Source organism: Rhizobium sp. BT-226, assembly GCF_025847085.2.
Classification (GTDB): domain Bacteria; phylum Pseudomonadota; class Alphaproteobacteria; order Rhizobiales; family Rhizobiaceae; genus Rhizobium; species Rhizobium sophorae.
This window is the reverse complement of record NZ_JAOYTI010000006.1, coordinates 56832-114178: the sequence shown is the minus strand read 5'-3', so window position 1 is coordinate 114178 and position 57347 is coordinate 56832. Positions and strand designations below refer to the sequence as shown.

The window sequence follows — 57347 nt, the reverse complement described above, 5'->3', positions numbered from 1 at the left end:
TTAATGCAGCCTACCGGCGAGATTACTGAAATAATTTATCCACGCCTGGGTTGTTGAAATATTCGACAGCCATGTGGTCCGACCTGCGCAGCTAAGACTATACTCCAACGCGAGGCATTTATCCTTCCAATTTCAAAGGCTGTGGTCTACATCGATTGCAAGTGGGAAAACTGCCGGAAAACCGGCGGGACAAGAACAAGGGGAGGCGAATGTCGGTACTTCTGGCCGCAAGCCGGCTGATCGATTCGGTCAGTCAGTTCATGGGTAAACTTTCCGAATATATGGTGCTGTTCTGCTGTCTGATCAGCGCCGGTAACGCCATCGTCCGTTATGCCTTCAACTACAGTTCGAACGGCTGGCTGGAGATCCAGTGGTATCTCTTCGCCTTCGTCGTCATGCTCGGCGCCTCGCATGCGCTGCGCAACAATGAACATGTGCGCGTCGATCTGATCTATGGTTCGGTTTCCGACAGGGCGAAGATCTGGATCGACATTGTCGGCCTCATCGTCTTTCTCCTACCCGCATGCGTCTATCTCACCTGGCTGTGCTGGCCCTTCTTCGCGCTCTCCTACCATCAGGGGGAAATATCGGGCAATGCCGGTGGGCTGATCCGCTGGCCCGTCAAGCTGATCCTGGTCGCCGGCTTCGCGTTGCTCTCCCTTCAGGGCCTCTCGGAACTGGTCAAGCGGATCGCAGCGCTCACCGGCTATATCAGCATCGATACGAAATACGAAAAGCCGCTGCAGTAAAGCGGGCTGGGAGACACGGATTTGTTTGATTTCGGCATCATCCCGCCGGCCATGTTCCTGGGCATGGTCATCTTCATGCTCTACGGCTTTCCGGTCGCCTTTTCGCTCGCCGCCGTCGGCTTGTTCTTCGCCATTATCGGCATCGCCACCGGCCATTTCGGCGAGGTCTTCCTGCAGGCTCTACCGCTGCGCTTCTTCGGCATCCTTTCCAACGACCTCCTGCTCGCCATCCCCTTCTTCACCTTCATGGGCGCGGTGCTGGAGCGCTGCGGGCTGGCCGAGGACCTGCTCGAAGGCACCGGCAAACTCTTCGGTGGCATACCAGGCGGCCTCGCCTATGCCGTCATCCTCGTCGGCGCCGTGCTCGGCGCGATCACCGGCACGGTGGCCGCCTCCGTGATCACCATGGGGGTGATCTCGCTGCCGATCATGCTGCGCTACGGCTACAATCCGCGCCTTGCCACCGGCGTCATCGCCGCCTCGGGCACGATCACCCAGGTGATCCCGCCCTCGCTCGTGCTCGTCGTCCTCGCCGATCAGCTCGGCAGGTCGGTCGGCGACATGTATCTCGGCGCGATCGGCCCCTCGATCCTGCAGGTGACGATCTTCGTGCTCTTCATCCTGGTGATGTCGATTATCCGGCCGAAATCGATGCCGCCGCTGCCGAAAGAGGTGCGCGGCGATTTCAACTGGGCTCTGCTCTTGAAAGTGCTGATGGGCATGGTCCCCTCGATCGTGCTGATCTTCCTGGTACTCGGCACGATCTTCATGGGTCTTGCAACGCCGACGGAAGCAGGCGCGCTCGGCGTCGTCGGCGCCATTGTGCTTGCCGCCATGAATCGCCGCCTCACCTGGCCGCTGATCCGCGAAGCCATGTCATCGACCACGCACATCACATCCATGGTGGTGATGATCCTGATCGGCTCCACCTGTTTCAGCCTGGTCTTCCAGGGTATGGACGGCTCGCGCTGGATCGAGCACATGCTGTCGGGCATTCCCGGCGGGCCGGTCGGTTTCCTGATCTTCGTCAACATCTTCATCTTCGTGCTCGCCTTCTTCCTCGATTTCTTCGAGATCGCCTTCATCGTCATCCCGATGCTGGCCCCCGTCGCCTCCAGTCTCGGCATCGACCTGATCTGGTTCGGCGTCCTGATCTGCGTCAACATGCAGACCAGCTTCATGCATCCGCCTTTCGGCTTCGCACTCTTCTACCTGCGCTCGATCGCCAGCAAGGACGTCAAGACCTCGGATATCTACATGGGCGCTCTCCCCTGGGTCGGTATGCAGCTGATCTTGGTGGCGATCGTGATCTTCTGGCCGCAATCGGTCACCTATTGGCTGGATCACGGCCCGAAGGTCGACCCCAACTCGATCAAGATCGAAATCCCGGGCTTCGGCGGCCAGCTCGGCCTGCCGCCAATGGGCGGCGGCGACAACGGCTCACCGCAGATCCCCGGCCTGACCCTGCCGCCGCTGAATGGCCTCCCGGGAGCACCGCCGCCGCCGGCCAAATAGTCCAACAAAAAGCAAAACCCCGGACAGAGATCCGGGGTTTTTCTATTGCGTTCGTCTAAGGCGCGCCGAGCTGCCGGCGGAGAACTTAAAGCTTCCCGGCCCGCTGCTGGATCATCATGAACGTATCGAAGGTGTATTCCGACAGCTGCATCCAGAGATAGGCGTCCCGCTTGAAGGCGGTTTGATCGTCGTAGATCTTCTTGAAATACTGGTTCGTGCCCGAGATTTCGCTGTAGATGCCCGTGGCTGCCTGGAAGCAGGCTTCCATGATCTCCTGGCTGAACGGCCGCAACGTCGCGCCCTCCGCGACGAGCTGCTTCAGCGCGGTCGGGTTCTTCGTATCGTATTTCGCCAGCATGTTGGTGTTGGCGAAGGCACAGGCGTCGGTGAGCGCTGCCTGGTAGTGCTTCGGCAGAGTGCTCCACTTTTCGAGATTGAAGAAGGCATGCACCGTCGGGCCGCCTTCCCACCAACCGGGATAATAATAGTATTTCGCCACCTTGTGGAAGCCGAGCTTCAGGTCGTCATAAGGGCCGACGAATTCGGCCGCATCGATCGTGCCTTTTTCCAACGCCGGATAGATGTCGCCGCCGGCGATCTGCTGCGGGATGACGCCGACCTTTTCCATGACGCGGCCGGCAAGGCCGGCAATGCGCATCTTGACGCCCTTGAGGTCATCCAGCGTATTGATTTCCTTGCGGAACCATCCACCCATCTGGGCGCCTGTATTGCCGGCCGGCAGGGCATACATGCCCTGCGTGGCGTAGAACTCGTTCATCAGTTTGTTGCCATTGCCCTCGTAGAACCAGGCATTGGTCAGGCGGCTGTTCAGTCCGAACGGAGTAGCCGTTCCGAAGGCATAGGCTGGATCCTTGCCCACAAAATAGTAGGAGGTGGTGTGCGCTGCCTCGACCGTGCCGGCGGCCACCGCATCGACGGCCTGCAGGCCGGGTACGATTTCACCGGCTGCAAAAGGCTGGATCGTGAAATCGCCGTCGGTGGCGGCGGCAACATGCTTGGCGATATCCTCGGCGCCGCCATAGATCGTGTCCAGGCTCTTCGGAAACGACGACGTCATGCGCCATGCGATCTTCGGATTCTCCTGCGCGATCGCAGGCGCCGCCAATGCCGTTGCGGCAACCGCTCCGGCGCCGGCGGTCCCCGCCTTCTTGAAAAACGAACGACGATCCATCAAAAACCTCCCGTATAGATGGTGCTGCGCGGCGATCTTCACCCCTACCCGCAGCAAGGGCAAACCTAAGCATGGCCGGGGCCGCGATTCAAGCTTTAGTCTATTAGCCTTTGGCATCAAGACGGCAATAAGGCAGCCCGTAGGCGCCCATCAAAATCAGCGGCTTAGCCGGAAACCGGAGAACCTCGGCACCGCTTCCGCCGCAATTTGGCCACCTCACGCAGCCAAGCGTTGACTTGACGGCCGTTCTGGCGGCAGAAACGGCAAGCACAAAGATTTCACCGGGGCTGATATGACGAAACCGATCGTTGCCATTCCTGCCGATATCCGCAGCTTCGACGGCGCGACCTGGCATGCCGTACAGCATCAATATCTGCGTGCCGCATTGAATGCGGCCGGGGTCATGGCCTTCATCATCCCCGCCTTCGAGGAAGGCTACGATACCGATGCGATCCTCGACCGCGTCGACGGCCTGCTGGTGTCCGGCTCGGCCAGCAATGTGCACCCTTCGCTCTACGGCACCGAGGTGAATGACAAGGACGGGCCCTTCGACCCCGCCCGCGACGCCACCAGCCTGCCGCTCATCCGCCGCGCCATCGACCGCGCCATCCCGCTGCTTGCTATTTGCCGCGGCATCCAGGAGCTGAACGTCGCCCTCGGCGGCTCGCTGGCAAGCGAGATCCAGGAGCAACCCGGCATCTGGGACCACCGCCGGCCGGAAGGCGTCGATCGGGACGGCATGTACGCCATTCGCCAGACCGTCCACGTCAAGGAAGGCTCCTGCATCGCCGGCATTCTCGGTCCGGGCGAGATCCGCGTGAATTCCCTGCATCGCCAGGCAATCGCCAGGACCGCCCCACGCCTGCAGGTTGAAGCGATCGCCGAGGACGGCACGGTGGAGGCCGTTTCCGTCGTTGACGCCAAGGCCTTTGCCGTCGGCGTGCAATGGCATCCGGAATATTGGGCTGAAACCGACAAGTCTTCGAACCAGCTGTTCGCCGCTTTCGGCGACGCCGTCCGCAGCTATGCCGCGGCCAAGCTGCCGGTCATCCCCGCGCAGGCGATCGCCTGACTCCAGGCGCCGGCGAAGCGCTATGTCTGTGCTTGGCAGCAAGCATTGTCCGCCGAGCCGACCCGCGCCTAAGCCTTCTGCGGCGTCTCCGGCACCGGCGTCAAAGCCGCACCCTTCTCGAACCAGGCGATGAGATTGTCGGCAACGAGATCGGCCATCGCATTGCGTGTCGGCACGGACGCGGAGGCGACGTGCGGCAGCAGCACGGCATTGGACGGTTCCAGCAGGTCGGCCGGCACGGTCGGCTCTTCATAGAAGACGTCGAGACCGGCAGCCCCGAGCGCGCCGGAAGCTAGTGCGGCACTCAACGCCTCCTCGTCCACCGTCCAGCCGCGGCCGACATTGACGAGAATGCCGTCAGGGCCGAGTGCTGCCAGAATCTCGGCATCGATCGTCTTGTGGGTCTGCGGCGTCTTCGGAACGATGGCGATCAGCGTATCCACAGCATTCGCCAGCCCCTTCAGCGTCGGGTGATAATCGTAGGACACATCAGCATGGCGCGAACGCGTGTGATAACTGATCTTCACCTTGAACGGCTCTAGCCGCTTGGCGATTTCGAGCCCGATGCGGCCAAGGCCGTAAAGCCCGACATGGCGGCCCTTGAGCGAGAAGCGCGACAGCGGATAGGCCGTGCCCGGCTTCCAGTTGCCGGCTCGCAGCCAGGCTTCGGCCCGCGGCAACTCGCGAACCGTGTTCAGCAGCAGGCCGATCGTCGTATCGGCGACCTCGTCGTTCAACACCTCAGGCGTATTGGTGACGAGGATGCCTTTTTCGGCAGCATGTTTCACATCGATACCGTCATAACCGACACCGAAATTGGCGATCACTTCGGCATGCGGAAGCTGGTCCATCCAGGCGCCCGGGAAGGAACCGGACACGGCGACGCCGCGGATGCGGCCGGCAATCTCGCCGTCGAGCGCAAGCTTCTCCTCGCGCGGAACGGCGATAATCTCAAAACGATCCTTCAACCTTTCGAGAACACGCTCGTGTATCTTCCCAGGAACGAGAATGGCGATGCGGGACATGGCTTTTCCTCTTGGATGGCGGTCGTGGTTCAGGCGCGCGGCCGATGGGGACTGGTGGACTGGCGAATGCGCATTTCCGGCTTGATCAGATGCATGCCGTCAGGCTCATGGCTGCCGGCCAGGCGATCGAGCAGCGCTCGGGCGGCCAGGCGCCCGACCTCGGCCTGACCGTTCCAGACGGTCGTTAGCGCAGGCGTAGCGATCGACGCCTCCTCGAGATCGTCGTAGCCGGTGACGGAAATATCGCGTCCCGGCACCAGGCCGGCGCGCGCAATGCCGTTCATCAGGCCGATCGCCACGAGATCGTTCCAGCAAACGGCTGCGGTCGGCTTCTGCGGCAGCGAAAGGAAATGCACTGCAGCCTCGAAACCGCCCTGTTTCGAGCGCGGACCGGGAATCCGCAGGTTCGGATCGACCTCGATGCCGGCCTTGCGCAGCGAATTGACATATCCCTGGTAGCGATCGCGGCCGGTGGATGTCTGGTCGGTGCCGCCGATCATGGCGATCGAGCGATGACCGAGACCGATCAGGTGGTTGGTGGCAAGCGAGATGCCGTAGCTGTCGTCGCCGCGATAGGTCGGCAGGTCCTGCCCATCCATCGAGCGCGCGACCAGGATCGCCGGCATGCCGTTGTCTTCCGCCAGTTGCACATCTTCCGGCGGCGTACCGATCGCCGGCGACATGATGACGCCGTCGCCGCCGAGCTGCAGCAGCGTTTCGATGAAGGTGCGCTGCTTTTCGACATTATCGTAATGGTTGGAAAGAATGAAGGTGTGGCGGCTGCGGTCGAGCTCGCTTTCGATCGCCTTCAGGATCTCCCCATAGAAGGGGTTCATGATGTCGTGCACGACAACGCCGATGATACCGGAGCGCGAGGTCCGAAGGCTGGCGGCGCGGCGATTGTAGATATAGCCGAGTGCGCGCGCCTGTTCCTTGATCTTCTCCCGGGTGTTGCCGGCGACGAGCGGACTGTCGCGTAAGGCAAGCGATACGGTCGCCGTTGAAATGCCGAGCGTTTCGGCGATTGTCGAAAGCTTGATCTTCTGGACCACGTGTCCTCCTCCAGGCAGCACGCAAGACAGTCAAGACCCCGCCAGCAAACCGGCGCGGCCCTTAAAATGTTTAATTAAAAGATTTAATCGGTGGAAGCAATTCGTCTTTCAGGGAAATTTCAGTCTTCGTCCGGTTCTTCGATATGAATGGCTTCGGCCTGCAGATTGGCATCGATCGCCTTCAGCAGGCGGACGAGATTGCGAATTTCCTTCTCGGAGAACTCCTGCGTCGCCAGCCTGTCGCAGGCCGAGGCCGCCATCTCGATCCCCTGCACGCTGCCGCGGCCGAGTTCGGTGAGATAGACCTTGGTGAGGCGCGCATCCTCGGCATCGGGCTTGCGCTCGAGAAAGCCCTGCGCCTCCATGCGGCCGATCGTGCGCGTCATTGTCGGCGCCTTGACCCCGAGCTTCTGGGCAAGACCACCAGCCGTCATGCCGTCGCTCTCGGCAAGCGAGAGAATGACGCCGTCCTGGCCGGCATAGAGGCCGCTTTCGAGCAGGTTGCGCGAAAGCACCGTCCGCATGGAACGCGCCGCCTGGGTGAGCGCCGGAGAGAGATCGACGAGCGTATACTCGGTCTGGTCCTTCTTCTTGGACTTGTTCTTTTTGCCGTCCTTGTGCTTCTTTCCCATAGCCATCCCTTTGATCTTTAAGCCCCGACGCCGCTGCGATATGACATTGCTCAGGATCTCGTCATAAACAAGAGGCAACGACCGGATGATGACGCCTTCGCCGCGCTTCGAGGACAGCAACCCGGCCTTTGCACCTGACGGGCGCCATCTGATCGCCGTGCTGCCGCTCGGCGCCCACGAACAGCACGGCCCTCACCTGCCCTTCGAAACCGACACCCTGATTGCCGAAGGTATCGCCGGACGATTGAAGATGGCCTTGCCCGCCGGCCTGCCGGTCACCTTCCTGCCCGCCGAATCTGTTGGCTATTCCATAGAGCATATGGATGTTGAAGGAACGAAGACGCTTGCCTTCGACGAAGCGGTAAACCGCTGGCTCGGCATCGCCGAGGGGCTGGCAAAGCAGGGCATCCGCAAATTCGTGATGCTGAACGCCCATGGCGGCAATTCGCCCGTCATGACCATTGTCGCGACCGAGGCGCGGGTCCGCTTTGCCATGCTGGCGGTGGCGACGAGCTGGACCCGTTTCGGCGCGCCGGATGGCGTGGTCACGCCGGAGGAAAAGGCGATCGGCATCCATGGCGGCGATATCGAGACCTCGGTGATGCTGGCGCTTCATCCCGATAAGGTGGATATGGCGAAGGCGGCGGAGTTTTCTTCGCGACAGACGGAATTCGCCGAGCGCTTCAAGCATCTGCGCGCCTACGGGCCGCACGCCTTCGGCTGGAAGATGGCCGATCTCAACACGCAAGGCGCTGCGGGCAACGCCGCGGCCGCGACGGCAGAGAAGGGTGAGACACTGATTACCCATGCGGTGAAGGGGCTGACGGAACTGCTCGAAGATGTCGATGCCTTCGATGTCGAACAGCTCCGGTGAAGGCGGGCTTGCGCCGCGCAAACGATGTGATCTTATAACATTATAAAACCCTTTGAACTGCCACGCTCAAGCCATTATATGAGACCAACCGTTCAAGCAGCCGATCCCAAGCCGCTCGGCCGCACGCCTAATCCTAGAGGTTCTCATGACCGACGCGATCTCCACCCAGAAGCCTATTCCCGTTACCGTGCTCACCGGTTACCTCGGTGCCGGCAAGACGACATTGCTCAACCGCATCCTCTCCGAAAATCACGGCAAGAAATATGCGGTCATCGTCAATGAATTCGGCGAAATCGGCATCGATAACGACCTGATCGTCGAGTCGGACGAAGAAATCTACGAGATGAACAATGGCTGCGTCTGTTGCACGGTGCGCGGCGACCTGATCCGCGTCGTCGAGGGCCTGATGCGCCGCCCCGGCCGCTTTGACGGCATCATCGTCGAAACGACCGGCCTTGCCGACCCGGTGCCGGTCGCCCAGACCTTCTTCATGGATGACGATGTGCGCGCCAAGACCGAGCTCGACGCCGTCGTCGCCCTCGTCGATGCCAAGCACCTGCCGCTGCGCCTGAAGGACAGCCGCGAGGCGGAAGACCAGATCGCCTTCGCCGACGTCGTCATCATCAACAAGAGCGACCTGGTGACCCCGGAAGAACTTGATGTGATCGAGGATATCGTCCGCGCCATCAACCCCGCCGCCCGCGTCTACAAGACCAGCCGCTCCGGCGTCGACCTCGCCCGCGTGCTCGATCAGGGCGCCTTCAACCTGGAGCGCGCGCTCGAAAACGATCCGCATTTCCTGGAGCACGGCCATGACGATCATGTCTGCGGCCCCGATTGCGATCACGACCACCACCATCATGACCATGATCACGATCATCACGGCCACGACCATCATCACCATGGCGCCCATAACCATGGCGCGATGTCGGCGATCCATGATGTGACGGTGCAGTCGGTGTCGCTGCGCGGCGGCGAGATGAACCCGGAGCGCTTCTTCCCCTGGATCCAGAAGATCACCCAGACGCAGGGACCGAATATTCTGCGTCTCAAGGGCATCATCGCCTTCAAGGACGATCCCGAGCGTTACGTCGTTCAGGGCGTGCATATGATCATCGAGGGCGACCATCAGCGGCCGTGGAAGGAAGGCGAAAAGCACGAGAGCCGTCTCGTCTTCATCGGCCGCGAACTCGACCGCGAGAAGCTCGAAACCTCCTTCAAGGCCTGCGAGGCAGCCGCCTGATGCCGACAGTTGCACCGCTTGATCTCGACGGCCACGTTCTGGCCGTCGAATTTTTAGGTGATGTTCCCTTCTTCGCAAGCGCAAACGGTACATTCCACCGGCTGGACGGCGGCGACAGGGTTTCTGAAGCCCACCGGGGCATGCTCACCGCCATCCGCGACCCCTACAGCGAGAGCCTGATTTCGGGCGGCGAAGACGGCAAGGTGCTGCGCATTGCCGCCGACGGCAGCGTCAGCGAGATCGCGACCGCGCCGCGCAAGTGGATTTCGCAGGTGGCAGCCGGCCCGCAGGGCGCCGTTGCCTATTCCTACGGCAAGAGTTCGCTTGTGCGCCTTGCCGACGGCACGACCAAGGATTTCCCCGAAGAGCGCACGGTCGAAGGCCTTGCCTTCGCACCGAAGGGCCTGCGCATCGCGGCCGCGCGTTATAACGGCGTGTCGCTGCACTGGATCGGCATGAATGCCAAGCCGATCGATCTGGAATGGAAGGGTGCGCATACCGGCGTCACCTTCTCGCCTGATGGTAATTTCCTCGTCACCTCGATGCAGGAAAACGCATTGCACGGCTGGAAGCTCGACATCAAGCCCGGCACCGAAGCCCGCCACATGCGCATGACCGGCTACCCTTCCAAGGTGAAATCGCTCTCCTGGTCGGTCAAGGGCAAGTGGCTCGCGTCTTCAGGCGCGCCTGCGGCAATCGTCTGGCCCTTCCAAGGCAAGGACGGGCCGATGGGCAAGGCACCGCTGGAGCTCGGCACCCGCGCAAATATCATGGCAACCGCGGTGAAATTCCATCCGCTCGAGGACATCCTCGCCATCGGCTTCATCGACGGCATGATCCTGGCCGTGCGTATCGCCGACAGCAAGGAAGCGCTGCTGCGCCGGCCCGGCAAGGGCGCGATCACGGCGATGAGCTGGAGCAAAAACGGCAAGCTGCTCGCCTTCGGCTCGGAAGCCGGCGATTGTGGTGTCATCGATATTTCGGCTTGAGGCCCGTTGCCGGCACGGACGACGCCCTGATGGAACGCGAAATCATGGCGCTCACCGCCGATCATATGCAAGCCGCGGCCGGAATCAGACGTGTCGCCCTGTGGCAACGGCTGCCCTGGCTGCCGGATGTGCATACGCCTGAGGAAGAGGAGCAGTATTGGCGCATGCATCTGCTGCCGAACTGCACCATCCTTGGCGCTGCCATGGGCAACCGGCTGGTCGGCGTCATCGCCTATGGCGACAACTGGATAGAGCAGCTTTACGTTCTCCCCGGTTTCCAGGGCATGGGCATCGGCTCTTCACTCCTCGGCTGCGCCAAGGAGGAGATGAACGAGATCAGGCTCTGGACGTTTCAGCGTAATACGGGCGCTCGCAGCTTCTACGAACAGCACGGTTTTACCGCCGAGGAGGAGACCGATGGCGCCGACAACGAAGAACGGGAGCCTGATGTGCTCTATCATTGGCGCCGGCTTTCGGAGCTGACACTTCGCCCGCAACCGTCTGGCGGCTAGAATATGCTAAGGGCTTGCCAAATGCCGTGCCCGGGCGAAACATGAGCCACGAGCAGGAAGCGCTTTGCGCTGCGTTGGCTGACAGAGGAAACGGAAATGTCGAAATCGACCGGCCTCGGTTTGGCCGAACAACAGCCGCAGCCTTTGGGCGAAGCATCCGTTTGGACCGTGATTCGCACCGAGGCGGCCGAGCTTGCCGCACGCGAGCCGATATTGCGGCAGCTGCTTGACGCTCAGGTAACGGACACCGCCAACAACGATGAGATCATCGCCCACGTGCTGGCCGCGCGGCTCTCCGTAGCGCAGGTGGAAACGGGTGATCTGTTCGATCTCATCCTGTCCACACTTGATGACGATATCATGCGGAAGGTCGAGGCCGATCTCATCGCCGTGCGCGAGCGCGATCCGGCCTGCACGACATTTCTGCACGCGCTTCTCAATCTGAAGGGCTTTCATGCGCTTGAGACGCATCGGATCGCCCATGCGCTCTGGATCGCCGGCCGTCCGGAGATCGCCAGCTGGCTCGCCAATCTCGTTTCGCTGGTCTTCGGCCCGGATATCCATCCGGCGGCCCGGATCGGCGCGTCCATCATGCTCGACCACGGTTCGGGCATCGTCATCGGCGAAACGGCTGTCATCGAGGATGAAGTGTCGATCCTGCAGAATGTCACGCTCGGCGGCACCGGCAAGGAGACCGGCGACCGCCACCCGAAGATCCGCCACGGCGTGATGATCGGCGCGGGCGCCAAAATCCTCGGCAATATCGAAATCGGCGCCTTCAGCAAAGTCGCGGCCGGCAGCGTCGTGCTGAAGCCGGTCCCCGAGCATTGCACGGTCGCCGGCGTGCCGGCAACGCTCGTGCGCGTCCATCGCGCCGACGAAATCCCGGCCGAGACGATGGACCAGAATATCTAGGATCATTCTGAGATAGACGAATTTGCCCCGTTCCTACGCAGCTTGTTGATTCTCTCCAAAGACTTCGACCCGGTTGCGGCCTTCGCGCTTCGAACGATAGAGCGCCTCATCGGCCTTCTGCATCAGCCGTTCAAAGTCTCCGCCGCTTTCCGCACGCGCGGCAACGCCGACGCTCAGCGTCGGAAAGACGGCCAGATCCGGCCGCTGCATGACGGTAGCGGCGAAGGCGAGGCGGATGCGCTCGGCAATGGCCACGGCATCTTCCCGGGAAACGTTTTTCAGCACCGCCAAGAACTCATCCCCACCTTGACGGGCAAGCAGATCGTCGGAGCGCATGATGCCCCTCGCAACACTGGCGAAAAGCCGCAGAATGTCGTCGCCGGCGGCATGGCCATGCCTGTCGTTCAGTTGCTTGAAATGGTCGATATCGATGATCAGCAGCGATACCGGCTGGGAACCGAGAGCCGGCAGATGCTGGGCAAGGCCGCCGCGATTGAGCGCGCCGGTCAGCGGATCGTGGTGAGCGAGTTCGGTCAGCTGATTTCGGCTGCGCTCGGCGGCCATCAGCACCATGGCCATGCTGCGCAGCATGATGAACGCGACCGCCGATACCGCCATCCAGCTGTGAATTGCACTGCCGCCGAAAGGATCCGGCCCACCGATCTCACCGGTCGCCGCGAGAATGCTGCGAACCGCAAAGATCGCGGCAGTGCAGGCGTAGAGGCCGACAAGCAAGGCTGCCGAATAAAGCCTCTCGCGCCGGACAATGCTGATCGCCTCCCTTGCGACAGCAAGATCGCAGAGGCAGCAGATGACGGAGACGTAGAGGAGCCTCGCCGAGACTGCCGATGGATCGCTGACGATGAGGACGACAGGAACGCTGACGAGCAAGATGGCAAGCCAGAAAGTGCGCTGGTCGAGCGCTCGTCCCGAAAACACGCGCACGGCAAAGAACATCAGCATGTAGCCGGCGATGGTGACGATATTGCCGCCATCGACGGAGACCGAGTAGGGAACGAGATTGCGCAGCGCGACGAGAAACGAGCCGACGCCGACAAGAAGGTTGCTCAAGCCCCACCACAGCGGCCACCTCTCGAAGCGACCCGTCGCATAGGCCGCAAGCTGGAGAATGCCCAGCACGAAACAGCTCACGGCAACAATGAAATAGATCGTCCTGAGATCCAGCAGCATGGCGCTTTCCCGAAATTCTCGCGGAACTTACAGGAAGCGTTTTGCGGTTTGATTGGAGCCTTCGCTAAGAATTTAACGATCGCGGGGTTTTCCTACTGCGTAATGCAGCAATTCAAGCGTTACAGTGTCCTTTGCGCGTCTGAAAGACGCGCGGCTGTCGTCAAGCGGCCCGCACCGAGCCGATGATGTCCGCCAACAGACCGTGCAGCAAGTCCCTGTAACCATTTCGGGCGGACGGACCGCCCTCTTCCGAGGTCATGACGACGGTGAGATCGAGCGACGGCACGATGTACAGCATCTGCCCGCCATATCCCCAGGCGAAATGCACCTGCTCGCCGCCGATCTGCCGCGTGAACCAGCCATAGCCATATTCATCGCCGGAGAAGCGCGAGTTGGTGCGCTGCTGCCACGACTGGGAAATCCAGTCGGCAGGGACGATCTGGCGGCCGTCGGCAGTCTTTCCGCCGTTGCGGTAGAGCTCGCCGAAGGCAAGCAGCGACCGGGCGCTCATCGCCATCTGATTGCCGCCGAGATAGATGCCCTGCGGATCGCGCTCCCATGCACCAATGCGGAAACCTTCGACAGGACCCAGCCATTCGCGCGCCAGCGCCAGCGTCGACCGCCGGCCGACCCTGGTGAGAATGGCCGACAGCAGATGCGTGGATGCGGTGGAATAGAGCATTTCCCCACCGGGCTGATCGACGAAGGGCTGCGAGAGCGCAAAACGCACCCAATTGCGCGAGGAGACCCAGCGGCCGTAGTTCGCCCCCGACATGCGATCAAGCCCGGCCTGCATGGAGAGAAGATTGCCGATCGTGATGTCGTTGATACGCGGATCGGGCGTTACAGGGAGATCGGCCTTCAGGATCGGCGCGATCTTCTGATCCGGCCCCTCGAGCAGGCCTTTGTCGATAGCGATACCGACCAGCGCCGAAATGATCGACTTCGAAGCGGATTTGATATTGGTCGATTCCGAGGGCGAATGACCATGGAACCCACGTTCGCTGAGCACGCGTCCGTCGCGAGCAACAATCACCGTCTTGAGAGGCCTCATCGCGGGGTCGCTCGCCGCGCGATCGAGACGCGGACCAAGCCCGCCGACGCCGGAAGCCGTGCTCTGGGCAGTCGCCGGCCCCGTTGCGGCAAGCGGCAGGCAGAAGAAAAGCAGAAGGGAAAGAAGGCGGATCATGCGGCGCAAAATAGGATATCGCCGTGATATATTCGCGTGCCGGCGACCCTTTTCACGCGATTGTGTTTCCCCGTGCGTCGGGGAGCTAGCAACCACGCCGCTTCACCCGCCAGAAAGACAATCCGCGCCGCAATCACGCCAGGCCCGCCAGCCTGGGTAGTCAAACGGCGCGGATATTACCGGCCGGGGGAAGAATTCCCAACCTGGCCGGCCGGTCGGCGCAGCCTTACGGCTCCGCGCGTCGTTTCAGGCCGCCGGCCCAATCCCGTTCTAGGCTGCGCGGCGAACGGGCGCGCTAGCCAGCATGCGTCCCGAGGGGACGATCATGCCGGCCGCGCCGTCAAGCCAGCCTTCCGTGAGCTCGAGCGCAAGAAAGCGCGAACGTTCGAACGGACCCGGCATGACAAGATGGCGAGCCTTTTCGGCAAAGAAGCCGAAACGCTCGTAATAGGCAGCATCACCGACGAGCAGGATGGCGCCATGCCCGCGCTTCTTCGCTTCGAGGATCGCTGCGCGCATCAGCGCCGAGCCGATGCCCTTGCCGCCGCAATGCGGCGCAACGGCGAGCGGTCCAAGCAGCAGCGCATTGATCGGCGTGCCTTCGTCATTGACGCCGGCCTCGATGTTCCAGAGCCGCACCGAGCCGATGACATGGCCGTCGCGATCGCGCGCGACGAGTGCAAGGCCCTCGGCCGGGACGCGGTTGCGGCGGATCTTCTCCGACGATTTCTTGCGGCGATCCGGGCCCATGACGCGGTCGAGCAGGTTTTCACGCGCAACGACATCCGAGGGATTCTCAGTGTCGATGGCGAAAGTGGTAGGCGCAAAGAATGCGCGGACAGAATCAAGAACAGCGGCCATCTTGGCCTCCCGTACCCAATACCGTTATCAGCGGCGATGAAGGAAAATTGTGAAGTTGCCGCCCCGGCTGGTTACGGGGCCGGCGGAAACGACCTTAGATGACGTAGGCCTTCAACGGGTCGAAACCGTTGAAAGCGACCGCCGAATAGGTCGTCGTATAGGCACCGGTGCCTTCGATCAGGACCTCGTCTCCGATCGAAAGGGAGATCGGCAGCGGATAGAGGTTCTTCTCGTAGAGCACGTCGGCCGAATCGCAGGTCGGACCGGCAATGACGCAGGGCTCCATCTCGTCGCCATCGTGTTCCGTGCGGATCGGATAGCGGATGGCTTCATCCATCGTCTCGGCGAGACCGCCGAATTTGCCGATGTCGAGGAAGACCCAGCGGGCATCGTCATTGTCCGACTTCTTCGAAATCAGAACGACTTCCGCCTTGATGACACCGGCATTGCCGACCATGCCGCGGCCCGGCTCGATGATCGTCTGCGGGATCTGGTTGCCGAAATGCGTGCGCAGCGCCTGGTAGATCGACTTGCCGTAAGCTTCCGCGGACGGAACGTCACGCAGGTACTTGGTCGGGAAGCCGCCGCCCATGTTGACCATCTGCAGGTGGATGCCCTGCTTGGCAAGCGAGACGAAGACGCGCTTGGCATCGGCGAGCGCCGAATCCCAGGCATCGACCTTGGTCATCTGCGAACCGACATGGAACGAGACGCCATAGGACTGCAGGCCAAGCTGATGGGCGTAGACGAGAACGTCGACGGCCATCTGCGGAACGCAGCCGAACTTGCGCGACAGCGGCCATTCAGCGCCTTCGCCATCGGTCAGCACGCGGCAGAAGACACGGGCGCCGGGAGCGGCGCGCGAAATCTTCTCGACTTCCTCGTGGCTGTCGACGGCAAAGAGGCTGACGCCGAGCGCATGGGCGCGGGCAACGTCGCGTTCCTTCTTGATCGTGTTGCCATAGGAGATGCGGGCGGCGGTTGCACCGGCTTCGAGCGCCATTTCGATTTCGGCAACGGAGGCGCAATCGAAATTGGAGCCGAGGCCTGCAAGCAGCTTCAGCACTTCCGGGGCCGGGTTGGCCTTGACGGCGTAGTAGATGGCGCTGTCCGGCATGGCGTGACGGAACGCGTGGAAATTGTCGCGAACGACATCGAGGTCAACCACGAGGCAGGGACCGTCGGGACGTCGGGTTGCGAGAAAGTCGCGGATGCGCTGGGTGGTCATATCGATTCCCTCTTCCAATTCCAGAGCTCCGGCATGAACCGGAGGACAAAGGGCATACGATAGCTCGCATTGGAACCAGCCGGTGGAGACCCCGGAACCATAGCAAGCGCTCGATGCGCAGATAGTGAACCAACGCCGCGGTGCGGTGTAAGTTCGGCTTTGTCTGCCATGGATTGGAGGGAGAATCCCAACCGCACTTCCGGCAATGATGGTGTGCCTCTTCAGTAACCCCCGCTGATGGAAAGCAGGGAGAGAACAAAAAGGCCCGCACCGTCGTTGCTTCAGGCGTCCTCGCATTTTCCGGTTGGCCGGAATAGCGACTGGAGGGGTTAATTCCAGGTACCTTACCGATTTCCTCACCAATTCGAGGGTTCGGCGGACACCCATGGGCACGTGCGACTTTGGGCTGAGTGGGAAATAAGAATATTCGCCTTCATAATCAAGCGATTTTTTGATCCAGCGCCTAAAAAAATAATTGAACAGAATCGCCCGATTTGTTCAACATTCCGAAACAGCTTCGGGGAAGAGCCATGGACACCTTGACACGCATACGGGCCTTCATCGATGTCGTCGAGGCCGAAGGCTTCTCGGCCGCGGCACGGCGCACTGGCCGCTCCAAGGCGCTGCTCTCCAAATATGTCCGCGAGTTGGAGGACGAGCTCGGCGCCCTGCTGCTCAACCGCACCACCCGGCAGTTCTCCATGACCGAAGCCGGCCATACCTATTACCGCACCGCCTCCGATATCTTAAAGGAGATCGACAACCTTGCCGATCTCGTGCGTGAGAACAATGCACAGCTCAAAGGACGGCTGCGCATCTCGGTGCCGCGCACCTTCGTCGATGCCGATGTCGGCCAATCGCTGATCGATTTCGCCAAGGAGAACCCTGACCTTTCGCTGGAGATCGCCGCCGACGACCGGTTCGTCGATCTGATCGAGGAAGGCTTCGACGTGGCGATCCGCATCACCAAGCTCGAGGATTCCGGCATGATCGCCCGCAAGATCTCGGATTTCCGCATCCATATTTGCGCCACCCCCGATTTTCTCGAGCGTTATCCCGATCTCGATCACCCGACGGCGCTTTCCAACGTCCCCTTCATCGTCGATACCAATGCGCGCACCCAGGCGAGCATCCGCTTCCACAATCCCGACAACACCTCGTTCGCCGTTGCCGTTGCCGGACCGATAGAGGTCAACAGTCCGCATGCGACATTGCGCGCGGCACTTGCCGGCATCGGTGTAGCCTTCATCCCGGATTTCATCGCCCGCAAGCCGATCGAGAGCGGCGAACTGGTAACCCTGTTCAACGACTACATCCCGACCGACCGCGGCATCTATGCCGTCTATCCGCACCGGCGCTACCTGCCGGCCAAGGTAAGAATCTTCGTCGATTACCTGCACAACTGGTTCAAGAAGCATCCGTAGGCCAGCGCCCTTGCGAAACGATCCGACATTCCGCCCCGCTCTACAGCGCCGCGCGTCTTTTCAGACGCGCAAAGGACGCTGTAGCACTTTGAATGCTGCATAATTTTATCCTTAAATCGATTCCGATTTAAGGAATTATGCAGTGGCATCCTGCCCCGCGAAGCCGATGCCGAGCCCGGTCCCAATTCCGTCCCAATTTCTGGCAAAGAGTCAGGGTCACCGAACAGGGCAGCGGAATAGATGAAACATTCGACGATACTGATGGCCGCGCTTCTTTGGCTGGTGCCGGCCGCCGCCTTTGCCCATCCGCACATCTTCGTGGAGGCGCGCCTCGAAGTCGTCGCCGGCAAGGACGGCAGTGTCGAGGAGCTGCGCAATGTCTGGCGCTTCGACGAGGTCTTTTCGTCCTCCGTGGTCATGGATTTCGACAAGAACACCGATCTGAAGCTGGAGCCGAACGAGCTCGCCGAGGTCGGAAAAACGGTGAAGCAATCGCTCGCCGACTACGATTACTACATGAACCTGACGATCAACGGGAAGAACATCACCGTCCAGAAGCCCGACATCATCCATGTCGACTACAAGGATGGCCAGCTGCTGATGTTCTTTGCGGTAAAGCCGGTGGAGAAGATGCCGCTTAAGGGCAGGCTCAGCTTCGGCGTCTATGACCCGACGCTCTATACCTCGATCGACTTTCCCACAGACGGTGAGCTTGCGATCGTCGGAGACGGCTTCAAGGCCTGCAAACATCAGGTGGTAAGGCCTGATGCCGACCAGGTGATCTCGGAAAACAAGCAGTCGCTGACGGACGCCTTCTTCAACGATCCCACCGGCACCAACATGTCCAAACTCTTCGCCACCCGGCTGGAGGTCACATGCTGACGAAACGCCTGCCCCTCATCCTTTCCGCTGCGACCCTTGCGCTGGTAACGGCCGCAAGCCTCGCCCATGCGCAATCGCCGCTCGGCATCGGCACGGCGGAGCCGAGCTTCCAGCCGACAGGCGGGCCGTTGGCACCGCTTTTGCTCTATGTGAATTATGAGCAGCAGGCCTTCTATCGGGCGCTGACCGGCGCCTTGAAGGCGATGCGCCAGGACCCGTGGCAGCTGGCATCGCTGATCGGCCTCTCCTTCGCCTACGGCGTCTTCCATGCCGCCGGCCCCGGCCACGGCAAGGCAGTCATCTCCTCTTACATGATCGCAAACGAGGTCGAGCTGAAGCGCGGTGTGGTGATTTCCTTCATTTCGGCCTTCGTGCAGGGCGTGGTGGCGGTGGCGCTGGTCGGCGGCGCCTGGCTGGTGCTGCGCGGCACCGGCATCACGCTGACGGCGGCGACCCACGCGATGGAGATCGCCAGCTTCGTCATGGTCATCCTCTTCGGCGGCTGGCTGCTGTTTCGCAAACTGCGCTCGATGGCGGGCAATATGCCGCGCCGCCGGCTGATGGCGACGCCTGCCGGCCCGGTCAGCATGATGCTCGACTGGAAGGACAATGCGGCGGAACGCCAGGCCTATGCCTTCAACGGCAAGGCGCAGGCTGTCGAAGCCGGCCACACCTTCGTTCCCGGCATGGTCTGCGAGACCTGCGGCAATGCCCATGTGCCCAATCCGGCCCTGCTCGGCGGCGACAAGTTCAGCGCCCGCGAGGCCTGGTCGGCGATCGTTGCCGTCGGCCTTCGCCCCTGCTCCGGCGCCCTGCTGGTCATGACCTTCTCACTGCTGAACGGGCTCTATCTCGGCGGCGTGCTGTCGGTCGTCGCCATGTCGCTCGGCACGGCGATCACCGTTTCCCTGCTTGCCACACTTGCCGTCACGGCCAAGAGCGCGGCCGTCCGCCTCTCCGGACGCGGCTCGACCGCCTCGATCTGGGTCGGCAATGCCATCGAAATCCTCGGCGCCGTGCTCGTCATGCTGATGGGCGCCCTGCTGCTCGGGGCCTCGCTGCAGGGGTAGAGCTTGTAGCCCTATTTCCCTCTGCCGCGTTGATAGCGCGCCCGCAGCCAGAACACCGCGAAGAACGCCATGATCAGGCAGACGCCGACGGCAATCGCCAGCGTCGGCGAGAAATTGCCGATCCACAGCACGATGGTCGGCAGGAAATAGATGACCAAGGCGGCACCAAGCAGGATGATGCCGGCGGCGGTCGCCTGCGAGCGGCTTTCCGGGCTCATACGAGCCTTTCCTTGTCGAGATCGGCGCGGATATCCTGCAGGCGGCGGATCTGGTTGCCGGCGGCGTCGAAATTCTCAGGCGAAAGCCAGGCCTCGAAGGCATCGTTGATCAACGGCCATTCGGCATCGATCATCGAGAACCAGGCGGTGTCGCGGTTGCGATGCTTGGAGATCATGTGCTGGCGGAAGACGCCTTCGAAGCTGAAGCCGTAACGCGCGGCCGTCGTCTTGCTCGCCTCGTTCTTATTGTCGCATTTCCATTCGTAGCGGCGGTAGCCGAGATCCTCGAAGACGTGCTTGGCCATCAGATAATGCGCCTCGGTCGACAGCGGCGAACGCTTCATCTCGGTGCCGTGCGCCACCCCGCCGATCTCGACGACGCCGTTTGCCGGGTCGGCGCGCATGTAATTCGCCATGCCGACAATCTTGCCGGTGGCATTGTCACGGAAGATATGAGTGAGCCAGCCGGACTTGGTATTAACGGTTTCCAGCCAGTTGGCGAAATCGTCGATACCGGAGAAATCATCCTGCGCGAAATAGAGAAGCAGCGGGTTGATGCCCATCCCGCCGAGCCCGTCCCACAGCGCTTCGAGATGTTCCGCGCGCCGATAGGGCTCGACGGTAACGAAACGGCCCTTCAGCGTGACCGGCTTCGGCGCCGGGCAGCCCTTGAAATTTGCAAGATCGCGCATGTTCACTCCCCTTTTCGGAAGAGTGGATAGGCCAGCCGCCCGACAAAGGCAACCGGCCTAGATGTCACTGTGACAAGGTCACCTTGGCGGAGGACACCGTCGCCTCGATATGGTCGACCAACTGGTCGGCAAGGCCGAGGCGGCCGGCAAGCAGGTCGAGATAACCACGCTCGGCGCGCGAATCCGGCTCGATGGTGAGCCGCGAGGCGGTGTAGAGCTCGACGCGCTGTTCTTCCGTCACCGCCGCTTTGACGAGCGCATCGATATCCGTCGGTGAGGCGAGTTCACGCTCGATGAAGGCCGCAGCCTCGCCGCTGACGTCGGCGGCCTTGACCTTTTCCATGATGAGGGCGCGTTCGGCATCGTCGATATGGCCGTCGGCCTTGGCGGCGGCGATCATCGCGCGGATCAGCACCAGCACGAATTCATTGCTGCCGGCAGGTGAGGTCGGCCCGAAACCGGATTCGACAGGCGGCGGCAGGAGAACTGGATTATTGGCCGAGGGCGCGTCCGAGGGAGCCGCTGGCGCCTGCCCGGCCTGGTAATTCTTGTAGGCTTGGTAGCCGAGACCCGCGATGGCGGCAAGACCGCCGATCGCCAGCGCATTGCCGGCAATACTGCGGCCCGTCTTGGTGCCGAGAAGCGCGGCCGCGATCGCACCGGTCTTCATCGGATTGTTCTTCGCCGTTTGAACGGCATCGCCCGCCCTGTCGCGGACCGAACCGCCGAGACCCGGCACCTGCGAACCCAAGAACTGGTCGAGAAGCTTCTTTGCGTCGAACATTCCTCGTCATCTCCCTGTTTGAAGCTGGAGGAGTACATAGGTTTGCGACGGGTGAAATACAAATTGAGGGGTGGGGATTGTGGCCGAAGGCCGACACACCCCTGCCTAAACTCAGGCATTCAGCGCCGCCGCCTCTGCCGCGAGCTTGGTAATGCCCGCCCAGTCGCCGGCCGCGACCAGTTCCTTGGGCGCCACCCACGAGCCGCCGACGCAGACGACGTTCGGCAGCGAGAGGTAATCATTGGCATTCTTCAGCGAAATACTGCCGGTCGGGCAGAACAACGTGCCGGCAAGCGGCGAGGACAGCGCCTTGAGATAGGCGGCGCCGCCGGCCTGCTCCGCCGGGAAGAATTTCAGCACCTGGTAGCCTTCTTCGCGCAGCGCCATGACTTCGCTGGCGGTCGCAGCCCCCGGAAGCAACGGCACGTCGGAATCGGCAGCGGCATCGAGCAGTTCCTGCGTCGTGCCCGGGCTGACGATGAACTTCGAACCGGCCTCGACGGCGGCTGCCCAATGGGCGACATTGAGGATCGTGCCGGCGCCGACTTCGGCGCCCTCGACCTCTGCGGCGACGGCGCGCACGGCCTCGAGCGCCGCCGGCGTGCGCATGGTGATCTCGATCGCCTTCAGGCCGCCCGCGACGAGCGCGCGGGCCAGCGGCACCGCCGTCTTCGCATCGTCGACGATCAAGACCGGAACGACAGGCTGGAGTTTCAGGATGGAAAGGAGCTTCTCTGTTTTTTCGCCCATGGTCGCGCGACCCTCCTTGAAACGATTGAATTCGGTCCCCGAATAACGCCCCCACGGAACCTTGTCGAGATAAAACCGGACCGCGTGAGGAGAAGGGTATGAAATGCGTGGAAATTGGGCTACCGTGCCGTAATCGTCACAAAAGGTTCACCGGTATGGCGAAAGAGATCGAGCGGAAGTTTCTGGTACGCAGCGATGGATGGCGTTCCGCCGTCGAGACGAAGTCTGTCTTCAGGCAGGGTTACATTGCCTCGATGGACGACCGTTCCGTCCGGGTGCGCATCCTCGACGGCAGGAAGGCGAAACTGACGATCAAGATCGGCCGAAGCACCATCACCCGTGACGAATTCGAATACGACATCCCGATCGCCGATGCCGAAGAGCTGTTGCAGAACGCGATCGGCGTCGTCATCGAGAAGACGCGCTATCGCGTTCCGCATGAGGATTTTGTCTGGGAAGTCGACGTCTTTACCGGCGAACATCGCGGACTGGTGATTGCCGAGGTGGAAATGACGGCGGAAACCGATGATCCGGCCTTGCCTACCTGGCTCGGCCGCGAAGTGACCGGCGATTTCCGCTATTCCAACCAGGCCCTTGCCACAGAATACGGGCACGACAGGCATGGCCTATCGCATTCGGCCTGACGCCGATTTCACCGAGTCATTCCGCAGTGTCGCGACGGAGCAGCTGGAACGCGCCGTCACAGTTCTCGAGGAGCGCCCGGACGGCGCCCATGAGGCGATCCATTCCTTCCGCAAGAACCTGAAGCGACTACGCTCGCTCTACCGCCTCGTGGCCCGCGATGTGCCGGATTTTCGGGCCCAGGAAAATACAAGGCTGCGCGATGCCGCACGCTCGCTTTCGGCGATCCGCGACGCTGCCGCCCTCATCGGCACCGCCCAATATCTGCAGCATGCAGCTCGCGGGAAAGAGGAGAGCGAAGCGCTCGGCCGCATCGTCACCATTCTCGAAGGGCGTCGTGACTGGATGGCGGAAGCCGAAAGCGGCTTGGAACAGCGGCTGACGGAAACCTCCGACGTTCTGAAGGAGGCGATCGCCGCCCTGGATGCCGTTTCCTTTGATGGCGGCCACCGCAAGAATGCCCGCATGCTGGCGAAGAGCTGGCGACGCACGGCGCGGAAGGCCAAGACCGCGCTTGCGGCTTGCCATGGCGAGGCATCGGCCGACGATTTCCACGATCTGCGCAAACGCACCTACGACTATCGGCTCTACCATGCCCTTTTGCGCGACGTCTGGCCGGGCGCAATGAAGGCGAAGCGCGATGCCGCCAAGGAACTCGTTGAGGATCTCGGCCACATCCACGATCTCACCGTGCTCTCCGAACTGGTCGAAGCCGAACCGCAGCTCTTCACCCGCAATGACGACCTGGCGCATCTGCTCGACATCATCATCTTCCGCCAGCAGGAAGACCGGCGGCAAGCGTTGGTCAAAGCCGAAGCCGTCTTCGCTGATGATGCCGACGAGGAAGCCCAGCGCATCGAGCTTCTCTGGTTGATGGCTGGAAACTGAGAGAAGGTCGCCGCTGGCGAAGGCAATTGCGCGGCTCGCCGATTTTCTGTATTTCCGGCCTATGACCGACAGCCTGACACACACCAGCCCGTTCCTCGTGGCCGCACTCTACCATTTCGTTTCCGTGCCGCGCTTTGCCGACCTGCAGGCGCCGCTGCAGACGCTTTGCGAGGAGAACGGCGTCAAGGGCACGCTGCTTCTGGCGCATGAAGGCATCAACGGCACGATTGCAGGCCCGGATGCCGGCATTCACGCCGTGCTTTCCTTCCTGCGCGCCCAGCCGGAATTTTCGAGCCTGGAGCACAAGGAAAGCCGCGCCTCGAAAATGCCCTTCCTGCGCATGAAGGTGAAGCTGAAGAAGGAAATCGTCACTATGGGTGTCGAAGATATCGACCCCAACAAGGTGGTCGGCACCTATGTGGCGGCCAAGGACTGGAACACTCTGGTTTCCGATCCCGACACCATCGTCATCGACACCCGCAACGACTACGAGACGGCGATCGGAACCTTTCGCGGCGCGCTCGACCCGAAGACCAAGAGCTTCCGAGAGTTTCCGGAATGGGTGCGTCAGAATCCCGGTCTGCACAACAAGCCGAAGATCGCCATGTACTGCACCGGCGGCATACGCTGCGAGAAGGCCACCGCCTTCATGAAGGCTGAGGGCTTCGATGAGGTCTATCATCTGAAGGGCGGCATCCTGAAATATCTGGAGGAAGTGCCGCAGGAGGAAAGCCTCTGGGATGGCGCCTGCTTCGTCTTCGACGAGCGCGTGTCCGTCGAGCACGGTTTGAAGGAAGGCGAACACCGGCTCTGCCACGCCTGCCGCAACCCGATCACTGCCGAGGAAATTACGTCACCGCTCTACGAGGAAGGCGTTTCCTGTAGCCACTGCTACCACACGCGCACGGAGAAAGACCGGCTGCGCTACCGTCAGCGTCAGCACCAGATCGCACTGGCGAAGAAGCGCGGTCAGCGACATATCGGCAGCTGAGCCGGGATTCTGATTGGATCAGCCTGCCGCCTGGATGCGGCGCCGAGCTTCCGGCTCCGCTGCACGTCGCTCGTTCAACATCTCGGTGATAAGGTCTGATGCCACAGGCTTTCCGAACAAATAGCCCTGCAGGCAGTCGCAGCCGAAGAGGCGCATGGCTGTCGCCTGCTCCTCGGTCTCGATGCCTTCGGCCGTCACCGGAATGTCGAGCGAGCGGGCAAGCGCCACCGTCGCCTGCAGCATCTCGCGCTGGCGTTTGTCGTTGACACCCATGACCAGCGAGCGGTCGATCTTGATGCGGTCGAAGCCGAACTGCCTGAGGTAACCGATCGAGGAGAAGCCGGAACCGAAATCGTCGAGCGCCACTTTGACCCCCAGCGCCTTCAACCGTTCGATCGACTGGCGGGTGCGCTGCGGATTCTGGATCATGTAGCCTTCGGTGATCTCAAGCGTGATGCGGCCGGCCTCGATCTCCGTCTGCTTCAGCACGTAACGCACATAGTCGGTAAAGGCGGGATTGCGGAACTGGCCGGGCGAGACGTTGACCGAGACGTTCAGTTCCGGCCATTGCTTGGCCGTCTCACAGGCCTTGCGCAGCACGAACAGGCCGAGCGATTCGATCAGGCCGCTGGTCTCGGCGATTGGGATGAACAGCTCGGGCGAAACAGGACCATGGCCTGGACGGTTCCAGCGCACCAGCGCCTCGACACCCGTCATCGCATGCGTCGCCGCATCGATCAGCGGCTGGTAGGCGAGCGTCAGGTCGCCGCTTTCGATAGCGATCCTAAGATCGAGCTCCAGTGCATTGCGCTGCTCTCGATCGGCGTCCATCGACGGATCGTAGAGCGTCATGCGCGCGCGGCCGGCCTCCTTCGCCTTGTACATGGCAAGGTCGGAACGGCGCACCAGCTCCTCGCGCCCGACCGTCCCGGAAGGCGACATGGCAATGCCGATGCTTGCCCCGACGACGACGACACGGCGACCGATCTCCAGCGGCTCGACAAGAAAATCGAGGATCTGCTCGGCAAGCTGCAGGGCGGCGGCATTCTCACTGTCGGAGAGAAAGGCGATCGCAAATTCATCGCCGCCGATGCGGGCGAGAACGGCACCCTGCGGAATAAGCACCTCGAGCCCAGCCGCGACCGCACGGATCAGCTGGTCGCCGGTGCCGTGGCCATAGCTGTCATTGACTTCCTTGAAGCCATCGAGGTCGAGATAGAGGAGCAGCACGTTGCGCTTGGTCTGGCGTGCCTCGGCGACAAAACGATCGACGGCGAGCCCGAGACCGTCGCGATTCGAAAGACCGCTCAGCCTGTCGCGCAGCGCCTCCTCGCGAGCGCTGTTTTCCTCCGCCTTCAGGCGTCGTCCGGCAAGCCAGCCGATGACCAGCAGCACCACGAAGAACAATCCGACGAGGCCGAGCGCCTGGATGACCATCGGCCGCACCTGTGCATAGCCGATATCGCCGGGTGAACGCGAGATCCAGACGAGCTTGCCAAGCGTTGCCCCTGTCGGATCGACGATCGGCACGAGATAGTCGGCCGCAAAACTCGGCGGCGCCAGCCTCAGCCCGCCGATGACATAGGTCTGGCCGAGAGCGGTCACCCTGTCGTCATCGAGATGACGGGCGAAAACGAGATAGCGGTGCTGGCCGGCGGGCACATCCAGCGCCCCGGACTTTTTCCGCACCAATGCCACACCGACGGCGGCAATGCCCCGTTTGGTGGTGACGAAACCGATTGCCTGAGGACGATCGGCCGGCCCGGCCGCCCTCACCGTGTCGAAGAGGGTCCAGAGCGAAGGCGCGAAGAAATCCGTAAGCGGCTCCTCCATCGGTTTGCCGTCGCGATAGGCCATGATCGCCTTCTTCTCGCCATCGATGACGATTGCCATGTCGAAAAGCGAACTGTTAACCGACATCTCGCCGTAGTTGCTCACCGTCCAGGCCATACCGTCGGCTGCGTAGACGTTGACGGCGGCGTCGTCCCAGGCGGCGTAATCGTCGAGCGTCGCGCCGAGCTGGTCCTCGAAGGTCTTCAACGCGCCGATCGTCGTTTCGCGCGAGCGCTCGTCATCGAGAACATTGGAATTTTCGGCCACGCGTTCGAGCGCCGTCAGCACCATGATGGTGGCGACTGCGACGATGACCGCGAAGGAGAAAAGCACGCCCGTGACGGTGATGTGACGGCCTATTCCCGATCCCTTGCTCTGCGACTTTCCGGCTGTCCGCATTATGACTCCCTGACCGTTGGACTTTGCCAGTCAAGGGTTCAAAAACGTTTAAGCAACCGCCTGTTGCAGGCCTCTCGTCATCTATTTTTATGCCTGTCGCCGGTCGTCGCGAAAATGATGGCAAGCAGCGTCGGCTTGCCATGCCGCCCGGAAGTCCGCGCCCGGATGGCGCGCGAATAAGCGTCGTGCCTCTCTCAAGTGGCTGGGGCAGCTGCGCTAAACCGCCTTGTGATTGCCCTTAGGAAATTGCGCCGCGAGTTGGCGATACCACTTGCCGCTCTTCTTCACCGTGCGCAGCTGGGTTTCATAGTCGACATGGACGAGACCGAAGCGCATGCGGTAGCCTTCCGCCCATTCGAAATTGTCCATCAGGCTCCAGGCGAAATAGCCGCGCAAGGGATAGCCGTCCTTGATGAGGTTGGCCACGACATCGAGGTGATCGCCGATATAATCGAGGCGCATCGTATCGTCGACCTCGCCGTCGACGACATCGGTGTTGTCGCAGGCGCCGTTCTCGGTGATGTAGCATTCCGGCAGTTCGTAGCGGCGGTAGAGGTCCTCGACCGAGAGCTTCAGGCCCGGCGCATAGATTTCCCAGCCGATATCGGTCTTGACGTCGCTTGCCGGCGGCGCTTCCACCGTCCAGGGGAAATCGCCCTTGCGTTCGGCATCGTCGGTGACCCGCTCGGGCTTATAATAGTTCAGGCCCCACCAATCGAGTTTCTGGCTGATGAGCTTCAGGTCGCCATCCTCGATGACGGGCATGCGGTCGCCGAGCGCCTCGACGAATTCCTTCGGATATTCGCCCTTGAAGACCGGATCGAAGAAAGCGCCGTTGTGGAACTGATGCGCCCGCTCGCCGGCGGCAAGATCGGCCGGGCTGTCGGAGCCGGGAATGATCGAGGCGGCGTTGAGCACAATCCCGACCGGCACGTTGGGGGCTTCCGAGCGGATCGCCTCGACGCCGAGGCCGTGGGCAAGGTTCATATAGTGCATGGCGTGAAGGGCGGCCTGCATGCTGCGCTCGCCCGGAGCATGGATGCCATAGAGGTGGCTGAGCCAGACAATGCACCAGGGTTCGTTGAAGGTCGCGACCCGGTCGAGGCGATCGCCAAGGCGGTTCATCACCGTCTTGGCATAGCGCTGAAACGCATAGGCAGTCGAACGCGCGGTCCAGCCACCCTCGCCGGCGAGCAGCAGAGGCAGGTCCCAGTGGTAGAGCGTTGCGAAGGTCTTGATGCCGCGCGCCTTGCAGCCGTCGACGAGCCGGTCGTAGAAATCGAGGCCGGCCTCGTTCACCGGACCGGTACCGTCGGGGATGATGCGCGGCCAGGCAATTGAGAACCGGTAGGCTTCGACACCCATCTCCTTGATGAGATCGAGGTCCTGCTCCAGCCGATTGTAGTGATCGCAGGCGATATCGCCGTTATCGCGATTATGGACACGGCCGGGCATATTGCAGAAAGCATCCCAGATGGATGGCTTGCGGCCATCGGCCTTGCTGGCGCCCTCGATCTGGAAGGCGGCGGTGGCGACGCCGAAGGTGAAGTCGCCGGGAAAGCGCTCTGCGAGTTTCTTCGGATCGATCATCTGTAAATCCTATCTCTAGAGCAATTCCAGGAAAAGTGCGAAGCGGTTTTCCGTCCGGAATTGCGTGAAAACAAAGAGATAGAGCATTTCCGTGACTCGAAGAAAAACGGAAATGCTCTAGGTTGAGGCCGTTTGCCGGGATTTAGCCAAGCGTGAAGGCAAAGTACAGGTCGGCGTCGAGAAAAACTGCAACGTTGCAGGAAACGCCTGCTTCTCCACCCTCCCCAACTCATAACGGCAATGTCAGCAGTCGTGACTTGCTGTTGGGACCACGACCTTTACACGGAAATGGCATCACAAATATGAAAGGAATCCAATGCTGTCTTCGATCCATCTGCTGCAGCCCCATCTGCTGAGCTTGCTGCGCATTGTCTCGTCGCTTGTGCTTTTCAGCTACGGAACGCAGAAGATTTTGCATTTTCCGGTTGCGGCAAGCGTGCCGCCCGTCGGCTCGCTTTCCTGGGTTGCTGGGCTTATCGAACTCACGCTCGGCTTCCTCGTCCTGGTGGGATTCCAGACCCGTATCGCAGCCTTCGTGCTCTCGGGCCTGATGGCCTTCGCCTATTTCATCGGGCATGCGTCGAAGGGCATCTATCCCGCCCAGAACGGCGGCGTTGCGGCGATCCTGTTCTGCTTCGTGTTTCTTTATCTGGTGGCGGCAGGTGCCGGACCGTTGAGCGTCGATAACTTTCTGAAGCGTGGCCGCACTGCAGCGGCCTGATCAGAAATAAAACAAAAACGCCGAGGCGACTGCAGACGAGGCCGCCTCGGCGTTTTTCATTGGGCGACGCCAATGACGCGGATCATTAAATTCAGAGCTTGACCCAGGCGCCATTCTTCTTCGAAGACGCGACGCAGGCTTCGACGAAAGCCACACCCTTCACGCCGTCATCGACGATGGGGTAGACCACTGCCTTGTCGACGGCCTTGCCCTTCTTGCGCGCATTGATCGCATGCGCAGCTTCCGTATAGATCGTCGCAAAGGCTTCGAGATACCCTTCCGGGTGCCCTGATGGCACGCGCGTGACACGGCCGGCAGCCGCCCCTGAACCGGCGCCGCCCCGGGTGATCAGCCGCTTCGGCTCACCGAAAGGCGTGTACCACAAGTAGTTCGGGTCCTTCTGGGTCCATTCCAGCCCGCCCTTGGTGCCGTAGACGCGGACCATCAGGCCGTTTTCATGGCCGGGTGCCACCTGGCTGCACCAGAGCATGCCCTTGGCCGGCTTCTCCGAGCCCTTCGCCTTGAAGCGCAGCATGACATGCGCGTTGTCGTCCAGCCGGCGGCCCGGAACGAAACTGTCGAGGTCGGCGGCGAGGCTATCGAGCTCGAGACCGGTGATAAAGGCGGCGAGATTATAGGCATGCGTGCCGATATCGCCGGTCGAGCCGCCGACGCCGGACTGCGCCGGATCGGTGCGCCAGGCGGCCTGTTTCTGGCCGGTTTGTTCGACCGCTTCCGTCAGCCAGTCCTGCGGATATTCGGCCTGGACGACGCGAATGTCGCCGAGTTCGCCGTTCGCGATCATCTCCCGCGCCTGGCGGACCATCGGATAACCGGTGTAATTATGCGTCAGCACGAAGAGCGCGCCGCTCTCGTCGGCGATCTTCTTCAGCTTCTTCGCATCGGCAAGGTTGGATGTCAGCGGCTTGTCGCAGATGACATGGATGCCGCGCTTCAGGAATTCCTTGGCTGCATCGTAGTGAACATGGTTCGGCGTGACGATCGCCACCGCTTCGATGCCGTTCTTCAGCTTCGCCTCGCGGATTGCCATCTCGCGATAGCTGGAATAGGTCCGCGACGGATCGAGGCCGAGGTCGCGGCCGGATGCGATCGCCTTTTCGGGCGAAGCCGACAGTGCGCCGGCGATGAGATCGTACTGATCGTCGATGCGGGCCGCGATACGGTGCACCGCGCCGATAAAAGCGCCCGCGCCGCCGCCCACCATGCCGAGCCGGATGCGCGGCTCGCGGGTCTGTTCGGATGATGCTTCGATTGCCATTGATTCCTCCTGAAATTAAACTTGGTGCGGACGCATGCCCCTCATCCGGCTGCCGCCACCTTCTCCCCGTAAACGGGGCGAAGGGACTGTGTCGCACCCTCTCCGTTCCCCGCTCGCTCTCGCAAGGCACGTCCCCTCTCCCCGTCTTTTACGGGGAGAGGGTTAGGGTGAGGGGCAAGAGCCACCAACCGGTGTGTGCTGTTAAGAAAGCCCCAGCATCCGCCGGTTCGCCGCCTGGTCCGTGCCGCTGCCGGCGAAATCGTCGAAGGCTTTCTCGGTGACGCGGATGATATGGGCGGCAACGAATTCGGCCCCTTCGCGGGCGCCGTCTTCCGGATGCTTCAGCGCGCATTCCCATTCGACCACGGCCCAGCCGTCGAAATTATTCGCCGTCATCTTCGAGAACACCGCGCCGAAATCGACCTGGCCGTCGCCGAGCGAACGGAACCGGCCGGCGCGTTCCACCCAGCCCTGATAGCCACCGTAGACGCCCTGGCGCCCGGTCGGATTGAACTCCGCATCCTTGACGTGGAACATCTTGATGCGGTCCTTGTAAATGTCGATGTTGTCGAGATAATCGAGGCACTGCAGGACGTAGTGCGAGGGATCGTAGAGCATGTTGGCGCGCGGATGGTTCTTCACGCGCTCCAGGAACATCTCGAAGGTGATGCCGTCATGCAGGTCCTCGCCCGGGTGGATCTCGTAGCAGACATCGATGCCGTTCTCGTCCGCATGATTGAGGATCGGCGTCCAGCGACGGGCGAGTTCGTCGAAGGCAGTCTCGACCAAGCCGGCAGGACGCTGCGGCCAGGGATAGATGAAGGGCCAGGCAAGCGCGCCGGAGAAGGTCGCATGCGCCGTAAGCCCGAGGTTTTTGGATGCCGTCAGCGCCATCTTGACCTGCTCGACCGCCCATTCCTGACGCGCCTTCGGATTGCCGCGCACCTCCGGTGCAGCAAACCCGTCGAAGGCTTCGTCATAGGCCGGGTGAACGGCGACGAGTTGGCCTTGCAAGTGAGTGGAGAGTTCGGTGATCTCGATGCCGTTTTCGCGAGCCTTGCCGGCGAATTCGTCGCAATAGGCCTTGGACGTGGCAGCCTTCTTCAGATCGATCAGCTGGCTGGCCCAGGTCGGCACCTGGACGCCCTTGTAGCCGATGTCGGCCGCCCATTTGGTGATCGCGTCCCAAGAGTTGAAAGGAGCAGTATCGCCCGCGAACTGGCCAAGGAAAAGGCCGGGGCCCTTGATCGTCTTCATGTCAGATTCCTCCCTGAATATCGACCGTAAACGTTTCTGAGATGTTGTAGCACGCTGTTGGGCGGGAGCAAGGCGCCTCCTCCGCCCTTGGCTCATGATTTGGCGCGAGGCCAGATGCGATATGGCTGCGAGCTAATCATGATGGGCTCTGGCGGGCAAGAGGTACGTGCAGCATTTTCGGCCAGCCACTGTATGGAAGCATAAAAAATGCGCCCATCCTTTCGAATGGGCGCATGTCTCAAGTCGATGGATCAGAACGGCGAATCCGGGAAATAGAAGTCCTTGGCATTCTCCTTGGTGACGAGCGTCGCATCGAGAATGTAGCTGCCATGAACCGGGACCTGATCGTAAAGTGCCGCCGCTGTCAGCTCCATCGCCGTGCCGACCATTGCCGGCGGATAGAGAACGTCGACCGGGATCAGCTTGTCGCCGTCCATGACCTTCTTGACCATGTCCTTGGAGCCGGCACCGGCGACGACATATTTGATGTCGGTGCGCTTGGCCTGCTCGATCGCCTGCAGAACGCCGACGGCCATGTCGTCATCCTGGCACCATACGACGTCGATCTTTTGGTACTTGGTCAGGTAGTCCTGCATGACCTTGAAGGCGTCGTCGCGGTTCCAGTTGCCGTACTGGCGGTCGAGAACCTTGACGTTCGAGCCGGCAATGCCCTTGTCGAAGCCGTCCTGGCGCTGCTGGTCGATCGGGATCGGCAGACCGCGGATGATGACCACCTCGGCGTCCGGCGTCGTGTCCTTGATGTACTTGCCGGCGACTTCGCCGAGAGCCGGGTTGTTGCCGGCGACATAGAGGTCACGCACGGAATTGTCGTTGTTGCTCGGCGCACGGTCGACGAGGGCGACGAACTTGCCCTTACCCTTGACTTCCTTGATGGCGTTGACGAGCGGGTCAGGATCCGACGGCAGGATGACGAGGGCGTCGATACCCTGCGTATCGAGATCCTGCACCGCGTTGGCCTGGCTTGCAGCGTCCGGCGAGGTCTTGACGATGACGTTGAGACCGGGATGTTCGGCCATCAGCAGCTTGGCGACACGTTCGGCATGGAACACCACGCCCGAAGTCCACCCGTGGTCGGCGGCCGGAATGGATACGCCGATCGTGAATTTCTTGTCCTCGGCGTGAGCGGCGCCGGCGAACGTCACCGCCGCAACCGCCAGGCCAAATATCAATTTACGCATTCTATTTCCTCCCAATAAATTCAGGGACTTTCCATATCGGGACCGGACGCCCTGTAAGCCCGATCAATTGTAACCCAGGCCGATTGCAAGCCCGGTCAACTCATGATTTGCCAACTCATGATTTGCGTACCAGCGAGCGCTGGACGAACATGGCGATGATGATGATCGCACCCTGGATGGCGCCGATCAGATACTCGCTGATGAAATTCGAAAGCAGCATGATGTTGCCGACCAGTTCGAGAATGAAGGCGCCGCAGATCGTGCCCCAGACCCTGCCCGCGCCGCCCTTCAGCGCCGTACCGCCGACGACGACGGCCGTGATCGCCTGCAGCTCCCACAGGATGCCCGTCGTCGCCGACGTCGAGCCGAGACGGGGAACATAGAGCAGCACGGCAATGGCGACGCACAGCCCCTGGATGACGAAGGCGATCGTCCTAACGCGATTGACCGCGATGCCCGAATAGCGGGCGACATCGCTGTTCGATCCGACCGCGACCACATGGCGCCCGTAGCGGGTGCGATAGAGGATGAAGGCCGCAACCGCCGTCACCGCCAAAATCACCGCGATCGGCACCGGCACGCCAGCGATATTGCCGAAATAAGCCGGACGATAGAGCGTCTGGATATCGGCGGAGCGAAGCGTGATCGCGCCGCCTTGCGACAGCCATGTCGTCAGGCCGCGATAGATGCCCATCGTGCCGAGCGTCGCAATGAAGGGCTCGATCCTGCCGACTGTCGTGATCAGGCCGTTCGCCAAGCCGCAGAGTGCACCAGCGACCATGGTGAAGACGACCGCGACCGTCAGCATCAGGGCCGGGTTTTCGATGGCGCCCGAATTCATCAGCAGGATCATCAGGCTGGCGACGAAGGCCACCATCGAGCCCACCGACAGGTCGAGATCGCCTGCAGATATCACGAAGGTCGCACCGACCGCGATGATGGCGATGAAGGCGCTGCGTGTCGCGACATTGGCAAGGTTGGTGATGCCGATGAAATTAGGATTGACCAGGGCTCCGACGATCAGGAGCAGTGCCAGGGCGACAAAAGGCGCGACCGCACGCAGGTCGACATCCCGCCAAGATCGGCGCCGGATTTCCCTGGTCTCCTCGTTGACACTCATTTCCAAAATCAACCTCCCGCCCCATATTTTCTGGGCATCTATGTGTCGCCTGATCGGCGAAGCCTGCTTCAGCCCTCAGGCGGCCGCCTTCTTCTTGAGCCCGGCGGCGTAACGCATGATCTCCTGCTCGGAAATCTCGTCGCCCTCGAGCACGCCGACGATGCGCCCTTCCCGCATCACCGCCACTCTGGTGCAGAGGCCGATGACCTCCGGCATCTCCGACGACACGACGATGATCGACCGGCCGTCTCGGGCGAGTGCCGAGATGAAATGATAGATCTGCTGCTTGGTGCCGACATCGATGCCGCGCGTCGGCTCGTCGATGATGATGATCTGCGGCTCGGTCTCCATGACCTTGGCAAGCAGCAGCTTCTGCTGGTTCCCGCCCGACATGCGGCCGGCGACGATATTGCCGTCACGAACCCTGATGTCGAAGCGGCGCTTGGCCTTTGCCATTGCGGCCGCCTCGCTGCCCGGGCTGAGATAGCCGTGACGAGCATGCCTTCCGAGCGATTGCAGTGTCAGATTGGTCACCATGCCGGAACGCAGCAGCAGGCCTTTCGACTTGCGGTCCTTGGTCATATAGGCGAGCCCGCAGCGATTGGCGGCATGCACGTCGCCGGAGGGAACCGTTTCCCCCTTGATGATCACCTCGCCCTCGAGGCGGGTCCGCAACCCGGCGATCGCTTCCATCAGCTCGGTGCGACCAGAGCCGATCATGCCTGAAAAACCGATGATCTCGCCCTTGCGCACCTCGAAGCTGGCATCCTTCACATAGCCCGTCGACACCGAGGCGACGCTGAGGACGATTTCCTCGTCGACATCAGGCTCGACCTTGGCGGGATAGAGGCTGGAAAGTTCGCGACCGACCATCAGCTGCGCGATCGATTCCCCGTCCAGAATGGATGTCGGCGATGTCTTGATCCACTGGCCATCACGCAGCACGGTGACGCGGTCGGTCAACTCCATCACCTCGTCGAGCTTGTGGGACACGAAGACGAAGCTGGTACCCTGGTCGCGCAGCTTGCGAACCTGCTTGAAGAGCATACTGGTCTCTTCCCGCGACAACACGGCGGTCGGCTCGTCCATGAACACCACCCGCGCGTCGCGGCTGATTGCCTTGGCGATTTCGACCATCTGCTTGTCGGCGATGGAAAGCGTGCTGATCAGCGCATTCTCATCGACATGCGAACCGAGCACGTCGAGAACCTTGCGGGTCTCCGACCGCATATATTTGCGGTCAAGCACACCGAAACGCGTCACTTCGCGCCCGAGGAAGAGGCTCTCCGTCACGGTCAGATGGTCGGCGAGGTTGAATTCCTGGTGAATGATGACGATGCCGAGTGCCTCGGCGGCGCCGTTGGGCGGCAGGACGACGGGCTTGCCGTCGAGCAGGATTTCCCCGGAACTCGGCTGTTCGAAACCGGACAAAACCTTGACAAGCGTGGACTTGCCGGCGCCGTTTTCACCCATGAGTGCATGGATTTCGCCGGCGCGGAGATCGAAGTTCACGCTGAAGAGGACCTGCACTCCACTGAAGGATTTGCATATGCGCCTGGCGGACAGCACCACGGGTGCGGTGTCGGCGGTTTCCACGGTCATCTGGCCCTCCCCAAAGCGGCTCCCCGTCCGCTTTGGCGCCTTATGTAAACCTTTACATACATCATGTAAAGGTTTACATCGTTGATTTACACAGATCAGTTGAAGCCCGCCTTTGACCTCTCGACAAGTCTGTGTAGTGTCGCGGCGAAGACAGCCCAAGGCAGAGCTCAGTGTCGAATTCCACGCCCGCAACCATCGAAGACGTCGCCCGGATCGCCGAGGTCTCCATCGCGACGGTTTCCCGGGCAATCCACATGCCGGAAAAGGTCGCCAACTCCACGCGCCTCAAGGTCAACCAGGCGATCGCCATCACCGGCTATACGACCAATGCCATGGCGCGCAGCCTGAGGCTCGGCCGCTCCAACATGATCCTTGTCGTGGCGCCCGATATCGGCGATCCCAATTTCTCCAACATTCTCGTCGGGCTGGAGAACGAAGCGCGCGCGCACGGCTACGGCATCCTGATCGGCCACACGCAGAACGACGCCCAGCGCGGTCTCGAATATCTGAAATTCCTAAATTCCAACCAGGCTGCCGGGCTGATCCTCTTCACCGGCATCCTGCCCTTCGGGCATCAGACGATGACCGCGCGGCTGCCGCCGAGCGTCGGCGTTTTCGAGCCCGTCTTCAACGGCGGCATTCCCTATGTCGGCGTCGACGATACCGAGGGCGCTCGCAAAGCGGTGGACCTGCTGCTGGCCGAAGGGCATCGCAAGATCGCCTTCATCGGCGATTCGCGCACCCGGCTTGCCTATACCAGGCGCCGTATGGGTTACGATGCCGGTCTCGATGCTGCCGGCATCCCGCCCGACAACAGGATCGTGCTGGAAGGCGACGGGACGATCGAAAGCGGGCGGCATGCGGTCGAACAGCTTTTCATGCGCGACACGCTTCCAACCGCCTTCATGTGCGTCAACGACCAGACGGCGATCGGCGTCATGGTCGGGCTCGGCGCGCGAGGCTACGACATTCCGCGGGATTTCTCGGTGACCGGTTTCGACGACGTGCCGCAGGCCGTCTTTATATCCCCACCGCTGACCACGATCCGCCAGCCGAGAACGGCAATCGGCAAGCAGGCAATGGCGCTGCTGCTGGAACTTCTGTCCGATGGCCGGCCGACCGAAACGGAAATCCTGCTGCGCCCGGATCTGGTGGTTCGAAACTCCGTCTCGGCGCCGTCGCGCAACTGGTCGAAACGGTAAACCAATAGAGGCTGAAGGTTTTGCGCCGTCGCCCGGCCGGAGAGGGTTGCGCCGGCGACCAATGGCCGCCGGCGCTGATCGTCAGACGTAGCGGTTGACGACGTTCTCGAGCAGTTCCTGCTTGCCCGATCTTGGCTGCGGGTTGACGTCCTTGCTCTCGACCCAATGGGCGATCTCGTCCAGCGAATATTCGCCGCGGAAGAGCTTCTGACTTTCAGCCGAATCCCAGCCGGCATAACGATCGGCGAGCGGCTGCGACAGAGCCTTGTCCTCGATCATCTTGGCGGCGGCCTTCAGGCCGCGAGCGCAGCAATCCATGCCGCCGATATGGCCGATCAGCAGATCCGCCGGGTCGAGAGACTGGCGGCGCAGCTTCGAGTCGAAGTTGGTGCCGCCGGTCTTGAAGCCGCCACCAGCCAGAACATGGTAGTAGGCGAGCGCCATTTCGGGAACATTGTTCGGGAACTGGTCGGTATCCCAGCCGGACTGGTAGTCGTTGCGGTTCATGTCGATCGAGCCGAAGATGCCGAGCGCATTGGCAAGCGCCAGCTCGTGCTCGAAGGAGTGGCCGGCAAGGATCGCGTGGCCCTGCTCGATATTGAGCTTCACCTCGTTTTCAAGACCGTGCTTCTTGAGGAAACCATAGACGGTCGCGACGTCGTAATCATACTGGTGCTTGGTCGGCTCCTGCGGCTTCGGCTCGATCAGGATCGTGCCCTTGTAGCCGATCTTGTGCTTGTATTCGACAACGAGGTTGAGGAAGCGGCCGAGCTGGTCGAGCTCACGGCCGATATCGGTGTTGAGCAACGTCTCGTAACCTTCGCGGCCGCCCCAAAGCACGTAGTTCTCGCCGCCGAGCTTCTGCGTGGCGTCTATGCAGGTCTTGACCGTCGCAGCAGCGAAAGCAAAGACATCCGGATCCGGATTGGTGGCTGCACCCGACATATAGCGGCGATGCGAGAAGAGGTTCGCCGTGCCCCAGAGCAGCTTGGTGCCGGTTGCGGCCTGCTTCTCGGCGAAATAATCGACGATCTCGTTGAGGTTTTTGGTGTTTTCGGCAAAGTTCTTGCCTTCCGGACGCACGTCGGCGTCATGGAAGCAGTAATAGGGCGAGCCGAGCAGCGAGAAGAATTCGAAGGCGACGTCGGCCTTGAGCTTGGCAGCCTTCATCGTGTCCTCGAACCAGGGACGCAGGAAGGTCTGACCGCCGAAGGGATCGCCGCCCGGCCAGGTGAAGGTGTGCCAATAGGCCACGGCAAAGCGCAGATGGTCTTCCATGCGCTTGCCCATGACGATCTCGTCCGGCTGGTAATGGCGGAAGGCCAGCGGATTGGTGCTGTCGGGGCCTTCGTATTTCACTTTCTGGATATCGCCGAAAAATCCGGTGCTCATGTTGGTTCTCCTTGGGTTTGTATCTGTTTGCAGTTCCGAATTCTTGTCTGCGCCAGAGGCCCCCTCATCCGCCTGCCGGCACCTTCTCCCCGACGGGAGAAGAGACTCGCTGCGGCGCTTCTTTCCCCTTCTCCCCTCGGGGAGAAGGTGGCCCGAAGGGTCGGATGAGGGGGCCGCTGGCTCCAGTTCTCAGTGCGCCAGCGATTTGATCGCCGGATAAAGTGCGCGGTAGCGCGTATACGCGTCCTCATAAGCGCCGCTCAACGACGCCACCGGCTCGATCGTGCCGGCCGTCACCGGCGGCGTGCAAACCGCAATCGGATCCGCGCCCGTTGCCGCGATCAGGCCGAGGCGGGCGGCGCCGAAGGCCGCGCCGAAATCGCCGTCGGCCGGCAGATCGACCGGAACGCCGAGGGCGGTCGCGATCGACGCCAGCCAGTAACGCGAGCGCGAACCGCCGCCGATTGCCGTGACGCGGGATATGCCGGTGCCGGCCGAACGCAGCGCTTCGAGATTGTCGCGGATGGCGAAGGCGACACCTTCGAGCACCGCCTGGGTAAGAACGACACGGCTGCTTTCATGTTCAAGGCCGATGAAGGCGCCGCGGATGACGGCATCATTGTGCGGCGTGCGCTCGCCGGAGAGATAGGGCAGGAAAGTGACACCGGTCGGCGCCTTCAGCGTCTCGCCGAGTTCGCCGGTGAGATCGGCGGCCGATTTGCCGGTGACACCGGAATGCCAGTTGAGCGCATCGGTCGCCGACAGGATGACACCCATCTGGTGCCAGGTGTTCGGCAGCGCGTGGCAGAAGGCATGCACGGCGCTTTCCGGCTTCGGCAAATAGGAAGCGTTGGCAGCAAAAAGCACGCCCGAGGTGCCGAGCGAGACGAAGGCGGCGCCATCGCTGACCGTGCCCATGCCGCAGGCCGAGGCCGCATTGTCGCCGGCACCGCCGGCAACGACGACATCACCTGATATACCCCATTGCGCCGCCAGTTCGGACCGCAGCTTACCGGCCTGCTCGGTGCCTTCGACGAGCGCCGGCATCTGCTCTTCGGACAGGTTGGTGGCGGCCAGCAGTTCGGAGGACCAGGCGCGCTTGCCGGTGTCGAGCCAGGAGGTGCCGGCCGAATCCGACATTTCCGAGATATATTCGCCGGTCAGCCAGAGACGCAGATAGTCCTTCGGCAGGAGCACCTTGGCGATCTTGGCGAAGACATCGGGCTCATGCTTCTCGATCCAGGCGAGCTTCGGCGCCGTAAAGCCGGGGAAGACGATGTTGCCGGTGAGTGCGCGAAATCGCGGATCAGCATCGAGTGCAGCCGCCTCGACGTAGCTGCGTGTGTCGTTCCAGAGGATGCAGGGGCGCAGCACCTTGTCGGTGGCGTCGATAAGCGTTGCGCCATGCATCTGGCCGGAAAGGCCGATGCCCTTGACCGCGGCAAGCTCCTTCGGATGTTTTGCCTTGAGGCCGGCAACGGCCTCCTCCGTGGCGCGCACCCAGTGGGCCGGCTCCTGCTCCGACCAGCCGGAATGTGGACGCGAGACGTCGAGCGAACCATTGGCCGAGCCGACGATCTTCTGATCACCGTCGATCAGCATCGCCTTGACGCCGGAGGTTCCGAGATCCAGACCCAGATACATGTGGTGTTTCTCCCTTTGCCGTTACGGCAGATTGTCTTTCAGGAATATGTCGAGGCGGATGCGCTCCTGCGCTTCGATGACGGCAAGCCCGTCCGCCTTGGCTTTCAGCACGCGGATGGCGCTGCGCACCTCATGGCCGGCATCCTGGTTGAGGATCGCATCGATCGTATTGTCGATGAGTGCTGCGCGCGTATGAGCGGTCAGTTCGTGGGCAATTACGGTCAGCACGCGGTCGACGGCCTTCTCCTTCAGCGCCCGGATCAAGCCGCGATTGCCGGCGCCGAGGCTGTAAACGCCAACGATCCCGGCATTCCTCGAAAGCGCGTCGGCGACGAGCATATGGGCGACCTCCGGGTCGTCGCGGCCTTCGAGAACCGGCAGGATCGCCAGATCAGGAAACTCCTCGGCCATGACTGCGCTAAAACCCTCCAGCCGCTCGCGATGGTCGCGCACCAGCATGGAGCCGGCGAGCACGGCGATTTCGCCCTTTCGCGGCCCAAGGAATCGCCCGAGCAGGCGGGCGGCGGTCCGGCCGGCGGCGATATTGTCGACGCCGGCATAGTGATGGCGTAGCGACCCCGTGAGATCGGAAACCAGGGTGACGATGGGAAAGCGCTCGCGCACCAGCCTGTCGACGGCGGCGCGCACGTCAGGCGCATCGGTCGCAACCAGCGCGATGCCGCAGGGCTTTTCGCGGGCAAGCCCTTCGAGCACGGAGACGAGGGCGGCCGGATCGAAAGCCGGCACCTCGATGGTGCGGATATCGGTGCGCTCGGCCGACGAACGGAGGACTGCCTGGCGGATCTCGGCATTGAGCCCGTGCATGAAGGAATTGTCGCTGGCCGGGAGGATGAAGACCAGCGGATAGGTGCGCCCCTTGGCGAGATTGGCGGCGGCGACATCTCTGACATAACCGAGCTCGCGGATCGCGGTCTCGACCTTTTCCCGCGTGACGTGGCGCACACCGGGACGCTGGTTGAGAACCCGGTCGACAGTCGCCAGACTGACACCGGCGGCGGCGGCGATATCGTGAACAGTTGGCCTCATCATTCCTCCTGACGAGACCATTAGCGCCAATTTTGATGTACGTAAATCAAAAAATCGAACGGGCTGGTTTCCGCATCGTTTTCCCGGCATTATCTGTTCGTTTCGGACCGAACCGGTCGGCGATCATCCGCGTGATGACACAGTGGCCGGAAAACAGCAACAAAAAGGCCCTCCGAAGAGGGCCTTTTCAAGGGGCGGCAGGCCGGAGGTCAGTGGCCGCCACCGCCTCCCCCGCCTTGCGGCGCGGGTTTCTTGATCATGGCGACACCGAGGATCATCGCCAAGAAAAGCGCGGTCAGGATCAGGAATACGTCGCTGAAGGAGAGGATGATCGCCTGTTTGGTGGCAAGGCCGACCATCTGCTTGATCGCAACCGAGGCGCCATCCATGCCGTAGCTGTTGAAATTGGCGGCCATGTTATTCATCTGGTCGATCGCCGCCGGATTGCCCCAGTCCATATTCTCCCGCAGCCGCTCGTAGTGCACGTCCTGCCGGTTGGTCAGCACGGTATTGATGACGGCAAGGCCGACGGCGCCGCCGAGGTTTCTGGTCAGATTGAACAGGCCGGACGCGCCGCGGATGCGCGAGGGCGGCATCGTGCCGAGCGCGATATTGTTGATCGGCACCATGCACATCATCAGCCCGAAGCCGCGCAGGATCTGCGGGATGAAAAGCTCGTAGAAATCCCAATCCGCCGTCAGATGCATCATGATGAAGGTGCCGGCGGCGAAGCTGACGAAGCCGATCACCATCATCAGGCGCAGGTCCATCTTGGTCGACAGCCGTCCGGCGATGGGCGCGGTGAGGAACATCGCCAGCCCGGAGACGAACATCGTCTCGCCGATCATCAGTGAATCATAGCCGCGGATGCGCCCGAGATAGACCGGATAGATATAGGTGAGACCATAGAGGCCGATGCCCATAACGAAGGAAAACACCGAGCCGAAGGAGAAATTCCGGTTCGAAAAGGCCTTGAGGTCGACAACGGGGAAATCCACCGTGAAGGCGCGATGGAAGAAGACGATGGCTGCAGCGCCGGAAGCGACGGCCGCTATGGTGATGTAGCTGTCGTTGAACCAGTCGTTCGAATTGCCCTCTTCGAGCACATATTCCAGCGCGCCGAGGAAGACGCCCATCGAGATCAGACCCCACCAGTCGAACTTCTTGAAGAGCGATAGTTCCGGCTTGTCGAAATCGATGAAGTTCCAGGTGACGATCGTGACGATGATGCCAGGCACGATGTTGACGAGGAACAGCCAGTGCCATGAAAAGGCATGACTGAGATAACCGCCGACGGTCGGACCGATGGTCGGCGCCAGCGTCGCAATCAAGCCGATGATCGGCGAGACGATGCTGCGCTTCGACGGCGGGAAGATGGTGAAGGCGGCCGCGAAGACCGACGGGATCATGCCGCCGCCGATGAAGCCCTGGATGACCCGGTAGACGATCATCTGGTCGATATTCGTCGCCGTCGCCGCCAGCGCACTCGCCATGGTGAAGCCGGCGGCCGAGATCGCGAAGAGATAACGCGTCGAGATGATGCGCGCCAGCGTACCGGACAGCGGGATCATGATCACTTCGGCGATCAGATAGGACGTCTGCACCCAGCCGATCTCGTCGCTGCCGGCCGAAAGGCCGGCCTGGATTTCGGCAAGCGAGGCCGAGACGATCTGGATGTCGAGGATCGACATGAACATGCCGAGCACCATCGCGAAGAAGGCGATGAGCTTCTTCGGATCCATGCGCTCGTCGGCATGCGCGGGTGCCGCCGGTATCGTTCCCGCCGTTGCTGTCGCGCTCCCGGCCATCAGATCACCTCTGCCTTTCTAGAGCAGTTCCGTTTTTCTTCGAATCACGGAATTGCTCTATCTCTTTGTTTTCACGCAAGTCCGGGCGCAAAACCGCTGCACACTTTTGCTGGAATTGCTCTGAAGGCTTACTTGCTCGGCGCCGTACGGGTGTCGACGTCGACGACGACGCTCAGGCCCGCGCGCAGACGCCCGCTGTCGAGCGCATCCTGCGGCAGCGCGATCCGCACCGGCACCCGCTGGATCACCTTGGTGAAGTTGCCGGTGGCGTTTTCCGGCGGAAGCAGCGAAAAGACCGAGCCGGAAGCCGGCGAGATCGATTCGACGGTGCCGACGATCGGATGATCGCTATAGGCATCGACCTGGACGTTGACCTTCGAGCCCGGCACCAGATGCTGGATCTGCGTTTCCTTGAAATTGGCGTCGATATAGAGCTGGCGCACCGGAACCAGCGCCATCAGGCGCTGACCGGGAGAGACGAGGTCGCCTTCCTGGACGGAGCGGTTGCCGACAATGCCGTCATAAGGCGCCTTGAGCACGGTGAAGGAAAGGTCGCGGGCGGCCTTGTCGCGCGAGATTTCCAGCGAACGCACCGAGCCTTCGGCTTCCTTGCGCTGGGCCTGGAGGATGGTGATATTGGCCTGTGCAGCGGTGATGTTGGCATCGCCGCCGGCAAGATTGGCCTTGGCCTGGTCGAGGGCGATATTGGCATTGTCGAGATCGGCGGCGGTGCCGACCGATTTCGCCTGAAGGTCGCTCTGGCGCTTCTGGGTGATTTCGGCACCGCGAACGGCCGCTTCGAGTGCCACCTTCTGCGCCTGCGCCTGCACGAGGCTCGCATTCGCGCCTTCGATCTGCGCGTCGATACGCTGCAGAGAAAGCTGTTCGGTGACGATCTGGGCCTGGGCCAAGTCGAGGGCGTTCTGATAGTCGCCGTTATCAAGCGTGGCAAGCACGTCGCCCGCTTTGACTTCCTGGTTGGCGACAACGTTCACCTTCGCCACGTAGCCCGTGACCTTCGGCGAAATCGTTGCGATATCGCCCTCGATATAGGCGTCGTCGGTCGACACCATGAAGCGGCCGTTCGTCCACCATTCGTAACCATACCATCCGCCGCCGGCGAGAAGGGCGAGCACGACGATCGGCAGCACCAGGCTGCGGCGCTTCTTCGCAGCCGCGGGTGCGGCGACCGAAGCCGGCGCCGACTGCGCGGGAGCAGAGGGAACTTCGCGGGCTTCCGCCGTCGGAGCTTCTACGGCCACGACCTCGGCCTTTACCTCTTCGGTTCCGGCGTTTTCGCTGACGATACGCGCGACATTGCGCTTCTGGTTGCTCGACATGGCCACTTTACCGATCTGGAGTAAATAATCGAACTGAACGGTTCGGTTCAGTTGACCTAAACCTGTTTTATCGTCATATCAAGAGCGTAGAACCAATCGGTTCGATTTCTTTTAAAGAACATGCGAAACCGTCAACACAGTTAAGAGGACATGACGCTGACACCCGACCACGCCGCCGTATTCAGTCCTCCCGCTGCCGGAGGCCGATTTGCCGCAGGCGAAGATCCGGCCAAGCGCCAGCAGATCCTCGCGGGCGCCAAGCGCGTCTTCATGAAGATGGGTTTCGACGCCGCCAGCATGAATGACGTGACGCGCGAGGCCGGCGTCTCCAAGGGAACGCTCTACGTCTATTTTACCAACAAGGAAGAACTGTTTTCGGCGATGATCGAGGCCGAGCGCGCCGCCTTCGTGGCGGCCGTACGCACGGCGCTTGCCGAACATGACGACCCCGAAGCCGGCCTGTACGAATTCGGGATAAGCTTCGTCACCCATATGACCGATGAAAAGGTCATCAGCGCGATGCGCACCGTTCTCGGCGTTCGCGACCGCATGCCGGTGCTCTGTCAGCGCTTCTTCAAGGGTCCGGTAAACCTGCGCACCATCATGCGCGATTTCCTGGAGCGGCACATCGCCGAAGGCAGGCTGGAAATCGACGACATCGATCTGGCCGCCGGCCAGTTTCTCGATCTCGCCAGCGGTAGTTTCTTCAAGCTCCGCCTGTTCGGAAGCATGGAAGAGCCGCCGCCGCGTGACGAAATCGAGCGCGTCATCCGCGGCGCGATCCGGGTCTTCATGGCCGCCTACGGCGCACGCCGGCACGAGACCGTCCGACCGCATCCTTGACCGCCACGTTCCATCGGCCAAAATTCCGCAATAGCGATCAAATCCGGCTGCCGGTTTTTCTTTAAGGAAGAAGCCGCAACCACTGCAAAGTGTTACAGCGTCCTTTGCGCCTCGCAAAAAGAGGCGCGGCGCTGTAGGAGAGTGAGAATGAGCGCCGTCGGACGGGCGATCTGGTTCATAGAGAGCCATTTCGAAAGCGATATATCGCTGGAAGAGATATCGGAAGCAGCCGGATTGTCGCGCTACCATCTGTCGCGCGTCTTCGGGCTCGTCACCGGTCACTCGATCAGCGGCTATGTAAGAGGGCGCCGCCTCAGCCGCGCCGTGCCGGCTCTGGTCGGCGGTTCATCCACCATTCTCGAGGTTGCGCTTTGCGCCGGCTACGGCTCGCACGAAGCCTTCACCCGTGCCTTCCGCGACCAGTTCGGCATGACGCCGGATGCGGTGCGCAGACAGGGGCACGCCCGTAACCTTGTCTTGCTGGAGCCGATCAGAATGGACCCCGCCCACCTCAACGACCTCGAACCGCCCCGTTTCGAAACCCTCCAACCGATGCTGTTTGCCGGCTTGCAGGAGACCTACCCCTATGGCGGCAATGCCGCCATTCCCTCTCTCTGGCAGAAATTCAACGCCCATTTCGGTCATATCTCCGGCCAGAAAGGCAATGTCGCCTACGGCATCTGTACGCATATCGACGGTGAAGCGGAGAAATTCCGCTATATGGCCGCGGTCGAAATTTCCGATGCCGGCGATCTGCCGGCGGATTTTGCAACGCTCAAGCTTCCGGGCCAGCGTTACGTCGTCTTTACCCATCGCGGCCATGTCTCCGGCATTCCAGCGACCATGAACCGGATATTTGGCGCATGGTGGCCAACCTCAGGCCTGGAGCACGGCGAGACACCCGACATGTTCGAACGCTACGACGAGCGCTTCGACCCCTATACCGGCATGGGCATCACCGAAATCTGGTTGCCGGTCAAAGCATGATGCCGGAAAGCGTCAACGGTTTTCGGACGACATCATGCTCTAACTCTTTAATTTAGAACAGGATTCAAATTTAAGGCCGACCCGACCTTAAATCATCCTGTTCTAGGGAATAAAAGTCACATCGGTTTCGTATACCCCCTTGCGGCGCTTGCCTGAGAGGCCGGCAACATTACATTGCGAGCGTCAATACTCACCTGACGCAAAAGGGATATATGCTGATGCAGGAAATCATGACGCTCATTCAGGATCCGGCCGCCTGGGTGGCGCTCATCACGCTGGTGGTGATGGAAATCGTTCTCGGGATCGACAACCTGATCTTCATTTCCATTCTCACCAACAAACTGCCGCCCCAGCACCGGGAAAAGGCCCGCAAGATCGGTATCGGTCTTGCGCTCGTCATGCGTCTCGTCCTGCTCGGCACCATCGCCTGGATCGTGCAACTGACCGAACCGCTGTTTGAAGCCTTCGGCCACGGCTTCTCCTGGAAGGATCTGATCCTGATTGCCGGCGGTCTGTTCCTCGTCTGGAAGGCCACCAAGGAAATCCACCACAGCGTCGATCCGGAAGATCACGGCGAGGACTTCATCGCAAGTTCGGCCACGACAGGCTTTGCATCGGCCATCGGCCAGATCCTGCTGCTCGATCTCGTCTTCTCCGTCGACAGCATCATCACCGCCGTCGGCATGACGCCGCATCTGCCGATCATGGTAGTCGCAGTCGTCGCCGCCGTCACCGTCATGCTGGTCGCCGCGACGCCCCTCGCCAACTTCATCGAGCGGAATCCGACGATCGTCATGCTGGCGCTCGCCTTCCTGCTGATGATCGGTACGACACTGATCGCCGATGGCATGGGCTTCCACGTGCCGAAGGGCTACGTCTACGCCGCCATGGCCTTCTCGGCGCTGGTCGAGGTGCTGAACATGTTCGCGCGCAACGCCCGCAAGCGGAAACGAGGCGGCGCTCATTGAGGCTTGGGCTGGAGCGCGGCCGAACCGCCGCGCCCTCACCCGCCGCCATCAGACCTTTGCAGGCGTGGTTTTTCTTGACGCGCCCGGTTGAATATGGCCTAAGGCCAGCCGAACGGACGATCGGCGGATAGTGCGGGCGCATGCCCTTTTTCCGGCCGGTTGGCCGATGAAGCTATCTGCATCCTTCCGGCCGAACGTCGCTTTCCCATGAAAGCCGTCCGGCATTCATTGACGGGCACACACAATGACAGTTTCCGGGACAGCCACCGGCGTCCGCGTCCGCATCGCTCCCTCGCCGACCGGCGAGCCGCATGTCGGCACCGCTTACATCGCTCTCTTCAACTACCTTTTCGCCAAGAAGCACGGCGGCGAGTTCATCCTGCGCATCGAGGATACCGATGCGACGCGCTCGACCCCGGAATTCGAGACGAAGGTGTTGGACGCACTGAAATGGTGCGGGCTGGAATGGAAGGAAGGCCCTGATATCGGCGGCCCCTACGGCCCCTATCGCCAGTCCGACCGCAAGGACATGTACCAACCTTACGGGCAGGAATTGCTGGACAAGGGCCATGCCTTCCGCTGTTTCTGCACGCCCGCACGGCTGGAGCAAATGCGGGAAACCCAGCGCGCCGCCGGCAAGCCGCCGAAGTACGATGGTCTCTGCCTCAACCTCACAGCCGAGGAGGTCACCTCGCGCATGGCCGCCGGCGAAACGACCGTCATCCGCATGAAGATCCCGGCCGAAGGCTCCTGCGACTTTACCGACGGCGTCTATGGCGACGTGTCGATCCCGTGGGATTCGGTCGACATGCAGGTGCTCGTCAAGGCCGACGGCATGCCGACCTATCATATGGCCAACGTCATCGACGACCATCTGATGAAGATCACCCATGTCGCCCGCGGTGAAGAGTGGCTGGCTTCGGTGCCGAAGCATATCCTGCTTTATCGCTATTTCGGCTGGGACCAGCCGGTCTTCATGCATCTGTCGCTGATGCGCAATGCCGACAAGTCGAAGCTGTCGAAGCGCAAGAACCCGACCTCGATCTCCTATTACTCCGCGCTCGGCTACATCCCCGAGGCGCTGATGAACTTCCTCGGCCTGTTCTTCATCCAGATTGCCGAAGGCGAAGAACTGCTGGATATGGACGAGCTCTCCGCGAAGTTCGATCCGGAGAACCTCTCCAAGGCCGGCGCGATCTTCGACATTCAGAAGCTCGACTGGCTGAACGGCCGCTGGATCCGCGAGAAGCTCTCCGAAGAGGAATTCCAGGCACGTGTGCTGACCTGGGCGATGGAAAACGACCGCGTGAAGGAAGGTCTGCGGCTGTCGCAGACGCGCATTTCCAAGCTCGGCGAGCTGCCCGATCTCGCAGGCTTCCTGCTGAAGTCCGATCTTGGCCTGCAGCCTTCCGACTTCGCCAAGATCAAGTCGCCGCCGGAAGAGATCCTGGATATCCTCAACACCGTTCAGCCGGATCTCGAAAAGATCCTGGAATGGAATGTCGAGACGATCGAGGCGGAGCTGCGCGCGATCGCCGACCGCATGGGCAAGAAGCTGAAGGTCGTGGTCTCGCCGCTTTTCGTTGCCGTGTCCGGCTCGTCGCGCTCGCTGCCACTCTTCGATTCCATGGCGATCCTCGGCCGGTCCGTTGTGCGTCAGCGCCTGAAGCTCGCCTCGCAGGCGGTCGCCGCCCTCGTCGGCTCGAAGTAAGAAAAGTCAGAGGATTTCGACAGTGGCTGACAACAAGACCGAAAACACCCTTTCCTCCGACGCGACGGAAGTGCGCGCCCAGAAGCTGAAGCTGCTGCGTGAGCAGATCGGCGAGGTCTATCCGGCGCATTTCCACCGCACGATGACCAATGCCGAACTCATCGCGAAATATGAGAACCTGGAAGCTGACGTCGAGACGCAGGATGTCGTCACCGTCGCCGGCCGCGTCTACTCGTCGCGCAACTCCGGCATGTTCATGGACATCCACGATGCCGGCGGCAAGATCCAAATTTTCAGTCACAAGGACACGACCCCGGAAGAAGCCCGCGCGCTGCTGCCGATGATCGACATCGGCGACATCATCGGCGTCACCGGCATCGTGCGCCGCACCAAGCGTGGCGAGCTGACGATCAACGCACAGACCATCACCATGCTGACGAAGTCGCTGCTGCCGATGCCGGAGAAGTGGCACGGTCTCTCCGATATCGAACTGCGCTACCGCAAGCGCCATCTCGACATCATGACCAACGAGGATTCGAAGCTGCGCTTCCAGCAGCGCTCGAAGATCCTCTCCGGCATCCGCCGCTTCATGGAAAATGACGGCTTCATGGAAGTCGAGACGCCGATGCTGCATTCGGTCTATGGCGGCGCCACCGCCGAGCCGTTCAAGACGCATCACAACACGTTGAAGCTCGACATGTACCTGCGCATCGCGCCCGAACTGTTCCTCAAGCGCACGCTGGTCTCGGGGCTGACCGACAAGGTCTTCGAGATCAACCGGAACTTCCGTAACGAAGGCGTTTCCACTCGGCACAATCCCGAATTCACCATGATGGAGTGTTACTGGGCCTATGCCGACTACGAAGACATCATGGACCTCGTCGAGCGGCTGTTCGAAACCTTGGCGCTCTCCATTCACGGTTCGACGGAATTCCCCTTCGGCGACAAGACCATGTCCTTCAAGGGTCCGTTCAAGCGCGTGCCGATGCCCGACGCCGTCAAGGAAGCGACCGGTATCGATTTCCGCGCCATCAAGACCGATGAAGAGGCCCGCGCCGCCGCCAAGGCTGCAGGCTTCGCGGTCGAGAAGGATTGGACCTGGGGTGAATGCCTCGCCTTCATCTTCGAAGAGAAGGTCGAGCAGACGCTGATCCAGCCGTCGCATGTCACGCATTTCCCGAAGGACATTTCGCCCTTCGCCAAGGAAGTGCCGGGCGAGCCGCGCCTCGTCGAGCGCTTCGAGACCTATTGCAACGCCTGGGAACTCGGCAACGCCTTCTCGGAACTCAACGATCCCGAAGAGCAGCGCCGTCGTATGGTCGAGCAGCTCGAACAGGCGCATGCCCGCGGCGAAAAGGAAAAGCAGCTCGACGAGGAATTCCTCGACGCGATCGACCAGGGCATGCCCCCGGCAGGTGGCCTCGGCATCGGCGTCGACCGTCTCATCATGCTGCTGACCAATGCGCCGTCGATCCGCGACGTCATCCTCTTCCCGGCCCGCCGCAGCAAGGCCGACTGACAGGAAGAAGCTCACAAAAACAAAGCGGGGGCCGGCGGGCACTCCGCTTTTTTCATGCCCGCTGTTCAGTGGGTTTTGGCGGCTTCAGCCGGCGGCTCTTCGGCCGGTGCATCTGCGCCGTGGCCGCCTGCAGCCGGCGCGGCTTCGCTTTCGGCTGCCGTCGCTGCGCCATGCCCGCCGCCTGCGGCCTTTTTGCCTTTTTCCTCGCTTTTGGTCGAGGCAACGGCGACCGGGTCGACGCAATCCTCGGGGTCCTTGAAAGCGGCGCTGATCATGGCGATTTCGTCGGACGGCATCTCTATCCGCTCGCCGAAGAACAGCCCGTTTTCGCTGGCCTTTCCGTCGTAGTAGCGCGCTGTATAGGACTTGTCGTCGAGGCCCGGAACGGTCTTGTCGGGATGCGGGATATAGACGACATCGGCGCCGATCGCCCGGCCGCGAATATCGGCGCGCATCGTCGGTCCGTTTTCGTCGAGCACCACCACCTGCACCAGATCCGGCTTCTGCGCGGCATAAACCGCCTGAGCGACACGAAGCGCGGTCTTGACCCGCGTCATCCCGTCGGTCGGTTCGGTCTTGATGTATTTGCGCACCCAGACGCGATCCTGCTTGCGAATCGTCACCAGGTTGACGTCACTGCATTCGAGCCCGTAGCCACCACCAGTTGCATCGATCAGCCTGTCCTTGCCGACATAGACAGCCGCACCGCCAGAAACGCCCGCGAGAAGAGCGACTCCGCCAATGATGATTGCCAATTTCCGGGAAGGCCGGAATATGCGCAGTAAGGCCTTCACGCCAACTGCTCCGCCATCTGAAACTCCAACGCAGGACAAGTGCTGAGAACGCTAAGGAAATGACGTTTCCGAAAGTTTAAGTGGGCATGCGAAGCCCGCCCCATTTTAGGAAAATACCAAAAAAGGTCCGCTTTTTCCGACCGCTTGCCACGGCCCGTTCCGCCATGCTCTAAAACCCCATGGCCTTCACGCTTCGCCAGGTTCAATATTTTGTCGCCGTCGCCGAACAGGGTTCGGTGACGCGAGCCGCACAGAACCTTTCGATCTCGCAATCCTCGGTGACGGAAGCGCTGAAGGAGCTCGAAACCGACCTCGGCGTCGAACTCTTCGAGCGCCATCCGCGCGGCCTGACGATCACCCACAACGGCCACCAGTTCCTGCGTCACGCTACGAAGATCCTGGCCTCCGTCTCCGATGCACGGACCAGCTTTTCCGGCCAGCAAAGCGCCCTCTCCGGCACGCTGAACATCGGCGTCACCTCGCTTGTCGCCGGCTACGTGCTCTCTGATCTCCTGGCGCGATACCGGCGCGCCTGTCCGGGCATCGAGGTCAGCGCCATCGAGGACAATGGCGGTTACCTCGAACATCTCCTGGTTGGCGGCGAATTGGATGTCGCCGTCATGGTGATATCCAACCTGCGCGACCGCATGGCGCTGCAGGCGGAGATCTTGGAAACCTCGCCCTATCGACTATGGCTGCCGATGGGCCATCCGCTGGTATCGGCCGACATCATCTCGGTCGCCGACATCGCCCGCGAACCGCTGATCATGCTGACGGTCGACGAAATCGAGGAGAACACCGGCAAGCTGCTCTCGGCACTCGGCGCCCGCCCGCATGTCGCCTTCCGCACCCGCTCGGTGGAGGCGGTGCGCAGCCTGGTTGCAACAGGCGCCGGCGTAGCCCTGCTTCCTGATCTCGTCTACCGACCATGGTCGCTCGAAGGTGACCGCATCGAGAGCCGTGACGTCTCGGGATCGCTGCCGGTCGTCCAGGTCGGCATGGTCTGGCGCAAAGGCTCCAGCCTGCCGCAGGCGGCGCGCGATTTCGTCGGTATCGCCGAAAGCTTGAGATCCGGTCGCATCCGCTGATATCGGAATTTCCGATATCGTCTTTCTGATAAATGAATTTGCGAAAGCGGCTTTTTCGCGTCACCTTTTCATCCGGGAACAACCGCCACAGAAGTGGCAAACCGGGAGACGGATGATGACGAATCTGTTGAAATCCTGCACGGCAGCGCTCGCCTGCCTGAGCTTCGCGACGCAGGGAATCGCCGCCGAACCGCTGAAGGCCTTGGGCAAAGGCGAAGGTGCGGTCAGCATTGTCGCCTGGGCCGGCTATATCGAACGCGGCGAAACCGACAAGAACTACGACTGGGTCACCGATTTCGAAAAGGAAAGCGGCTGCAAGGTTTCCGTCAAGACCGCCGCCACCTCGGATGAAATGGTGTCGCTGATGAACGAGGGCGGCTTCGATCTTGTCACGGCATCGGGCGACGCCTCGCTCCGTCTCATCGCCGGCAAGCGTGTCCAGCCGATCAACACCGATCTGATCCCGAGCTTCAAGACCGTCGACGAGCGTCTGCAGAACGGACCGTGGTATACGGTCGGCGGCGTGCATTACGGCGTGCCCTATCTCTGGGGGCCGAACGTGCTGATGTACAATACCGATGCCTTCAAGGACAAGGCGCCGACCAGCTGGAACGTCGTCTTCGAGGAGCAGACGCTGCCCGACGGCAAGTCGAACAAGGGCCGCGTCCAGGCCTATGACGGCGCGATCTACATCGCCGATGCCGCCATGTATCTGATGGCCCACAAGCCGGATCTCGGCATCAAGGATCCCTACGAATTGACCGAGGACCAGTACAAGGCTGCCCTCGACCTGTTGCGCGGCCAGCGCAAGCTCGTCTCCCGCTACTGGCACGATGCGATGATCCAGATCGACGACTTCAAAAACGAAGGCGTCGTCGCCTCCGGCTCCTGGCCCTTTCAGGTGAACCTGCTGCAGGCCGACAAGCAGAAGATCGCCTCCACTTTCCCGGATGAAGGCGTCACCGGCTGGGCCGACACCACCATGCTGCACGCTGACAGCGAACATCCGAACTGCGCCTATATGTGGATGGAGCATTCGCTGAAGGCCAAGGTTCAGGGCGACGCCGCCGCCTGGTTCGGCGCCGTGCCCTCCGTTCCCGCCGCCTGCAAGGGCAATGAGCTGATGGGCGATAGCGGCTGCGCCAACAACGGCTTCGATCACTTCGACAAGATCAAGTTCTGGAAAACCCCGGTCGCCAAATGCACGACGCAGACCGAATGCGTGCCCTATCATCGCTGGGTGTCGGATTATATCGGCGTGATCGGCGGAAGGTAATCGCGTTACAGCCCCTCACCCTAACCCTCTCCCCGCCTGCGGGGAGAGGGGACTTGCCCCGCGACAAGTTGGTGAGCAAAAGCAGCGCCGCATGTCCCCTTCTCCCCGCGCGCGGGGAGAAGGTGCCCGGCAGGGCGGATGAGGGGCTGACACGGCAGAACATAGTTATTCTGGAGCCCCCAATGACCCCCGCCGTCCGTTTCCAGCAGGTATCGCGCCATTTCGGCCAGGTTCGCGCCGTCGACGGCGTCGATCTCGAGATCGCGCCCGGCGAATTCTTCGCCATGCTCGGGCCGTCCGGCTCCGGCAAGACGACATGCCTGCGATTGATCGCTGGCTTCGAACAGCCGACCGCGGGCCATATCCAGATCTTCGGCGAGACGGCCGACGGCGTTCCGCCCTATCGCCGCAACGTCAACACCGTGTTCCAGGACTACGCGCTCTTTCCGCATCTGAATATCCTCGATAATGTTGCCTATGGGCTGATGGTCAAGGGCGTCGGCAAGGTGGAGCGGATGAAGGCGGCAGGCGATGCCCTCGAGCTCGTCAAGCTGCCGGGCTACGGCGCCCGCCGCCCCGGCCAGCTGTCCGGCGGCCAGCGGCAGCGCGTGGCGCTCGCCCGCGCGCTCGTCAACAAACCGAAAGTGCTGCTGCTCGACGAGCCGCTCGGCGCGCTTGACCTGAAGCTGCGCGAGCAAATGCAGGAAGAATTGAAGAGCCTGCAGCGCGCGCTCGGCATCACCTTCGTCTTCGTCACCCACGATCAGGGCGAGGCGCTGTCCATGGCCGACCGCGTCGCCGTTTTCAACGATGGCAATATCGTCCAGCAAGGCACGCCGCAGGATATCTACCGCTGCCCGAAGACCCGCTTCGTCGCCGATTTCGTCGGCTCGTCGAACGTCATCGCGCCTGAGCTGATGGCCTTGCTCGGCGGCGAGAAACGCTGGGCAAGCCTGCGCCCCGAAGCGATCCGGCTGGCAAGCGATGGCGTCGAGGCGAAAGTTGAAAATGCAAGCTTCCTCGGCGCCGCCACCCGTCTCAGCGTCGACCTCAAGGGCAGCCGGCTGCATGTCATGCTGCCGGCGGGCGCGCCGGTGCCGGATGTCGGCGCCGGTATCCGCCTCGCCTGGCAGCCGGCCGATATCCACTACATGGATGATGCGGCATGACGACGCTCACCATCACAGGCGGCAAGACATCGATCCTTCCGGGACGCGGCGGTTTCTTCGGTCAGCTATCGGATGCCTTCTGGCGACACCCGAAGCTGCTGCTTTTCCTGATGCTGACGCCGCCGCTGCTCTGGCTCGGCATTATCTATATCGGCTCGCTGATCGCCCTGCTTCTGCAAAGCTTCTTCTCGATCGACGATTTTTCCGGGCTGGTGAATTACGAATTCACCCTCTCGACCTACGCCCAGCTTCTCAGCCCGACGAATTTCGACATCATCATCCGCACCGTCGTCATGTCGGCGCTGGTCACTATCGCTGCAGCTTTCATCGCCTTTCCGATCGCTTACTACGCAGCGCGTTATGCGCAAGGCAAATGGAAGGCGCTCTTCTATCTCGGCGTCATGCTGCCGCTCTGGTCGAGCTATCTCGTCAAGATCTACGCCTGGAAGCTGATCCTCGCCAAGGAGGGCATCCTCACCTGGATCTTCGAGAAGCTCCATCTCTCCTGGCTGCTCGATGCCATCCTGAACCTGCCCGTCATCGGCGGCAACTCACTGTCGGTCAGCTACCTCGGCACCTTCATCGTCTTCGTCTATATCTGGCTGCCCTATATGATCCTGCCGACGCAGGCGGCCCTCGAACGGGTGCCCGGCAACCTGATCGAGGCCTCGGCGGATCTCGGCGCCGCACCGCGCCAGACCTTCCGCACCGTGCTCCTGCCCTTAGCGCTCCCCGGCATCGTCGCTGGTTCGATCTTCACCTTCTCGCTGACATTGGGTGATTACATCATCCCGCAGATCATCGGCTCATCCAGGCTCTTTATCGGCCAGGCGGTCTATGCCCAGCAGGGAACGGCAGGCAATGTGCCGCTCGCCGCCGCCTTCTCCGTCGTGCCGATCGTCATCATGGCGCTTTATCTGTCGCTCGCTAGAAAATTGGGGGCTTTCGATGCGCTCTGACCCCAAGAGATCGCCACTGCCCCTGAAGATCGCCGCAGCCGCCGGACTGCTCTTCCTGCATCTGCCGATCCTGCTGATCTTCGTCTATGCCTTCACGACAGAGGAGAAGAGCTATCAATGGCCGCCGCCCGGGCTGACCCTGCAGTGGTTTACCGTCGCCTGGAACCGGCCGGACGTCTGGTCGGCGCTCAGCCTTTCGGTGCAGGTCGCCGTTATCGCCACGGCGATCGCGCTGGTCCTCGGCACGCTCTGTGCGGCAGCCGTCAGCCAGACGAAGTTCTTCGGCCGCGAGGCGATCTCGCTGCTGGTCATCCTGCCGATCGCCCTTCCCGGCATCATCACCGGCATTGCGCTCCGCTCCGCCTTCAGCCTGTTCGACATTCCGTTTTCGGTCTGGACGATCGTGCTCGGCCACGCCACGTTCTGCGTGGTCGTCGTCTACAACAATGCGGTCGCCCGCTTCCGCCGCACCTCCGGCTCGCTGATCGAGGCTTCGATGGATCTCGGCGCCGACGGCTTTCAAACCTTCCGCCATGTCATCCTGCCGAATATCGGCACCGCCCTTCTTGCCGGCGGCATGCTTGCCTTCGCGCTGTCTTTCGACGAGGTCATCGTCACCACCTTCACCGGTGGCCAACAATCGACCTTGCCGATCTGGATGCTCGAAGAACTCATCCGCCCGCGCCAGCGCCCCGTCACCAATGTGGTCGCCATGGTCGTCGTGCTCGTCACCTTCCTGCCGATCCTGGCAGCCTATTACCTCACCCGCGATGGCGACCAGATCGCCGGCGCCGGCAAATAAAGGGAGAACATCATGGATATCCAAATGCTGATCGGTTCCCGCTTCGAAAAAGGCACGGAGACGGAAGAGCACATCTTGAACCCGAAGACGGGCGAGACGGTGATTGACCTTGCCGAAGCCTCCCTCACCCAGGTCGACGCCGCCGTCGATGCCGCCGAAAAAGCCTTTACAAGCTGGTCGCAGACGACGCCGGGCGAACGTTCCGGCTACCTATTGAAGATCGCCGATGCGATCGAGAAGGACGCCACAGGCTTCGCCACATTGGAGGCTTTGAACTGCGGCAAGCCTATCAATGCCGTGCTGAACGACGAGATCCCGTCGATCGTCGATTGTTATCGCTTCTTCGCCGGCGCCGTGCGCAACCTGCACGCACCGGCGGCGGGCGAATATCTGCCCGGCCACACCTCGATGATCCGCCGCGATCCGATCGGCATCGTCGGCTCGATCGCACCGTGGAACTATCCGCTGATGATGATGGCCTGGAAGCTGGCGCCGGCGATCGCCGGCGGCAATACCGTCGTCTTCAAGCCTTCGGAGCAGACGCCGCTGACGTCGCTGAAGATGGCGAAGCTGCTCTCCGAAATCCTTCCCGAAGGCGTCGTCAACGTCATCCTCGGCCGTGGTGAAAGTGTCGGCAACGCCCTGATCAATCACGCCAAGATCGGGATGGTCTCGATCACCGGCGATATCGCCACCGGCAAGAAGGTGCTGCAGGCCGCTGCCAAGACGGTCAAGCGCACCCACTTGGAACTCGGCGGCAAGGCCCCGGTCATCGTGTTCGACGATGCCGATATTGATGCGGTCGTCGCAGGCATCCGCACCTTCGGCTATTACAATGCCGGCCAGGACTGCACCGCTGCCTGCCGCATCTATGCCGATGCCAGGGTCTACGACAATTTCGTCGCCGATCTCTCCTCGGCCGTCTCGAGCATCCGCTTCAACCAGGCCGACGATACCGAAAACGAGATCGGGCCGCTGATCTCCAAGCGCCAGCGCGACCGCGTCGAAAGCTTCGTCGCCCGCGCTTCCGAACACAAGCACATGGAGATCACTGCCGGCGGCGAGGTCTCCGGCGACAAGGGCTTCTTCTTCACGCCGACTGTCATCGCGGGCGCCCTGCAAGACGACGAGATCGTCCGCCGCGAGGTCTTCGGCCCGGTCGTCTCGGTCACCCGCTTTACCGATGCCGACGAAGCCGTTGCCTGGGCAAACGATAGC

52 protein-coding genes (1 of these 52 only partly in view) are annotated in these 57347 nt (G+C 61.7%); 27 read left to right on the top strand and 25 right to left on the bottom strand.

The annotated features are described in order from the left end of the window. Window positions 1-209: 209 nt before the first annotated feature. Window positions 210-749: a TRAP transporter small permease subunit gene (locus OIU37_RS29785; RefSeq protein WP_264259525.1), complete on the top strand. Its 540-nt coding sequence runs from the start codon at window positions 210-212 to the stop codon at window positions 747-749. 21 nt (window positions 750-770) lie between these two features. Further along, the gene (locus OIU37_RS29780; protein WP_264259523.1) at window positions 771-2264 is read left to right on the top strand and encodes a TRAP transporter large permease subunit; all 1494 of its coding nucleotides are present in this window, start codon (window positions 771-773) and stop codon (window positions 2262-2264) included. A gap of 85 nt (window positions 2265-2349) precedes the next feature. Here OIU37_RS29780 and OIU37_RS29775 read toward each other — a convergent pair whose 3' ends face one another. Beyond that, window positions 2350-3456, bottom strand: a complete 1107-nt coding sequence (locus OIU37_RS29775) for a TRAP transporter substrate-binding protein (RefSeq protein WP_264259521.1) — start codon at window positions 3454-3456, stop codon at window positions 2350-2352. Window positions 3457-3748: 292 nt separating this feature from the next. Here OIU37_RS29775 and OIU37_RS29770 point away from each other — a divergent pair, with 292 nt between their 5' ends. Then, window positions 3749-4528 carry a gamma-glutamyl-gamma-aminobutyrate hydrolase family protein gene (locus tag OIU37_RS29770; RefSeq protein ID WP_180696251.1) on the top strand — a complete coding sequence of 260 codons (780 nt, stop codon included), beginning with the start codon at window positions 3749-3751 and terminating at the stop codon, window positions 4526-4528. 68 nt (window positions 4529-4596) lie between these two features. Here the strand turns inward: OIU37_RS29770 and OIU37_RS29765 are convergent, their stop codons facing one another. The 3 genes from OIU37_RS29765 to OIU37_RS29755 form a co-directional block, all read right to left on the bottom strand. Next, a complete protein-coding gene (locus OIU37_RS29765) occupies window positions 4597-5553 on the bottom strand; it encodes a 2-hydroxyacid dehydrogenase (RefSeq protein ID WP_180696250.1) in 957 nt (318 codons plus the stop codon). 29 nt (window positions 5554-5582) lie between these two features. After that, window positions 5583-6605 carry a LacI family DNA-binding transcriptional regulator gene (locus OIU37_RS29760; RefSeq protein ID WP_129418993.1) on the bottom strand — a complete coding sequence of 341 codons (1023 nt, stop codon included), beginning with the start codon at window positions 6603-6605 and terminating at the stop codon, window positions 5583-5585. Window positions 6606-6724: 119 nt separating this feature from the next. Next, complete coding sequence (locus OIU37_RS29755) at window positions 6725-7237, bottom strand: MarR family winged helix-turn-helix transcriptional regulator (protein WP_025396056.1); 513 nt, start codon at window positions 7235-7237, stop codon at window positions 6725-6727. An 85-nt stretch (window positions 7238-7322) separates the two neighbouring features. Here OIU37_RS29755 and OIU37_RS29750 point away from each other — a divergent pair, with 85 nt between their 5' ends. The 5 genes from OIU37_RS29750 to cysE all read left to right on the top strand — a co-directional run bounded on the left by OIU37_RS29750 (window position 7323) and on the right by cysE (window position 11770). Next, entirely contained in the window at window positions 7323-8111 is a 789-nt protein-coding gene (locus tag OIU37_RS29750) for a creatininase family protein (RefSeq protein WP_180696249.1), read from the top strand. Between the two features lie 145 nt (window positions 8112-8256). Beyond that, on the top strand, window positions 8257-9354 hold the full coding sequence (locus OIU37_RS29745; RefSeq protein WP_164047470.1) for a GTP-binding protein: 1098 nt from the start codon (window positions 8257-8259) through the stop codon (window positions 9352-9354). Further along, window positions 9354-10343: a WD40 repeat domain-containing protein gene (locus tag OIU37_RS29740; RefSeq protein WP_264259512.1), complete on the top strand. Its 990-nt coding sequence runs from the start codon at window positions 9354-9356 to the stop codon at window positions 10341-10343. The genes OIU37_RS29745 and OIU37_RS29740 overlap by 1 nt, the downstream gene beginning before the upstream one ends. A 29-nt stretch (window positions 10344-10372) precedes the next feature. After that, window positions 10373-10855, top strand: coding sequence for a GNAT family N-acetyltransferase (locus OIU37_RS29735; protein ID WP_264259510.1), 483 nt, complete (start codon window positions 10373-10375; stop codon window positions 10853-10855). Between the two features lie 96 nt (window positions 10856-10951). Next, entirely contained in the window at window positions 10952-11770 is an 819-nt protein-coding gene (gene cysE, locus OIU37_RS29730) for a serine O-acetyltransferase (RefSeq protein ID WP_264259508.1), read from the top strand. Between the two features lie 33 nt (window positions 11771-11803). Here cysE and OIU37_RS29725 read toward each other — a convergent pair whose 3' ends face one another. The 4 genes from OIU37_RS29725 to odc2 form a co-directional block, all read right to left on the bottom strand. Beyond that, window positions 11804-12961, bottom strand: a complete 1158-nt coding sequence (locus OIU37_RS29725) for a GGDEF domain-containing protein (protein WP_264259505.1) — start codon at window positions 12959-12961, stop codon at window positions 11804-11806. Between the two features lie 160 nt (window positions 12962-13121). Next, complete coding sequence (locus OIU37_RS29720) at window positions 13122-14150, bottom strand: serine hydrolase (RefSeq protein WP_240604595.1); 1029 nt, start codon at window positions 14148-14150, stop codon at window positions 13122-13124. Between the two features lie 270 nt (window positions 14151-14420). Further along, a complete protein-coding gene (locus tag OIU37_RS29715; protein WP_182209184.1) occupies window positions 14421-15011 on the bottom strand; it encodes a GNAT family N-acetyltransferase in 591 nt (196 codons plus the stop codon). A 94-nt stretch (window positions 15012-15105) separates the two neighbouring features. After that, window positions 15106-16239 (bottom strand): ornithine/lysine decarboxylase, encoded by a 1134-nt coding sequence (odc2, locus tag OIU37_RS29710; protein WP_003542992.1) that lies wholly within the window; start codon window positions 16237-16239, stop codon window positions 15106-15108. 530 nt (window positions 16240-16769) lie between these two features. Here odc2 and OIU37_RS29705 point away from each other — a divergent pair. From OIU37_RS29705 to OIU37_RS29695, 3 genes are all read left to right on the top strand, one after another. After that, complete coding sequence (locus OIU37_RS29705; RefSeq protein WP_171605473.1) at window positions 16770-17663, top strand: LysR family transcriptional regulator; 894 nt, start codon at window positions 16770-16772, stop codon at window positions 17661-17663. Window positions 17664-17903: 240 nt separating this feature from the next. Continuing rightward, window positions 17904-18545 carry a DUF1007 family protein gene (locus OIU37_RS29700; protein WP_264259501.1) on the top strand — a complete coding sequence of 214 codons (642 nt, stop codon included), beginning with the start codon at window positions 17904-17906 and terminating at the stop codon, window positions 18543-18545. After that, window positions 18539-19615: a nickel/cobalt transporter gene (locus OIU37_RS29695; protein ID WP_264259500.1), complete on the top strand. Its 1077-nt coding sequence runs from the start codon at window positions 18539-18541 to the stop codon at window positions 19613-19615. Before OIU37_RS29700 ends, OIU37_RS29695 begins: the two co-directional genes overlap by 7 nt. Before the next feature lie 11 nt (window positions 19616-19626). On the opposite strand, the gene OIU37_RS29690 is transcribed toward OIU37_RS29695, so the two are convergent. From OIU37_RS29690 to OIU37_RS29675, 4 genes are all read right to left on the bottom strand, one after another. Beyond that, complete coding sequence (locus OIU37_RS29690; protein WP_264259499.1) at window positions 19627-19833, bottom strand: hypothetical protein; 207 nt, start codon at window positions 19831-19833, stop codon at window positions 19627-19629. Next, a complete protein-coding gene (locus OIU37_RS29685; protein ID WP_264259498.1) occupies window positions 19830-20525 on the bottom strand; it encodes a GNAT family N-acetyltransferase in 696 nt (231 codons plus the stop codon). Before OIU37_RS29685 ends, OIU37_RS29690 begins: the two co-directional genes overlap by 4 nt. 64 nt (window positions 20526-20589) lie before the next feature. After that, on the bottom strand, window positions 20590-21309 hold the full coding sequence (locus OIU37_RS29680) for a tellurite resistance TerB family protein (RefSeq protein ID WP_171377087.1): 720 nt from the start codon (window positions 21307-21309) through the stop codon (window positions 20590-20592). Window positions 21310-21420: 111 nt separating this feature from the next. Further along, window positions 21421-22059 (bottom strand): 2-dehydro-3-deoxy-phosphogluconate aldolase, encoded by a 639-nt coding sequence (locus tag OIU37_RS29675; protein ID WP_264259497.1) that lies wholly within the window; start codon window positions 22057-22059, stop codon window positions 21421-21423. Between the two features lie 155 nt (window positions 22060-22214). On the opposite strand from OIU37_RS29675, the gene OIU37_RS29670 reads away from it, so the two are divergent. The 3 genes from OIU37_RS29670 (at window position 22215) to OIU37_RS29660 (ending at window position 24580) form a co-directional block, all read left to right on the top strand. Further along, window positions 22215-22703, top strand: coding sequence for a CYTH domain-containing protein (locus OIU37_RS29670; protein WP_003543008.1), 489 nt, complete (start codon window positions 22215-22217; stop codon window positions 22701-22703). Then, on the top strand, window positions 22681-23589 hold the full coding sequence (locus OIU37_RS29665; RefSeq protein WP_240604525.1) for a CHAD domain-containing protein: 909 nt from the start codon (window positions 22681-22683) through the stop codon (window positions 23587-23589). The genes OIU37_RS29670 and OIU37_RS29665 overlap by 23 nt, the downstream gene beginning before the upstream one ends. 61 nt (window positions 23590-23650) lie before the next feature. Beyond that, on the top strand, window positions 23651-24580 hold the full coding sequence (locus tag OIU37_RS29660; protein ID WP_171605467.1) for a rhodanese-related sulfurtransferase: 930 nt from the start codon (window positions 23651-23653) through the stop codon (window positions 24578-24580). A gap of 18 nt (window positions 24581-24598) precedes the next feature. Here the strand turns inward: OIU37_RS29660 and OIU37_RS29655 are convergent, their stop codons facing one another. Continuing rightward, window positions 24599-26812, bottom strand: coding sequence for a bifunctional diguanylate cyclase/phosphodiesterase (locus OIU37_RS29655; protein ID WP_264259493.1), 2214 nt, complete (start codon window positions 26810-26812; stop codon window positions 24599-24601). A gap of 216 nt (window positions 26813-27028) precedes the next feature. Next, a complete protein-coding gene (locus OIU37_RS29650) occupies window positions 27029-28402 on the bottom strand; it encodes a GH1 family beta-glucosidase (protein WP_264259491.1) in 1374 nt (457 codons plus the stop codon). 316 nt (window positions 28403-28718) lie between these two features. Here OIU37_RS29650 and OIU37_RS29645 point away from each other — a divergent pair, with 316 nt between their 5' ends. Then, complete coding sequence (locus OIU37_RS29645; RefSeq protein WP_171605464.1) at window positions 28719-29123, top strand: DoxX family protein; 405 nt, start codon at window positions 28719-28721, stop codon at window positions 29121-29123. Window positions 29124-29214: 91 nt separating this feature from the next. Here OIU37_RS29645 and OIU37_RS29640 read toward each other — a convergent pair whose 3' ends face one another. The 5 genes from OIU37_RS29640 to OIU37_RS29620 form a co-directional block, all read right to left on the bottom strand. Then, a complete protein-coding gene (locus OIU37_RS29640) occupies window positions 29215-30402 on the bottom strand; it encodes a Gfo/Idh/MocA family protein (protein ID WP_264259490.1) in 1188 nt (395 codons plus the stop codon). A gap of 201 nt (window positions 30403-30603) precedes the next feature. Continuing rightward, window positions 30604-31659 (bottom strand): sugar phosphate isomerase/epimerase, encoded by a 1056-nt coding sequence (locus OIU37_RS29635; RefSeq protein WP_029871833.1) that lies wholly within the window; start codon window positions 31657-31659, stop codon window positions 30604-30606. 251 nt (window positions 31660-31910) lie between these two features. Continuing rightward, entirely contained in the window at window positions 31911-32858 is a 948-nt protein-coding gene (locus OIU37_RS29630; RefSeq protein WP_182209172.1) for a substrate-binding domain-containing protein, read from the bottom strand. Window positions 32859-32973: 115 nt separating this feature from the next. Continuing rightward, window positions 32974-33978 (bottom strand): ABC transporter permease, encoded by a 1005-nt coding sequence (locus OIU37_RS29625; protein ID WP_182209171.1) that lies wholly within the window; start codon window positions 33976-33978, stop codon window positions 32974-32976. Between the two features lie 75 nt (window positions 33979-34053). After that, window positions 34054-35580, bottom strand: coding sequence for a sugar ABC transporter ATP-binding protein (locus tag OIU37_RS29620; protein ID WP_240604531.1), 1527 nt, complete (start codon window positions 35578-35580; stop codon window positions 34054-34056). Window positions 35581-35750: 170 nt separating this feature from the next. On the opposite strand from OIU37_RS29620, the gene OIU37_RS29615 reads away from it, so the two are divergent. Then, the gene (locus tag OIU37_RS29615) at window positions 35751-36782 is read left to right on the top strand and encodes a LacI family DNA-binding transcriptional regulator (RefSeq protein WP_138333254.1); all 1032 of its coding nucleotides are present in this window, start codon (window positions 35751-35753) and stop codon (window positions 36780-36782) included. Between the two features lie 81 nt (window positions 36783-36863). Here OIU37_RS29615 and xylA read toward each other — a convergent pair whose 3' ends face one another. From xylA to OIU37_RS29590, 5 genes are all read right to left on the bottom strand, one after another. Then, complete coding sequence (xylA, locus tag OIU37_RS29610) at window positions 36864-38174, bottom strand: xylose isomerase (RefSeq protein ID WP_138390603.1); 1311 nt, start codon at window positions 38172-38174, stop codon at window positions 36864-36866. A gap of 189 nt (window positions 38175-38363) precedes the next feature. After that, entirely contained in the window at window positions 38364-39818 is a 1455-nt protein-coding gene (gene xylB, locus OIU37_RS29605; RefSeq protein ID WP_264259485.1) for a xylulokinase, read from the bottom strand. Between the two features lie 21 nt (window positions 39819-39839). Beyond that, window positions 39840-40865, bottom strand: a complete 1026-nt coding sequence (locus OIU37_RS29600; RefSeq protein ID WP_182209167.1) for a LacI family DNA-binding transcriptional regulator — start codon at window positions 40863-40865, stop codon at window positions 39840-39842. A gap of 209 nt (window positions 40866-41074) precedes the next feature. Beyond that, window positions 41075-42673, bottom strand: a complete 1599-nt coding sequence (locus OIU37_RS29595; RefSeq protein WP_264259484.1) for a DHA2 family efflux MFS transporter permease subunit — start codon at window positions 42671-42673, stop codon at window positions 41075-41077. A gap of 128 nt (window positions 42674-42801) precedes the next feature. Beyond that, window positions 42802-44013: an HlyD family secretion protein gene (locus tag OIU37_RS29590; protein ID WP_182209165.1), complete on the bottom strand. Its 1212-nt coding sequence runs from the start codon at window positions 44011-44013 to the stop codon at window positions 42802-42804. A gap of 150 nt (window positions 44014-44163) precedes the next feature. Between OIU37_RS29590 and OIU37_RS29585 the strand changes: the two genes are divergently transcribed. The 5 genes from OIU37_RS29585 (at window position 44164) to lysS (ending at window position 50041) form a co-directional block, all read left to right on the top strand. Continuing rightward, on the top strand, window positions 44164-44856 hold the full coding sequence (locus OIU37_RS29585) for a TetR/AcrR family transcriptional regulator (protein ID WP_182209164.1): 693 nt from the start codon (window positions 44164-44166) through the stop codon (window positions 44854-44856). Window positions 44857-45003: 147 nt separating this feature from the next. Continuing rightward, on the top strand, window positions 45004-45843 hold the full coding sequence (locus tag OIU37_RS29580; RefSeq protein WP_182209163.1) for an AraC family transcriptional regulator: 840 nt from the start codon (window positions 45004-45006) through the stop codon (window positions 45841-45843). Between the two features lie 212 nt (window positions 45844-46055). Next, complete coding sequence (locus OIU37_RS29575) at window positions 46056-46811, top strand: TerC family protein (RefSeq protein ID WP_182209162.1); 756 nt, start codon at window positions 46056-46058, stop codon at window positions 46809-46811. Window positions 46812-47055: 244 nt separating this feature from the next. Further along, window positions 47056-48522, top strand: coding sequence for a glutamate--tRNA ligase (gltX, locus tag OIU37_RS29570; protein ID WP_264259483.1), 1467 nt, complete (start codon window positions 47056-47058; stop codon window positions 48520-48522). 22 nt (window positions 48523-48544) lie between these two features. Then, window positions 48545-50041 carry a lysine--tRNA ligase gene (lysS, locus tag OIU37_RS29565; RefSeq protein ID WP_264259482.1) on the top strand — a complete coding sequence of 499 codons (1497 nt, stop codon included), beginning with the start codon at window positions 48545-48547 and terminating at the stop codon, window positions 50039-50041. 65 nt (window positions 50042-50106) lie between these two features. Here lysS and OIU37_RS29560 read toward each other — a convergent pair whose 3' ends face one another. After that, the gene (locus tag OIU37_RS29560) at window positions 50107-50835 is read right to left on the bottom strand and encodes a hypothetical protein (protein ID WP_264259481.1); all 729 of its coding nucleotides are present in this window, start codon (window positions 50833-50835) and stop codon (window positions 50107-50109) included. A gap of 179 nt (window positions 50836-51014) precedes the next feature. Here OIU37_RS29560 and OIU37_RS29555 point away from each other — a divergent pair, with 179 nt between their 5' ends. The 6 genes from OIU37_RS29555 to OIU37_RS29530 form a co-directional block, all read left to right on the top strand. Beyond that, window positions 51015-51923, top strand: coding sequence for a LysR family transcriptional regulator (locus tag OIU37_RS29555; protein WP_003566676.1), 909 nt, complete (start codon window positions 51015-51017; stop codon window positions 51921-51923). 115 nt (window positions 51924-52038) lie between these two features. After that, window positions 52039-53199, top strand: a complete 1161-nt coding sequence (locus tag OIU37_RS29550) for an ABC transporter substrate-binding protein (protein WP_264259478.1) — start codon at window positions 52039-52041, stop codon at window positions 53197-53199. Between the two features lie 182 nt (window positions 53200-53381). Next, window positions 53382-54368, top strand: coding sequence for an ABC transporter ATP-binding protein (locus OIU37_RS29545; protein ID WP_264259477.1), 987 nt, complete (start codon window positions 53382-53384; stop codon window positions 54366-54368). Continuing rightward, a complete protein-coding gene (locus tag OIU37_RS29540; protein WP_264259475.1) occupies window positions 54365-55327 on the top strand; it encodes an ABC transporter permease in 963 nt (320 codons plus the stop codon). The genes OIU37_RS29545 and OIU37_RS29540 overlap by 4 nt, the downstream gene beginning before the upstream one ends. Further along, window positions 55317-56129, top strand: a complete 813-nt coding sequence (locus OIU37_RS29535) for an ABC transporter permease (RefSeq protein ID WP_264259473.1) — start codon at window positions 55317-55319, stop codon at window positions 56127-56129. Before OIU37_RS29540 ends, OIU37_RS29535 begins: the two co-directional genes overlap by 11 nt. Window positions 56130-56141: 12 nt before the next feature. Beyond that, window positions 56142-57347: the 5' portion of a gamma-aminobutyraldehyde dehydrogenase gene (locus OIU37_RS29530; RefSeq protein ID WP_264259472.1), read on the top strand. The gene runs 222 nt beyond the window's last position; the window shows 1206 of its 1428 coding nt (coding positions 1-1206); it begins with the start codon at window positions 56142-56144; the stop codon falls past the right edge of the window.

Coding starts and splice junctions, on each gene's coding strand:
- OIU37_RS29675 (WP_264259497.1), bottom strand. CDS start 22,059: ATGGGCGAAAAAACAGAGAAGCTCCTTTCCATCCTGAAACTCCAGCCT.
- OIU37_RS29595 (WP_264259484.1), bottom strand. CDS start 42,673: ATGGCCGGGAGCGCGACAGCAACGGCGGGAACGATACCGGCGGCACCC.
- OIU37_RS29665 (WP_240604525.1), top strand. CDS start 22,681: ATGGCCTATCGCATTCGGCCTGACGCCGATTTCACCGAGTCATTCCGC.
- OIU37_RS29770 (WP_180696251.1), top strand. CDS start 3,749: ATGACGAAACCGATCGTTGCCATTCCTGCCGATATCCGCAGCTTCGAC.
- xylA (WP_138390603.1), bottom strand. CDS start 38,174: ATGAGCACCGGATTTTTCGGCGATATCCAGAAAGTGAAATACGAAGGC.
- OIU37_RS29575 (WP_182209162.1), top strand. CDS start 46,056: ATGCTGATGCAGGAAATCATGACGCTCATTCAGGATCCGGCCGCCTGG.
- OIU37_RS29630 (WP_182209172.1), bottom strand. CDS start 32,858: ATGCGTAAATTGATATTTGGCCTGGCGGTTGCGGCGGTGACGTTCGCC.
- OIU37_RS29725 (WP_264259505.1), bottom strand. CDS start 12,961: ATGCTGCTGGATCTCAGGACGATCTATTTCATTGTTGCCGTGAGCTGT.
- OIU37_RS29785 (WP_264259525.1), top strand. CDS start 210: ATGTCGGTACTTCTGGCCGCAAGCCGGCTGATCGATTCGGTCAGTCAG.
- OIU37_RS29695 (WP_264259500.1), top strand. CDS start 18,539: ATGCTGACGAAACGCCTGCCCCTCATCCTTTCCGCTGCGACCCTTGCG.
- OIU37_RS29590 (WP_182209165.1), bottom strand. CDS start 44,013: ATGTCGAGCAACCAGAAGCGCAATGTCGCGCGTATCGTCAGCGAAAAC.
- OIU37_RS29585 (WP_182209164.1), top strand. CDS start 44,164: ATGACGCTGACACCCGACCACGCCGCCGTATTCAGTCCTCCCGCTGCC.
- OIU37_RS29750 (WP_180696249.1), top strand. CDS start 7,323: ATGATGACGCCTTCGCCGCGCTTCGAGGACAGCAACCCGGCCTTTGCA.
- OIU37_RS29535 (WP_264259473.1), top strand. CDS start 55,317: ATGCGCTCTGACCCCAAGAGATCGCCACTGCCCCTGAAGATCGCCGCA.
- OIU37_RS29745 (WP_164047470.1), top strand. CDS start 8,257: ATGACCGACGCGATCTCCACCCAGAAGCCTATTCCCGTTACCGTGCTC.
- OIU37_RS29740 (WP_264259512.1), top strand. CDS start 9,354: ATGCCGACAGTTGCACCGCTTGATCTCGACGGCCACGTTCTGGCCGTC.
- OIU37_RS29550 (WP_264259478.1), top strand. CDS start 52,039: ATGACGAATCTGTTGAAATCCTGCACGGCAGCGCTCGCCTGCCTGAGC.
- OIU37_RS29640 (WP_264259490.1), bottom strand. CDS start 30,402: ATGGCAATCGAAGCATCATCCGAACAGACCCGCGAGCCGCGCATCCGG.
- OIU37_RS29685 (WP_264259498.1), bottom strand. CDS start 20,525: ATGCGCGATCTTGCAAATTTCAAGGGCTGCCCGGCGCCGAAGCCGGTC.
- OIU37_RS29670 (WP_003543008.1), top strand. CDS start 22,215: ATGGCGAAAGAGATCGAGCGGAAGTTTCTGGTACGCAGCGATGGATGG.
- OIU37_RS29735 (WP_264259510.1), top strand. CDS start 10,373: ATGGAACGCGAAATCATGGCGCTCACCGCCGATCATATGCAAGCCGCG.
- OIU37_RS29625 (WP_182209171.1), bottom strand. CDS start 33,978: ATGAGTGTCAACGAGGAGACCAGGGAAATCCGGCGCCGATCTTGGCGG.
- OIU37_RS29545 (WP_264259477.1), top strand. CDS start 53,382: ATGACCCCCGCCGTCCGTTTCCAGCAGGTATCGCGCCATTTCGGCCAG.
- OIU37_RS29655 (WP_264259493.1), bottom strand. CDS start 26,812: ATGCGGACAGCCGGAAAGTCGCAGAGCAAGGGATCGGGAATAGGCCGT.
- OIU37_RS29690 (WP_264259499.1), bottom strand. CDS start 19,833: ATGAGCCCGGAAAGCCGCTCGCAGGCGACCGCCGCCGGCATCATCCTG.
- gltX (WP_264259483.1), top strand. CDS start 47,056: ATGACAGTTTCCGGGACAGCCACCGGCGTCCGCGTCCGCATCGCTCCC.
- OIU37_RS29775 (WP_264259521.1), bottom strand. CDS start 3,456: ATGGATCGTCGTTCGTTTTTCAAGAAGGCGGGGACCGCCGGCGCCGGA.
- OIU37_RS29650 (WP_264259491.1), bottom strand. CDS start 28,402: ATGATCGATCCGAAGAAACTCGCAGAGCGCTTTCCCGGCGACTTCACC.
- OIU37_RS29680 (WP_171377087.1), bottom strand. CDS start 21,309: ATGTTCGACGCAAAGAAGCTTCTCGACCAGTTCTTGGGTTCGCAGGTG.
- OIU37_RS29645 (WP_171605464.1), top strand. CDS start 28,719: ATGCTGTCTTCGATCCATCTGCTGCAGCCCCATCTGCTGAGCTTGCTG.
- xylB (WP_264259485.1), bottom strand. CDS start 39,818: ATGTATCTGGGTCTGGATCTCGGAACCTCCGGCGTCAAGGCGATGCTG.
- OIU37_RS29765 (WP_180696250.1), bottom strand. CDS start 5,553: ATGTCCCGCATCGCCATTCTCGTTCCTGGGAAGATACACGAGCGTGTT.
- OIU37_RS29705 (WP_171605473.1), top strand. CDS start 16,770: ATGGACACCTTGACACGCATACGGGCCTTCATCGATGTCGTCGAGGCC.
- OIU37_RS29700 (WP_264259501.1), top strand. CDS start 17,904: ATGAAACATTCGACGATACTGATGGCCGCGCTTCTTTGGCTGGTGCCG.
- OIU37_RS29580 (WP_182209163.1), top strand. CDS start 45,004: ATGAGCGCCGTCGGACGGGCGATCTGGTTCATAGAGAGCCATTTCGAA.
- OIU37_RS29555 (WP_003566676.1), top strand. CDS start 51,015: ATGGCCTTCACGCTTCGCCAGGTTCAATATTTTGTCGCCGTCGCCGAA.
- OIU37_RS29755 (WP_025396056.1), bottom strand. CDS start 7,237: ATGGGAAAGAAGCACAAGGACGGCAAAAAGAACAAGTCCAAGAAGAAG.
- OIU37_RS29540 (WP_264259475.1), top strand. CDS start 54,365: ATGACGACGCTCACCATCACAGGCGGCAAGACATCGATCCTTCCGGGA.
- OIU37_RS29600 (WP_182209167.1), bottom strand. CDS start 40,865: ATGAGGCCAACTGTTCACGATATCGCCGCCGCCGCCGGTGTCAGTCTG.
- OIU37_RS29620 (WP_240604531.1), bottom strand. CDS start 35,580: ATGACCGTGGAAACCGCCGACACCGCACCCGTGGTGCTGTCCGCCAGG.
- cysE (WP_264259508.1), top strand. CDS start 10,952: ATGTCGAAATCGACCGGCCTCGGTTTGGCCGAACAACAGCCGCAGCCT.
- OIU37_RS29635 (WP_029871833.1), bottom strand. CDS start 31,659: ATGAAGACGATCAAGGGCCCCGGCCTTTTCCTTGGCCAGTTCGCGGGC.
- odc2 (WP_003542992.1), bottom strand. CDS start 16,239: ATGACCACCCAGCGCATCCGCGACTTTCTCGCAACCCGACGTCCCGAC.
- OIU37_RS29720 (WP_240604595.1), bottom strand. CDS start 14,150: ATGATCCGCCTTCTTTCCCTTCTGCTTTTCTTCTGCCTGCCGCTTGCC.
- OIU37_RS29715 (WP_182209184.1), bottom strand. CDS start 15,011: ATGGCCGCTGTTCTTGATTCTGTCCGCGCATTCTTTGCGCCTACCACT.
- OIU37_RS29660 (WP_171605467.1), top strand. CDS start 23,651: ATGACCGACAGCCTGACACACACCAGCCCGTTCCTCGTGGCCGCACTC.